Annotated in this window: 41 protein-coding genes, 1 tRNA gene and 1 pseudogene (2 of these 43 running past the window's edge); 25 read left to right on the plus strand and 18 right to left on the minus strand. The window is 56.3% G+C overall.

Going from position 1 to position 57,671, the window contains the following annotated elements; genetic code table 11:
• Window positions 1-1,754, plus strand: partial view of a vWA domain-containing protein gene (locus tag ACR0B0_RS08765; RefSeq protein WP_170349995.1) — the 3' portion only. It extends 196 nt beyond the left edge of the window; 1,754 of the gene's 1,950 nt are visible here — the last part of the coding sequence; its start codon lies beyond the left edge, outside the window; the stop codon is at window positions 1,752-1,754.
• 46 nt (window positions 1,755-1,800) lie between these two features.
• Here ACR0B0_RS08765 and ACR0B0_RS08770 read toward each other — a convergent pair whose 3' ends face one another.
• The 4 genes from ACR0B0_RS08770 to ACR0B0_RS08785 all read right to left on the minus strand — a co-directional run bounded on the left by ACR0B0_RS08770 (window position 1,801) and on the right by ACR0B0_RS08785 (window position 5,699).
• Window positions 1,801-2,352, minus strand: coding sequence for an ABC-type transport auxiliary lipoprotein family protein (locus tag ACR0B0_RS08770; RefSeq protein ID WP_254428493.1), 552 nt, complete (start codon window positions 2,350-2,352; stop codon window positions 1,801-1,803).
• A 95-nt stretch (window positions 2,353-2,447) separates the two neighbouring features.
• The gene (locus tag ACR0B0_RS08775; protein ID WP_170349997.1) at window positions 2,448-3,764 is read right to left on the minus strand and encodes an MlaD family protein; all 1,317 of its coding nucleotides are present in this window, start codon (window positions 3,762-3,764) and stop codon (window positions 2,448-2,450) included.
• Window positions 3,765-3,769: 5 nt separating this feature from the next.
• Entirely contained in the window at window positions 3,770-4,585 is an 816-nt protein-coding gene (locus ACR0B0_RS08780; protein ID WP_170349998.1) for an ABC transporter ATP-binding protein, read from the minus strand.
• A 1-nt stretch (window position 4,586) separates the two neighbouring features.
• Complete coding sequence (locus tag ACR0B0_RS08785; protein WP_480647372.1) at window positions 4,587-5,699, minus strand: ABC transporter permease; 1,113 nt, start codon at window positions 5,697-5,699, stop codon at window positions 4,587-4,589.
• A 275-nt stretch (window positions 5,700-5,974) separates the two neighbouring features.
• Between ACR0B0_RS08785 and ACR0B0_RS08790 the strand changes: the two genes are divergently transcribed.
• The 4 genes from ACR0B0_RS08790 to ACR0B0_RS08805 all read left to right on the plus strand — a co-directional run bounded on the left by ACR0B0_RS08790 (window position 5,975) and on the right by ACR0B0_RS08805 (window position 12,205).
• Window positions 5,975-7,507 (plus strand): sulfatase-like hydrolase/transferase, encoded by a 1,533-nt coding sequence (locus ACR0B0_RS08790; RefSeq protein WP_480647374.1) that lies wholly within the window; start codon window positions 5,975-5,977, stop codon window positions 7,505-7,507.
• 94 nt (window positions 7,508-7,601) lie between these two features.
• The gene (locus tag ACR0B0_RS08795; RefSeq protein WP_480647493.1) at window positions 7,602-9,467 is read left to right on the plus strand and encodes a hybrid sensor histidine kinase/response regulator; all 1,866 of its coding nucleotides are present in this window, start codon (window positions 7,602-7,604) and stop codon (window positions 9,465-9,467) included.
• Window positions 9,467-10,168: a response regulator transcription factor gene (locus tag ACR0B0_RS08800; RefSeq protein WP_170516264.1), complete on the plus strand. Its 702-nt coding sequence runs from the start codon at window positions 9,467-9,469 to the stop codon at window positions 10,166-10,168. Before ACR0B0_RS08795 ends, ACR0B0_RS08800 begins: the two co-directional genes overlap by 1 nt.
• Window positions 10,169-10,438: 270 nt before the next feature.
• On the plus strand, window positions 10,439-12,205 hold the full coding sequence (locus ACR0B0_RS08805; protein ID WP_170552109.1) for an ABC transporter ATP-binding protein: 1,767 nt from the start codon (window positions 10,439-10,441) through the stop codon (window positions 12,203-12,205).
• A 66-nt stretch (window positions 12,206-12,271) separates the two neighbouring features.
• Here ACR0B0_RS08805 and ACR0B0_RS08810 read toward each other — a convergent pair whose 3' ends face one another.
• From ACR0B0_RS08810 to ACR0B0_RS08830, 5 genes are all read right to left on the minus strand, one after another.
• Entirely contained in the window at window positions 12,272-13,582 is a 1,311-nt protein-coding gene (locus tag ACR0B0_RS08810) for an HlyD family type I secretion periplasmic adaptor subunit (RefSeq protein WP_480647377.1), read from the minus strand.
• Complete coding sequence (locus tag ACR0B0_RS08815) at window positions 13,566-15,713, minus strand: type I secretion system permease/ATPase (RefSeq protein ID WP_170350005.1); 2,148 nt, start codon at window positions 15,711-15,713, stop codon at window positions 13,566-13,568. The genes ACR0B0_RS08810 and ACR0B0_RS08815 overlap by 17 nt, the downstream gene beginning before the upstream one ends.
• Window positions 15,710-16,954, minus strand: coding sequence for a TolC family protein (locus tag ACR0B0_RS08820; protein WP_170350006.1), 1,245 nt, complete (start codon window positions 16,952-16,954; stop codon window positions 15,710-15,712). Before ACR0B0_RS08820 ends, ACR0B0_RS08815 begins: the two co-directional genes overlap by 4 nt.
• 106 nt (window positions 16,955-17,060) lie before the next feature.
• On the minus strand, window positions 17,061-17,879 hold the full coding sequence (locus tag ACR0B0_RS08825; protein WP_480647379.1) for a SapC family protein: 819 nt from the start codon (window positions 17,877-17,879) through the stop codon (window positions 17,061-17,063).
• A gap of 56 nt (window positions 17,880-17,935) precedes the next feature.
• Entirely contained in the window at window positions 17,936-21,832 is a 3,897-nt protein-coding gene (locus tag ACR0B0_RS08830; RefSeq protein ID WP_480647381.1) for a beta strand repeat-containing protein, read from the minus strand.
• Window positions 21,833-21,988: 156 nt separating this feature from the next.
• On the opposite strand from ACR0B0_RS08830, the gene ACR0B0_RS08835 reads away from it, so the two are divergent.
• Window positions 21,989-24,028, plus strand: coding sequence for a beta-propeller fold lactonase family protein (locus ACR0B0_RS08835; protein ID WP_480647383.1), 2,040 nt, complete (start codon window positions 21,989-21,991; stop codon window positions 24,026-24,028).
• A 12-nt stretch (window positions 24,029-24,040) separates the two neighbouring features.
• Here the strand turns inward: ACR0B0_RS08835 and ACR0B0_RS08840 are convergent, their stop codons facing one another.
• From ACR0B0_RS08840 to ACR0B0_RS08850, 3 genes are all read right to left on the minus strand, one after another.
• A complete protein-coding gene (locus tag ACR0B0_RS08840) occupies window positions 24,041-25,357 on the minus strand; it encodes an HlyD family type I secretion periplasmic adaptor subunit (RefSeq protein ID WP_170350010.1) in 1,317 nt (438 codons plus the stop codon).
• Window positions 25,347-27,077 carry a type I secretion system permease/ATPase gene (locus ACR0B0_RS08845; RefSeq protein WP_170350011.1) on the minus strand — a complete coding sequence of 577 codons (1,731 nt, stop codon included), beginning with the start codon at window positions 27,075-27,077 and terminating at the stop codon, window positions 25,347-25,349. Before ACR0B0_RS08845 ends, ACR0B0_RS08840 begins: the two co-directional genes overlap by 11 nt.
• Window positions 27,078-27,401: 324 nt before the next feature.
• A complete protein-coding gene (locus ACR0B0_RS08850; protein ID WP_170350012.1) occupies window positions 27,402-28,319 on the minus strand; it encodes a LysR family transcriptional regulator in 918 nt (305 codons plus the stop codon).
• Between the two features lie 103 nt (window positions 28,320-28,422).
• Here ACR0B0_RS08850 and ACR0B0_RS08855 point away from each other — a divergent pair, with 103 nt between their 5' ends.
• The 4 genes from ACR0B0_RS08855 to ACR0B0_RS08870 all read left to right on the plus strand — a co-directional run bounded on the left by ACR0B0_RS08855 (window position 28,423) and on the right by ACR0B0_RS08870 (window position 32,535).
• On the plus strand, window positions 28,423-29,382 hold the full coding sequence (locus ACR0B0_RS08855; protein ID WP_480647386.1) for a tripartite tricarboxylate transporter substrate binding protein: 960 nt from the start codon (window positions 28,423-28,425) through the stop codon (window positions 29,380-29,382).
• A gap of 65 nt (window positions 29,383-29,447) precedes the next feature.
• On the plus strand, window positions 29,448-29,915 hold the full coding sequence (locus ACR0B0_RS08860) for a tripartite tricarboxylate transporter TctB family protein (RefSeq protein ID WP_480647388.1): 468 nt from the start codon (window positions 29,448-29,450) through the stop codon (window positions 29,913-29,915).
• A gap of 6 nt (window positions 29,916-29,921) precedes the next feature.
• On the plus strand, window positions 29,922-31,436 hold the full coding sequence (locus tag ACR0B0_RS08865) for a tripartite tricarboxylate transporter permease (protein ID WP_170361827.1): 1,515 nt from the start codon (window positions 29,922-29,924) through the stop codon (window positions 31,434-31,436).
• Entirely contained in the window at window positions 31,429-32,535 is a 1,107-nt protein-coding gene (locus ACR0B0_RS08870; protein ID WP_480647390.1) for a lyase family protein, read from the plus strand. Before ACR0B0_RS08865 ends, ACR0B0_RS08870 begins: the two co-directional genes overlap by 8 nt.
• Before the next feature lie 291 nt (window positions 32,536-32,826).
• Here ACR0B0_RS08870 and ACR0B0_RS08875 read toward each other — a convergent pair whose 3' ends face one another.
• Both ACR0B0_RS08875 and ACR0B0_RS08880 read right to left on the minus strand, forming a co-directional pair.
• The gene (locus ACR0B0_RS08875) at window positions 32,827-35,199 is read right to left on the minus strand and encodes a 1-deoxy-D-xylulose-5-phosphate synthase N-terminal domain-containing protein (protein WP_480647392.1); all 2,373 of its coding nucleotides are present in this window, start codon (window positions 35,197-35,199) and stop codon (window positions 32,827-32,829) included.
• A 14-nt stretch (window positions 35,200-35,213) separates the two neighbouring features.
• Window positions 35,214-36,413, minus strand: coding sequence for a methionine gamma-lyase (locus ACR0B0_RS08880; protein ID WP_480647394.1), 1,200 nt, complete (start codon window positions 36,411-36,413; stop codon window positions 35,214-35,216).
• 115 nt (window positions 36,414-36,528) lie between these two features.
• Between ACR0B0_RS08880 and ACR0B0_RS08885 the strand changes: the two genes are divergently transcribed.
• Both ACR0B0_RS08885 and ACR0B0_RS08890 read left to right on the plus strand, forming a co-directional pair.
• The gene (locus ACR0B0_RS08885) at window positions 36,529-36,984 is read left to right on the plus strand and encodes an Lrp/AsnC family transcriptional regulator (protein ID WP_170350138.1); all 456 of its coding nucleotides are present in this window, start codon (window positions 36,529-36,531) and stop codon (window positions 36,982-36,984) included.
• Window positions 36,985-37,154: 170 nt separating this feature from the next.
• Window positions 37,155-37,526 (plus strand): helix-turn-helix domain-containing protein, encoded by a 372-nt coding sequence (locus ACR0B0_RS08890; protein WP_480647396.1) that lies wholly within the window; start codon window positions 37,155-37,157, stop codon window positions 37,524-37,526.
• Between the two features lie 242 nt (window positions 37,527-37,768).
• Here the strand turns inward: ACR0B0_RS08890 and ACR0B0_RS08895 are convergent.
• Window positions 37,769-42,887, minus strand: a pseudogene (locus tag ACR0B0_RS08895) (RecQ family ATP-dependent DNA helicase).
• An 817-nt stretch (window positions 42,888-43,704) separates the two neighbouring features.
• Between ACR0B0_RS08895 and ACR0B0_RS08900 the strand changes: the two are divergent.
• From ACR0B0_RS08900 to ACR0B0_RS08910, 3 genes are all read left to right on the plus strand, one after another.
• On the plus strand, window positions 43,705-44,595 hold the full coding sequence (locus ACR0B0_RS08900; RefSeq protein WP_170350021.1) for a LysR family transcriptional regulator: 891 nt from the start codon (window positions 43,705-43,707) through the stop codon (window positions 44,593-44,595).
• Window positions 44,596-44,701: 106 nt separating this feature from the next.
• Window positions 44,702-45,325: an NAD(P)H:quinone oxidoreductase gene (gene wrbA / locus ACR0B0_RS08905; protein WP_170350022.1), complete on the plus strand. Its 624-nt coding sequence runs from the start codon at window positions 44,702-44,704 to the stop codon at window positions 45,323-45,325.
• A gap of 58 nt (window positions 45,326-45,383) precedes the next feature.
• Window positions 45,384-46,280, plus strand: a complete 897-nt coding sequence (locus tag ACR0B0_RS08910) for an EamA family transporter (RefSeq protein WP_170350023.1) — start codon at window positions 45,384-45,386, stop codon at window positions 46,278-46,280.
• A gap of 820 nt (window positions 46,281-47,100) precedes the next feature.
• Here the strand turns inward: ACR0B0_RS08910 and ACR0B0_RS08915 are convergent.
• Together ACR0B0_RS08915 and ACR0B0_RS08920 are read right to left on the minus strand one after the other, a co-directional pair.
• Window positions 47,101-47,177 (minus strand) — tRNA-Pro (locus tag ACR0B0_RS08915).
• Between the two features lie 114 nt (window positions 47,178-47,291).
• Complete coding sequence (locus tag ACR0B0_RS08920) at window positions 47,292-48,407, minus strand: THUMP domain-containing class I SAM-dependent RNA methyltransferase (protein ID WP_480647398.1); 1,116 nt, start codon at window positions 48,405-48,407, stop codon at window positions 47,292-47,294.
• Window positions 48,408-48,695: 288 nt separating this feature from the next.
• Here ACR0B0_RS08920 and ACR0B0_RS08925 point away from each other — a divergent pair, with 288 nt between their 5' ends.
• Genes ACR0B0_RS08925 through nqrF form a run of 6 tightly spaced genes read left to right on the plus strand, consistent with a single transcriptional unit; the run spans window position 48,696 to window position 54,568 of the window.
• Window positions 48,696-50,039 (plus strand): Na(+)-translocating NADH-quinone reductase subunit A, encoded by a 1,344-nt coding sequence (locus ACR0B0_RS08925; RefSeq protein ID WP_170412112.1) that lies wholly within the window; start codon window positions 48,696-48,698, stop codon window positions 50,037-50,039.
• Between the two features lie 5 nt (window positions 50,040-50,044).
• Complete coding sequence (locus ACR0B0_RS08930; protein WP_170394680.1) at window positions 50,045-51,253, plus strand: NADH:ubiquinone reductase (Na(+)-transporting) subunit B; 1,209 nt, start codon at window positions 50,045-50,047, stop codon at window positions 51,251-51,253.
• On the plus strand, window positions 51,246-52,073 hold the full coding sequence (locus ACR0B0_RS08935) for a Na(+)-translocating NADH-quinone reductase subunit C (RefSeq protein WP_170394677.1): 828 nt from the start codon (window positions 51,246-51,248) through the stop codon (window positions 52,071-52,073). Before ACR0B0_RS08930 ends, ACR0B0_RS08935 begins: the two co-directional genes overlap by 8 nt.
• A complete protein-coding gene (locus ACR0B0_RS08940) occupies window positions 52,073-52,726 on the plus strand; it encodes an NADH:ubiquinone reductase (Na(+)-transporting) subunit D (protein WP_170350028.1) in 654 nt (217 codons plus the stop codon). The genes ACR0B0_RS08935 and ACR0B0_RS08940 overlap by 1 nt, the downstream gene beginning before the upstream one ends.
• Window positions 52,726-53,334 carry an NADH:ubiquinone reductase (Na(+)-transporting) subunit E gene (nqrE, locus tag ACR0B0_RS08945; RefSeq protein ID WP_170350029.1) on the plus strand — a complete coding sequence of 203 codons (609 nt, stop codon included), beginning with the start codon at window positions 52,726-52,728 and terminating at the stop codon, window positions 53,332-53,334. Before ACR0B0_RS08940 ends, nqrE begins: the two co-directional genes overlap by 1 nt.
• A gap of 10 nt (window positions 53,335-53,344) precedes the next feature.
• A complete protein-coding gene (gene nqrF / locus ACR0B0_RS08950) occupies window positions 53,345-54,568 on the plus strand; it encodes an NADH:ubiquinone reductase (Na(+)-transporting) subunit F (RefSeq protein WP_170394674.1) in 1,224 nt (407 codons plus the stop codon).
• A gap of 74 nt (window positions 54,569-54,642) precedes the next feature.
• Here nqrF and ACR0B0_RS08955 read toward each other — a convergent pair whose 3' ends face one another.
• Entirely contained in the window at window positions 54,643-55,167 is a 525-nt protein-coding gene (locus tag ACR0B0_RS08955) for a CBS domain-containing protein (protein ID WP_170350031.1), read from the minus strand.
• Between the two features lie 125 nt (window positions 55,168-55,292).
• Between ACR0B0_RS08955 and ACR0B0_RS08960 the strand changes: the two genes are divergently transcribed.
• The 4 genes from ACR0B0_RS08960 to ACR0B0_RS08975 all read left to right on the plus strand — a co-directional run.
• Window positions 55,293-55,478 carry a hypothetical protein gene (locus ACR0B0_RS08960; RefSeq protein ID WP_170361640.1) on the plus strand — a complete coding sequence of 62 codons (186 nt, stop codon included), beginning with the start codon at window positions 55,293-55,295 and terminating at the stop codon, window positions 55,476-55,478.
• 66 nt (window positions 55,479-55,544) lie between these two features.
• Window positions 55,545-56,570, plus strand: a complete 1,026-nt coding sequence (locus ACR0B0_RS08965) for an FAD:protein FMN transferase (RefSeq protein ID WP_480647400.1) — start codon at window positions 55,545-55,547, stop codon at window positions 56,568-56,570.
• Window positions 56,571-56,585: 15 nt separating this feature from the next.
• Entirely contained in the window at window positions 56,586-56,828 is a 243-nt protein-coding gene (gene nqrM / locus ACR0B0_RS08970; RefSeq protein ID WP_170350034.1) for a (Na+)-NQR maturation NqrM, read from the plus strand.
• Between the two features lie 64 nt (window positions 56,829-56,892).
• Window positions 56,893-57,671: the 5' end (the start) of a sulfatase-like hydrolase/transferase gene (locus tag ACR0B0_RS08975; RefSeq protein WP_480647402.1), read on the plus strand. Its footprint extends 910 nt past the window's final position; 779 of the gene's 1,689 nt are visible here — the first part of the coding sequence; the start codon lies at window positions 56,893-56,895; the stop codon falls past the right edge of the window.

A 57,671-nucleotide genomic window follows, 5' to 3' on the forward strand; every position in this document is an offset into this window, starting at 1 on the left:
ATGTCTTGACGCATCGCGGCGCATTGACCGCGACAACCGCAATTGCTGCTGTGGCCTTGGTGGCGATTCTACCGCAGACGCGGGATTATGTTCTGGAGCCGAATTCGAGAATCGAGAGTCGATCCACGACGTCGCAGGCTCCCCATTCGGTTACTGAGCTCGAAGCGGATTCTTTAGAGGAAACAGCTGCAGCTCCGCTGGAAAAGCCGGTTGTAGATGTCCCTGTGGTGGTCTCACGGACAGCGAAACGGCAGGAAGGGTTTACTGCCGAAAGCGATGGTTCAGTTTTGTTTGAGATTGCACCTAATACCGCTGAGCCATTTCTTGGAGGTAGAGTACTAGGTGCCATCGGTGATAATCAAAACACCGAGACCTTCTCCAACACTGCCACCAACCCTCTAAAGGTGACAGCCGAAGATCCCGTTTCGACTTTCTCGATTGATGTCGACACGGCCTCGTATTCGATTGTCCGGTCGTCGCTGATGCGTGGTCAGTTGCCGCCGAAAGATGCGGTGCGGGTTGAAGAGATGGTGAATTATTTCCCCTACAGCTATCTCGCGCCCGAAAGTGATGTGCCGTTCCGGCCTTCGATTTCGGTGACCCCAACACCCTGGAACGAAGGCACGCAGCTGGTCCATATCGGCATTCAGGGTGCGCTTCCGCAAATCGAAGATCGCCCACCGCTGAACCTAGTGTTTCTGATCGACACGTCGGGTTCGATGCAAAATACCGACAAACTGCCGCTGCTGAAACAATCTTTCCGCCTGATGCTATCGGAATTGCGGCCCGAAGATCAGGTGTCAATCGTCACTTACGCGGGCGGCGCCGGGCAAGTGCTGGAGCCGACGGCGGCGTCGGAACGGTCCAAAATCCTAAACGCGCTGGACCAATTGGAGGCCGGGGGTTCGACCGCCGGGCAGGCCGGGTTGCAGCAGGCCTATCAGGTGGCGGAAAGCATGGTTGAGGATGGCGAGGTCACCCGCGTTATCCTGGCCACGGATGGTGATTTCAATGTTGGCCTGTCGGACCCGGACGCTTTGAAAGATTTCATAGCCCAAAAACGCGACAGCGGCACGTTTCTAAGCGTTCTGGGCTTTGGTCGGGGAAATCTGGACGATGCGACCATGCAGGCGCTGGCGCAGAATGGGAACGGGCAGGCGGCCTATATCGATACATTAAGCGAGGCACGCAAGGTTCTGGTCGATCAGCTGACCGGCGTGCTGTTTCCGATTGCCAATGACGTCAAAATACAGGTCGAATTCAACCCGGCGCAGATCGCCGAATACCGTCTGATCGGGTATGAAACCCGTGCTTTGCAGCGCGAAGATTTCGCGAACGATAAGGTGGACGCGGGCGATATCGGGGCCGGTCATACGGTGACTGCGATTTACGAAGTGACACCTGTGGGGTCGGACGCCATCCGAAATGGTCCCTTGCGCTATGCGGAACAAGCGGTGTCCGAGGGATCGGACGAAATAGGGTTTTTCAAACTGCGTTACAAATCCCCTGGTGTTGCAGAAAGCCAATTGATCCAGCATCCAATCCTGCCGGGGCAGGGGGCCGTAACTGAAGATGTGGAATTCTCATACGCCATTGCGGGCTTTGGGCAGTTGCTGCGCGGCGGGGAATATTTAGGCTCGTGGTCCTATGCGGATGCGATTGCGCTTGCAAATGAGGCAAAGGGTGAGGACCCGTTCGGGTATCGTGCCGAAGCCATCACATTGATGCGTTTGGCCCAGACATTGTCTCAATGAAACCGGTATGCGGGCGCTGAAACCTAATAGCGCCCGTTTACCTACCCTAAAATCGATCAGAATTATTCGCGGCGTGGGTGTTGATCTTGCGCACACTCCATTCCACCGCATCCCGCATGGTCTTGCCCAACGCATCATCGAACGCTCGGACCAGATCAGGAGTTTTATCGCTGGCGGCGACCACATATTCCCGGAAGGAATCTGACGCGATGATCTTGTCTTCGAACTCGTCGATGATCTTGATGTTCATTCGAACTTCGACCCGTACAGTTGACGATCCGTCGTCCTCAGCGATCACAAGGCCCTGAAATTCCCGCAAGTCCGGAACGATGACGTAGTCCGCGCGCAATCCAACGGTCGAACGACCAACGGCAGCCACCTTGCCGCTGTTTTCATAGCTTTCCACCAGCAGCGCCTGAACGATCAGCGGCGCGCGGTCCACCCAACGCGCCCGTGGCAGATACTGGACCTGCAACGGGGTGGGTTGAATAGCAATCTGATCGGTGTTGACGGCTGCGGTGGCCGTTGGTTCCTGCACCACGACCTGTTTTTGAATGCGCGGCAACGAAGACGAAAACGTGCTTTTTGGTGTCAACAAGTACAAATCATTAGGCTTTGATGCCTGCCTGAGCGTTCCCAGCCCCGCGCATCCCCCCAGAGACACCAGGGCGAGAACCACAAGTAAATGCCTAATCATTGGCGAAACTCCGATGCTTGGGTTCCAAGAAGGAAACGCGCGGGATCACGTTCGACCTTATCCACCAGACGATCCAGGCTGATGACCAGTCGTTGCGATTCTTCGATGAAGCGGGTGAACTGCGGCAGACCGACCCGCAGGAAATCGGACAGCTGACGGCGGTTGTCCTGGACGATACCGTCGATGGTGCCCAGCAGTTCCGAGGCTGATTTCGATGCGCTCAGGATATCGGCGGATATGTCGTCTAGACGTTGGGTGACGTTCTTCACAGTCGCGGATACCTCATTTGCGGCTGTACGGATGTCGTTCATTACAGTGCCGACGTCTTCGGTTATGACTTTGTTGGCCGAGTCAAAGGCACGTTCTGCCGAGGTCAGCGTGCCTTTTGCCGTGTCCATCGCACCCGTGATTGACCCCAGCGTTTTATTTGCATTCAAGAATGTCTCGGTGATAGTCGCCAGCGAGACTTCGGCCTCGCTCGTCAGACCGTTCAGGTTCTCGGCCAGGTTTGTGGCGCGTTCGATGAAGGGACGGATATCTTCCTGAATTATGCGATCCGCTGTTTCGATTGTGACCTTGGCGCTGTCGAGAGTTGCGGTTGCCGAGTCCGATGCGGTTTTCACGCTTTTCAGCGTATCCGTGCCGGTTGTCAGGGTCGTTTCGGCGGTGTCGGCCAACTGATCCAGTCGATCTGTGAAATCGCCAAGCTTTTTGGCGGCGCCCCCAAGGTCCGTCGACAGGTTTTCGAAATCCGAAAGCGTCTTTTCCAACTTGCCTGAAGCGGAAGCCAAATTGTCGAGAATGTCGCTGACGTATTTGCGGTTCTTGTCATCGACTACGGCATTGAGGTTTTCCAGCAGGGTAACGGCCTCGTCCAGCACCTTCGGGGCGCCCTCAAACAACGATTGAATGGCGCTGCGCTTGCTTTTAATCACACTGTCTTGTGGCAGTTTTGTGCCGCTGGCGGACCCGCCGGTCAGTTCCACGTAACTAACGCCCGTGACACCCAGTGATTGCAACTGCGCAATTGTGTCTTCGGTTACGGGGATGTCTGCGTCGACCTCAAGCCTGACCCGTACCTTGGACGGGTCGTCCTCGTCCAGATTCAGCGAAATAACCTGACCGACCGGCAGACCATTGTAGCTGACGCCGCCTGCCGCAGACAGGCCAGATACGTTGTCGAACAGTACATCATAATAGGCGTATTGCCGCGACACCTCGAATTTCGCCAACCATAGGAAAAAGCCGAATGCGCCAAGGATACCCGCAAGGGTGAAGGCGCCGATCAGGATATAATTCGCTCGGGTTTCCATGGCCTCTACCTGTCCTGCCCCTTCTTTTGCGCCGCGCGCGCCCGGGGGCCGGTGAAGTATTCCTGCACCCAAGGATGGTCGACTTTGGTCATTTCTTCAATCCGTCCTTCAACCAGAACGCGTTTTTCGGCCAGCACTGCGACACGATCGCAAATGGCATAGAGGCTATCGAGATCATGCGTAACCATAAACACGGTCAGCCCCAGCGCGTGTTGCAACTCGCCGATCAACTCGTCATAAGCCGCCGCCCCGATCGGGTCCAACCCCGCAGTGGGTTCGTCCAGAAACACGATCTCGGGGTCCAGTGCCAGTGCGCGGGCCAAGGCTGCGCGTTTGCGCATACCCCCGGACAGTTCTGACGGAAACTTGCCGCAGCTCAGTTGTGGCAGACCTACAAGGCTGATCTTCAGGCTGCCAAGGGCACACATCAGCTTTTCACTTAACCCGGTGTGTTCGCGCAGCGGGGCCATGACGTTCTGCAAAACTGTCAGAGACGAAAACAGCGCGCCATCCTGAAAGGCCACGCCCCAATGCCGTTCGATGCGGCGACGTTCCTGTTCGGGCCCGTTCAGGACGTCGACACCCAATACTTCGATGCTGCCTGCGGCGGGTCTGTTCAACCCAACAATCGTGCGCAACAGCACCGACTTGCCGGTGCCCGATCCGCCAACGATGCCCAATACTTCACCGCGCCAGACGTCCAGGTTAAGGTTCTGATGCACCACCTGCGTTCCAAACTGGTTGGTCAGATTGCGCACGCGGATCACTGCCTCGCGCTGAGCGCCGGTTTCCGAGGTCTTTTCAAGCACGCTCCCGTCCATGTCAGACCTCCAACACCGAGAAGAAGATCGAAAACAGCGCGTCCAGTGCAATTACCATAAAGATCGACTGCACAACGGAGGCTGTTGTTCTTTGGCCGACGCTCTGGGCCGATCCCTTCACCTGCATTGCCTGCCAACAGGCGATAACGCCGATGACCACGGCAAAAAACGGGGCTTTGATCATGCCGATGGCAAAATGCCAGATGCCGGTGCTTTCCTTCAGCCGCGTCACGAACATGCCGGGGCTGATGCCAAGATCAATCCAGCTCATCAAACCCCCACCGATCAGGGCGGCCATATCCGCAATGAAACCCAGGATCGGCAACATGATCAACAAAGCGACGACGCGCGGGATCACCAGCACTTCGATCGGGTCAAGGCCCAGCGTGCGCATGGCGTCGATCTCTTCCTGCACTTTCATCGATCCGATTGACGCGGTGAAAGCCGACCCGGACCGGCCCGCAACAATAATGGCTGTCAGCAGGATGCCCAGCTCGCGCAGTACCGAGATCGAGATCAGTTCGACCACGAAAATCTCGGCTCCGAATTGTTTCAGCTGAGTGGCCCCCTGAAAGGCCAGCACAACGCCGATCAAAAACCCCATCAGGGCAACAATCGGGATGGCCCTAAAACCCGTTTCCTCCATCTGGGATACCAGCGCTGCCTGTCGCAGCCGCCATGGCATAATTATGGTGCGGGCTAACCGATGCAGAGTCAGGCCCAGAAAGCCCAGCATCGAAAGGGTGTCTTCCCAGGCCCCCGCCGTGCGTTGACCAACGCTGGCGACCCAATCAACAAAACTGCGGTGTTCCGCTTCGATGCCGGAATCGTCAGGTATGTTCTTGGCTACAGTGTCCAACAGGGCGGACTGAGCCGGGCTTAACCCTTCGAACCGAACCTCGGCGCCTACGGCCCTGTTTCGCCGGGCCAAATCGGCAACCAGCCATGCGCCACCGGTATCCAGCGCCTCAACCTGAGACAGATCAAACGTGACGTTGCCACCCTGGGGTTGAGTTGAGGCGAAAGCCTGTTCTACTGACGCCAGAGATTTGGTGAGCATTTCACCCGAAATACGCAGGCAGACGCCGTCGGCGTCATGTTCCGAATGTATCATGGGCTGCGTCATGGTCGTATGTGATGTGAAACCACGTTGTGCTGCAACGGATTTTTACGCTGTGACCAGATTTGCCGCCATACCATAGTAGGGGTGTGACAATTTGGGTCCGCCTGACGCTAGCCATGTGCGCCATCCCCTTAAATGACTGTTTTTTTGTACGTGATACGAAAAAAAGCGTGCTCAAATATCAGAGCGATGAACGGCTTGCCGCGACCACGGAACCAAGTCACAGTCTGCAGCGGAAACGCCTCGTTGGAATCAAGGTAAGTGTCATGAAGCACGCGGGAAATGTCCTGTTCATCATTATTGATCAGTTGCGGGCAGATTGCCTGAACGGTGCCCTTGCGGATCACGTCGATCTGCCGAACATGCGGGCGTTTATGGATGAGGCCGTGACATTTGACCGCCACTTTTCGGTCACCAATCCTTGCGGGCCTTCGCGGGCCTCGATCCTGACTGGGCAGTATGCGATGAATCACCGCTCGGTCCGCAATGGCACACCGCTGCGGCACGACACACCCAATATCGCGACCGAGATGCGTAAGGCCGGTTACCTGCCCATGCTGTTCGGCTATACCGATACCTCGGCCGATCCGCGTGTGCATGACGCAGGTGACCCAGTTCTGAAATCCTATGAGAACCCGATGGCCGGGTTTGATGAAATCGTCGAGATGCGGTTGGAGGAATCCTACCCGTGGCGATCCCACCTGATGCAGAAAGGATACCGCTTTGAAGATTACTGGGACGTTCACAAACCGGTGTCACCGACCGGAGATGCACCGCGCCTGAATGATCCGGCCCTGTACCGGGCCGAAGACAGCGATACGGCCTTTTTGACCGACACATTCCTGAACAGTCTTGCCCCGCTCAAGGGCCAGAACTGGTTTGCCCATTTGACCTATATCCGACCACACCCACCGCTGGTTGCCCCCGCGCCGTACAATGACATGTACGATCCGGCGTCATTGCCGCTGCCTGCGGGTTGCTCTGAAGCAGCTGAGGAACGGGCGATGCATCCCTTCTTTGGCCCGACGATGGACAAGCAGACGGCGGCGGATTTCGTATTGGGTTTCGATCACGTTGACCCCACGGTTGAGAATATCCAGACGCTGCGCTCGGTCTATCTGGGGCTGGCAACCGAAGTGGATCATCATGTTGGTCGCGTTATCCAGTACCTGAAGGACAGCGGGCAATACGACGATACGCTGCTGGTGATCACCGCCGATCACGGCGAGATGCTGGGTGATAGGCACAGCTGGGGCAAGATGACAGTCTATGACGCGGCCTATCATACGCCGCTGATGATACGGGTGCCGGGTAATGAATCTCAGGCGGGCAAAGTAATGTCTGCGCCAACCGAGTCGGTAGATATAGCCCCGACGATCCTTGAATGGGTTGGTCAGACGGTTCCGAATGCGATGGATGGCCGGTCCTTGTTGCCGCTTTTGCGTGGCGAAGTACCTGAGGATTGGCGCAGCTATTCATTTAGCGAGCTTGATTTCTCGGAACCCGAAAACCCTACGTTGTGGCAACAGCAATTGGGCACGGGCAACAGCGACTCGTGTTTGGGCATTCTGCGCGACGACCGATTCACTTTGGTCGAATTTGCTGCTGATTTGCCGCCGTTGCTTTTCGATCACGACGGCAAGGGCGAGCTGGAGGATGTTGCAAGCAACCCCGATCATGCGGTGGACCTGGCGCGTTTGGGGCGGCAAATGTTGCGGCATCGGATGCGAAACATGGACCATACGCTGTCGCTGCATTCTATCACGCCGGATGGGGCAAAGTCCAAACCGCGGTACTGATCCAATCTGTCCTATACACCTGTGACGAAACCGATGCTACGCATGGTTCGCGGAGAGGGCGAAATTGGACATAACTGAACAACAGATAAAGTCGATGACCAGTGCGGGTCTGAACCTGATCGGTCAGGCCCTGTCGATCTACGACAGCAAATTGCGGCTTGTGGTCAGCAACCACCGTTTTCAGGATATGTTCGACCTGCCGGATGAACTTGTGCAGCCCGGAGCGCTGTTCGCCGACACGATCCGCTATCTGGTTGCGCACGGTGAATATGGTGAAGTTACTGATGTCGAGGATGCCGTCGCTCAGCGGGTTCAACAGGCGCTGGCGTTCGAGCCTCATTACATGGAACGTGTGCGCGCCAACGGCTGCGTGATTTCGGTCGAAGGTGCGCCTTTGCCCACAGGCGGTTGGGTATCCGTCTACACCGATATCACCAACACCAAACAGGCCGAGGCCTTGCTGCGTGCCCGGTCCGAGGAACTGTCGGATCAATTGCTGGACCGCGCCGAGGAGCTTTTGGCAGCCAACCGAAAACTCGCGGCGACCAACTCTGCGCTGGAAGAAGCCAAGCGTCAGCTGACCGAGATCGAAGCCCGCACACGTATGACAACCGAGATGATGCCGGCCCATATTGCCCATCTGAATCCGGACGGGCGGTATGATTACTCCAACCGCCGGCTCAGCTCGGTCATGCCGGGCCGGCCATCTGAAATTCTGGATATGCATATTTCCGACGCGTTGGGTGCAGCGGCCTTTACCCGTGTGGAACCTTACCTGCTCAATGCTTATGGCGGTGAAACGTCGGTGTTCGAGTTCACCGAGGATCAGGATTCCCGCCGCATCCGCGTGTCGTTCTCACCAGATGGTGAGGGGGGCGTCTATGTGATGTCTGTCGATATTACCGAGGAAACGCAGGCGCGTGTGGCCCTGCAACAGACACGTCGCCGGGCTATGGCGGCGCAGATGACCAGTGGGTTGGCGCATGATTTCTCGAACCTGTTGACCATCATTCTGGGTATGCAGTCCCGGTTGGAAAAGATGGATTTGTCCGAAGCCGCGCGAGAGCTTGTAGCCGCTACCCAGCAAACCGCGCTAAGGGGCGGGCAATTGCTGAACCGGATCGCGGATATGACCGGCAACCGAACTTTCCAACCAAAAGCAACCGACATGCGTGGCCTGTTGGAAGATTTACGCATCCTCGCCTCGCCATCTTTGCCGCGCGGCGTGGGTCTGTCGGTGGTCAACACCTTGCCGGACGAGGCGTTGATGCTGGACCCGGGCATGGTGCAGGATGCGCTATTGAACCTTGTTCTGAACGCGCGCGATGCCTGTGGCGGATTTGGTCAGGTGACGATCAGCGCGCATAAGATCGGTGAGATCTGGATTGAGATTGCGGTCACGGACACCGGACCGGGTTTTTCCAAGGAAGGCATGGAAAAAGCACTGAATCCCTTCTTTACGACCAAGGGTAGCAAAGGGTCGGGGCTGGGTCTGCCGATGGTCTATGATACTGTAAAACTGGCAGGCGGGGACCTGAACTTGCGCAACACACCATCGGGCGCTGCGGTGGCCATGCGTTTGCCTTATCGTCCAGCCCCGCCGGTGCAGGATGGGCTGGTCCTGCTTGTCGAAGACAATGAAGATTTGCGCGGGCAGTTCCGCGAAATGCTGGTCGATCTTGGGTGTTCCGTGATCGAGGCGACCTCAGTCGACGAAGCCCTGGCCTTGACCGCAGATATTGACGATATCGAGTTGGTGTTGTCAGACATTCGCCTAGAAGGTCAGGGGACGGGGCTTGACCTACTGGCGCAGTTGAGACCTGGTTTGTCGTGTATTTTGATGACCTCATTACCCTATTCTGACCCGTTGCACCGGCAAGCGCTGACACTGGCGCCGGTCCTGAGTAAACCATTTACGCGGGCACAGCTGTCCGCCCTGATCCGAACCGAGGCCGCCTGATGACACAACCGCTGGTCACCATTGTCGATGATGAGCCCGAAATTCGGCGTGTTTTGACCGACGCGCTGGAAGAGGCCGGATTCCGCACCCAAAGCTTTGCCCGGGCGCGGGAATTTGAGGCTGCGCTGAAACGTGTGACGCCGGATGTGTGCTTAGTTGATCTGTCCCTACCCGATACGGACGGGTTGGCGTTGGTGCATCGGCTGGCACTGGAACAGGGGGCAGCGGTGATCATCATCTCAGGTCGGGCGCAGGTGCAAGATCGTGTGACTGGGCTAGAGCTTGGGGCGGACGATTACATTACCAAGCCGTTCGACCCCGCCGAGGTTGTGGCCCGCATCCGCGCCAGATTGCGGTCTCCTCGTCAGCAAACCTCACAGTCAGATGTGGCGATGTTCAATGGTTGGACTGCGCATTTTGACCGCTATGTCCTGATCGATGCCAGTGGCGCAGAGACACCGTTCAGCCATGCTGAAGGAGAAGTTCTGCGATTGTTTTTGGACAGCCCGAAACGCCTGATCAGCCGATCTCAGATGCAAGAGGCACTGGGCGGTGCGGCTGGCGACAGCTTTGACCGCGCAATGGATGTGCGTATCTCTCGGTTGCGCACAAAGCTGGGCGAAGATCCGAAAAACCCGCGCCTGATCAAGACCATCTATGGGGCAGGGTATATCTTTCTGGGGGATGTCGAGTGGCGGTAAAGCGCCTATCAATAGCTGGAAGACGACCTTATACTAGAGCTCCTGTTGTGAATAATTTAGCAAAACCACTTCGTTACACGAAAAATAGGACAAAATCCTAATCCTGATGTCAGCTGGAACACATCGCTTTTATTATCTGCGCACGGGCTATGGATTCTTGGCGCAGTCGCGCATAACTAACACCATCCTGTCCGGGGGTTGCCGGTGCAATGCAGGTTAAGACCATGACGCTGCCGGGTATCGGAACAGCTAAGGGTTTTGGAGAGTAGAATGATCAAAAAAACCTTGGCCAAATGGCAATCCGGTCATATCGGCCGTTTGCTGGGCGAAAGCCTGCGCAGTCAGGGCTGGTTGTATGGGATCGCGATGATGGCCATGGTTGTGGTTGCCGCAACCACTGCCGGTACTGCGTGGATGATGGAAAACATCGTCAACACCATGACCGAGCCTGAGATGCGCTCGCAGGTCTTTCTGGTTGCCGGGGCTGTAATTGCGCTGTTTTTTGGCAAAGCGGCTGCCTCTTACGTACAGGCGGTGTTTTTGGCGCGGGCCGGAAACCGCATTATTGCCGTTCAACAAGAGCGCCTATACGCCAAACTGATAAAGCGCGGTGTGGGTTTTTTTTCCAGAAACGAATCCTCGGGCCTTTTGATGCGCGTGACGCAAGGGGCCCAAGCGGCCAGACGGCTGGTCAACGTCGTTGTCACCAGCTTTGTGCGCGATCTTCTCACATTGATCGGCCTGGTGTTCGTAATGGTCTATCAGCAACCTTTATTGTCTGTGCTGTTCTTTGTCGTCGGCCCAGTTGCATTGGTGAGTGTGCGTTTCCTGCTCAAGCGCGTTCGCTCGATCATGCAGTCCGAGATGGCGGCGCTGTCCGAGATCATCAAGGTTCTTCAGGAAACATCTGGTGGCATTACGATCATCAAAGTCTTTGCTCTCGAAGATCATATGGTCGGCCGGATGAATGGGGCGATCAGATCAGTTGAGAAGCGGGCAAATTCGATATCGAAACTGCAATCGGTGGCCAGCCCTCTGATGGAATTCCTGGCGGGCCTTGCCATAGCCGGGGTTCTGGTGATCAGCACCATAGGTATTGCAGGAAGCGGCCCAACCACCGCAGGTCAGCTGATGTCGTTCATCACGGCGTTGTTGATGGCCTACGAGCCCGCGAAACGTTTGTCGAAAATGCGCGTTGTCATTGAAACGGCACTGGTTCCGATCGGTCTGATGTTTGATTTGCTGGACGAAGAAGAGCCCATGCGGGAAAGCCCCGATGCCAAACCTCTGGAATCTGGACCGGGTGAAATTCGGCTAAGGGATCTCAGTTTTGGGTACAAGGGAAACCCCAATGTCATTTCGGATATGAACGTGACATTTGAGGCTGGAAAGACAACGGCTCTTGTTGGTCAGTCCGGTGGCGGAAAATCTACTATCTTTGGCCTGATCATGCGTTTTTATGATCCTGATAGCGGAACGGTTGAAATAGACGGGCAGGATCTACAGGGGGCAAGCTTTGCCTCATTGCGCCAAAAGATCTCGTATGTTGGTCAGGAAACGTTCCTGTTTTCCGCTTCGATTATGGAGAACCTCAGATTTGCGCGTCCCGAGGCAACCGACGAAGAGGTGACCGAAGCCGCGCGGGCCGCCCATGCACATGAATTTATCAGCAAGATGCAATTCGGCTATGACACGCAAGTGGGTGAGAATGGCGCGTTTTTGTCTGGCGGGCAAAAACAGAGGTTGGCCATTGCACGAGCAATTCTGCGAAAGTCTGAAATCTTGTTGCTGGACGAAGCCACCAGTGCCCTTGATGCAGAATCTGAAACCCTTGTGAAAACCGCGCTGGACAAGCTGACCGAGAATGTCACAACGATTGTCATCGCCCACAGGCTGTCTACCGTGTTGGAAGCGGACAAGATCATTGTCATTCAGGACGGTGAGGTTATTGAGGAAGGCAACTTGGAAACTCTGGTCGGGAACGATGGGGTGTTCCGGAAATTGTTTGATAAGCAGTTCAAACAACCGGTGTCCTGACAGCCGCCCCTTCTGTAGGATCTGGTCAGTAACGTGGACCTACAACCGGGCTTAACCCGTTTTGACCTATTCGCGCAGTGCCCTGTCTTTGACTTTGACCACAGGTTGCAGAAGGTATTCCAGCACCGTCTTTTTGCCCGACAGAATGTCAACTTCGGCAATCATGCCGGGGATGATTTCAACGGCCAGACCATTGGCATCCAGCATCGAGTTGCTGGTCTCAATTTCTACGACAAAAACTTCTTCGTCATTGCGTTCGGACCGCGTGATCGTGTCTGCACCGATGCGCGTGATTTGACCGTTCAAAGCCCCATAACGGGCAAAGTCATAGGCTGTGATCTTGACCTTGACCGGCTGCCCTGAGTGAAGAAAGGCAATGTCTTCTGGCCGCACATAGGCTTCGACAAGCAAGGTGTCGTTCAAGGGCACAATTTCAATCAATTCCTCTCCACTGCGGGCCAATCCCCCAATTGTGCTGCGATGCACCCGGTTCACGATACCCCGAACTGGCGATCGCACCTGTGCTCTATCGGCCCGGTTGCGCAGTGCTGGCAGAATGGGCTGCAACGCCGCAAGCTCTGTGGTCGCCAACGCCAGATCAGTCAGCGCGGCGCTGCGAAACCGGCTGCGCGTTGCACGGATGCGGTCTTCTATTTCGTCTAGACCAGTTTTCAGCCTGTTGGTCGCGGCCACGGCCCGCGTTCTGCGGCCTTCCCATTCGGCCTCACCACGGCGGAGCGTTAAAAGCGTTGTGGCTGGCTCCATTTTCTTTTCCACCAATGGCTGCATCATCGAGCGTTCTTCGGCCAGCAACTTAAGCGTCTGATCTGCTGTCACACGATCCACCAGCCCTTCCTCGTATTCCTGTTGGCGTTGCTGGCGCTGCCTTTCAAGAATTGCGATTTCAGCACGCAATTCGGATTGGCGCCCCTGATACAGCGCGGTTTCCGAATGCACGACCTCGGGGGACCCTTTGATCAGGTTCGGCGAAAACCTCAGTTCGGTCCCGTCAATTTCTGCCTGCAAACGTTGGGTGCGCGCCATCAGCCCGAATGCACGCTGTTGTTCCTGGTTTAGCTGACTGTCGATCTGGGTGGTTTCGAACTCCATCAGCAGCGTTCCTTTTTCAACCACTTGCCCTTCCCGAATTTTCAGGGATTGCAATACGCCGGGTTCAGTGGCTTCGATCACCTGAATGTCAGCCGAAGGCACGATCCGACCGTCAACGCGCGTCACGTCGTCCAATACGGTGAGATGCGCCCACAGTCCAAGCACGATGAGACAGGACGTAATCACCAACAAAAGCAGAGATCCACGTAGAGGTGAGCGTCCACGTATTTCACGCGCGAGTGTGGCCAGATCAGGATGCCGCGACATTCAGGTGCCTCCGTGTTTTGCGGACGTGTTGGGCCAGCAAGCTTTTCGGGCCGTCTGCGCCCACGCGCCCGCCTTCGATCACAATGACCCGATCCACCAGCTCCAGAAGGCTGGTGCGATGCGTGACGATGACCATCGTTGTGTCCTGCGTTGCCTGTTTCAGGCGACGGATCACTTCGGCCTCGGTTTTTACATCCATCGCGCTGGTCGGTTCATCCAGCAACAGGACCGGAGGTCGTCCGACCAGTGCCCTGGCCAAAGCAATGGCTTGCCGCTGACCGCCGGACAAACCTTCGCCCCGTTCCGCCAGTTTCAGGTCGTATCCATTGGGGGTATGAGCAATAAAATCTTCGACCCCGGCCACCTTCCCAGCATGGATCAAGTCCTGATCGCGTGGCCTGACGGTGCCGCTGTTTATGTTCTCGCGTACCGTGCCAGAAAACAGCCAGATATCCTGTAGGATCGAGCCAACGTTTCGACGCAGATCACCAGGGTCGATCTGCCGGATATCTGCCCCGTCCAGCAGAACCGACCCCGAGCGCGGCTGGTAAAGTCCAAGCAACAGCCGGGCCACTGTACTTTTACCCGAGCCGATTGGCCCCAAAATCGCGACCTTCTCACCCGGTTCAATTGAAAATGACACGCCGGCCAAAGTGTCCTCGGTCTGATCGGGATAGGCGAAGTGAACATCCTTGAAGCAGATCCGGCCTTCGAAGCCGTTTCGGCTTACCCAATTGCGTCCTTGTGGCCTTTCGCTTTCGGCCTGCATCAAGGCATCCAAACTGCGGTAAGCGCTTCGGGCCTGGTTGACGCGGGTCAAGGTTTGGGCAAGCTGTCCCAACGGGGCCAAAGCGCGCCCCGTTAGCATGACCGAGGCAACCAACGCCCCCATGCTGGCCTGACCGTCGGTGATCAGAAACACGCCATAGAAGACGATCAATACCTGTGCAGCCTGTTGGGTGAAACCGGTCAGATTCAGGGCAAACTGCGTCACCGTTCGGCTTCGCGCGCCGTGTGACGATTGTCGTTCTATCGCATTTTCCCAACGGGTTCGCATTTGCCTGGCCGCTGCGGTGGTTTTGATGGTCTCAAGCCCTGAAACCGTTTCCACCAGAACGGATTGCTTGGATTGCCCGTCTGAAAAGCTTTTCTCTGCCAGGCGTGCCAACACTGGTTGAACGGCAATTCCCGCAAGCAACACAATTGGAACCGCGAGGGCCGGGATAAGCGCCAGCGGTCCACCCACCAGATGGATGACAAAGATGAACAGCGCGATAAACGGCAGATCAACCAGCGCAACCAGCGTGGCCGAAGTAAAGAACTCGCGTAGAGTTTCGAACTCACGAACTGTGCTGGCCATGGCGCCAGTCGAGCCTGTACGCGATTTCATTCGGATGTTCAGAACCTGATCAAACACACGACGCCCCATCAGCATGTCGGCCTTTTGCCCGGCGCGATCAATGAACCCGGCGCGCAACAGCTTTAGGATGAAATCGAAGCCTAGTGCGAGGCCGACGCCGGCGGTCAGCGCAATCAGGGATTCAGTCGCTTCGTTGGGTAGAACGCGGTCATAAACCACCATGATGAAGATCGACGTTGAAAGGCCAAGCAGATTGGCGAGCGCTGCCGCCAGAATAACCTGTGTGTAAGACCATCGGTTTGCGGCCATTGCCGACCAGAACCAGTGCCCGGAATATGAGGAATCGCTGTTTGATACTTCGTCGCGATAATTGCGGCGAAACAGAAGGGCATATCCGGTGTAAATGTGCCTCAACTTATCTTCTGACACTTCACCGATATCAGCCCCAAGCTCAGGGTCGAAAATCAAAAGATGCCCATCGGGCGAACGACCGTGGTAAACAACGGCTTTATTGTCTTGCAACAGCAAAAGCGCTGGTGCCAGTTGGGTGTCGAAATCCCGCAGCTTTCGTTTGCCGTATCCGGCCTGCAAACCAGCCCTTTGTGCCACTTCGATAGCGTCACGGAGGGTAAGTTCCCCGGTCGTTCCTGATTGCGCGGCATACAAAGTGGCGCTTGTCATCGGCCGATCCAATTGAGCCGCGACGTGCAACAGGCATTTTTCCAAAGGCGTAAGCTCGGGGTCTCGTGAAATTGGCAGCAGTTGTGTCATAGACCCTCACCCCACTTGGCCGATGAAATCCCCAGAAGGTCCAGAATGTCACCAGTGAGGCTGAGCGCGGCATAGTTGGTCAGGAAAAAATTCTGCTCAGCCAGGATCAATCTTTCCTGAGCGTTCACATAATCTCGTTGCGCGTCCAGGATTTCGATCAGACTGCGCCGTCCTATTGTGAATTGCTCGCGTGCTGCTGAGACACTGTCGGCGTTGGCCTGCACTGCGATGCGGGCGGCCTGCAGCCGCACTGCGCCAGCTTGCTGATCCGAGCGAACAAATTCCAACTCTCGCCGTATGTCCCGGATTACAGATTCTCGTGTGAATTCAGCCTCTTTGACCTGTGCCTCTGCCGCCGCAATTGCAGCGCGGCGCTGTCCTGTGCTGTCGATCTCGTAATTGAATGACAGGTCGACGCCGAAATTCGCGTCATTCCTATCATCCCGATCAGCAAAGGCTGCAACCTGAACGCCAGGCTGGCGCCGGGATTGAGCAGCAGCCTGCTCGGCCTTTGCGGATAGCAGCGCTGCATCCGCCCGCCGAACCTGTGGGCTGTCCATCACGATCTGAGCATCAGTTCTCGACAGTTTTGGGGCCGCAACCGGAGGGGGCAATACCCCGGGGGCAGAGCCGAAAAATTCGCGAAACTGAGCATCCGCACGATCTAGTCTGGCCTCAGCATCCGCCAATCTTGTCTGCGCGTCAGCCATGCGAGAGCGGGCCGCCAGAACATCCGCATTTGAACCTACACCCTGCGCGGTTCGCTCGGCTATTTGGCGAAGCATTTCTTCGTGAGCCGACACGTTCTGTTCCGATATGCCCAGGATTTTCCGCCTGTCAAGAACCACAACATAGGCCTCGATTGCCGAAAGCGCGATTGCCGCTGCGGTTTGCAACTGGTCGCCCCGGCTTTGAAGCACGCGGGCTTTTGCGGCAGCCAGGTCATTCGAGGCCGCGCCGCCGTCATAGACTAGCTGCGAAATTCGCAAATAGGGGGTAACGTCAGCAATATCCGATTCAATGCGCTCGGATCGTGCGTTTACGCCGATGGACACTTGCGGTAAGAACGCCCCTTTGGCGGCGTCCTCATTGGCAGCAGCGACTTCAAGTCGAGTTGCGCTCTGCGCCAAGTCGGGGTTGGATTCGACAGCGACCCGGACCTTTTGACCAAATGCACTTTGCGCAAGCCGCGGTGAAGGAGCGTTCGCGCCCGCGCCCACTGAGCCACGGGAAAGCGACATTTCAACCCCCGTCAGTTCGGGTGCGGGCGTGCAAGCCGAAGACAACGCGGCGAGACAGATTAAAGCTGCAAATTTTACTTTGCGATCATGTATTGGCATAGGTGTTTCACACCCCACTGGTTCCAAGAAAGTCGTCATTCTGAGCGTTGGCCATGGCATAGAGGAAACCGGAAATATCTGAATTTTCCGTGTATTTTTCTTGCGGGTTTTGCTGTGCAAGCTGTTGATGAGCCCGGGATAACCACCCGCAATGTGACAGTGAAATCTGATGCGCGTGGATCAAGAAAAGAGCACCCGAATCGACCAGTTTCAGCTTTTCAACCTGCGACAAAGTCTTGAGCCGCTGGACTGACACCCCAAACTTGTCCGGCGGCAGGGGTATCCCATCATGTGACGCAATTAATTCGAACAACCCAAGACTATCGATGATCTGACACAGGGCCAGGGTTGCCTCACAGGCCGCAGCGCGGGCTTGAAGAAAGATTTTCACCTCACGCAAAGCAGGTGAAACGGCTCCGGTATTGTCAAAAAATGCTTCGTCCTTTGGGTCGTCGCTTAGCAACCCAGAGGATTCATCCACATTTAATTGAAACAGAGGTGCCTGATCTGCCTTTTTGCGACCGGTGGGTGCGACCTGAAAAGGATAGCAACGTAAAGCAGAGGGCACATAGGCGGCAAGCCACCGGCCCGCCTGCGATACAAATGGAGTAGGCCTATCTTTGAGAACGGACAATATACCGGTTGGCTCATAACCTCTGGCTGTTTTCTTGAACAAAATGGGAAAAGTGGCGGCCGCTTGTTGAGCTTCTTGAAAGACAATTGCGCATTCAGCGCGATTGGCCGCGAATTGGTAAGACATGAAACGTGTCCAGTAACGCCGCCCATGCCGGGAAAAGGTGACTGGAACCAGGCCATTCTGCGCCATTTTTACCCCGTGATTTGAGTGACCGCCGCCAGAAACGGCGGCAGCCGAATTTCTGTTCAGGCTGTGGCCCCGGTGGGGTCGGTGTGCAGGATGTTGTCCGCACTCAGACCGCTTAGGTCATCCAATCCGGAGAATTGCGCCACGGTTTCAACCGTTGCAGAGTTCGGGGCGGTATAGTCGACTTTGACTAGCACACTGTCGGTCCCATCCGTCGCCATCACGTAAATCTCGTCGCCAGTTTGAATCCCGGTCAGGCTTTCAACTGCAGTTTCGATCGTGTTCTCAGACAGGTCGCCCAATACCGTAGTCAGACCGACGACCCCGGTATCTGCGCCGATGGCGTCACCGACGGCCAGTGTCTCGACATCGGTGCCATCTCCGCGAAGTGTTCCGAAGCTTAGGCCGCTGAACATCACAGCATCAGACACTTCGGTCGCGGTTCCAATTGAAAAGCCTGTCACTGTATCGACGCCGTTTGCGGCTGGATCAGCTTCGAATAGGATGACGTCGCGCCCAGCGTCCGAAACGTCAATCGCATCATCACCGTCTTGACCGCGGATAAAATTATCCAAATCAGAGGCTACCAAGGTGTCGTCGCCGCTGGTGCCAATCTGGTAAACGCTTGGACCACCATCCGGGGTCGTGATCGTCAACTCGATGGGCTGATTTGGGTCAACAACGGTCATCTCGAATGTAACCAGAGGCTGGTTCAGATCCGTGAAGGTGGTTGCTGCACCGGCAAAGCGGATCACGTTCCCTCCGATCGGGTTGGACACGAAGAAATCGAATGCCCCGTTGCCAACATCCGACCCAGTGTCGAAGGTTACGACGGATGGGTCAAAGCCCAGTTCTGCCGTCATTGCAAGACCGCTTGAGATATCCCGATCAGCATCTGCATAGATCTCGAATGTCACGGTGTTCCCGCTGATTCCGGCCTGTGTAATGACGTAAGCGGCTGGTTCATGGGCCGTATTGTCATCGTTTGCGGTTAGGGGATAAGGACCACCGGAAACAGTTGCGTCCGCTGCAAAATCAAGGTCGTCACCTGCGTTAATCCCCGAGAAATTCGAGGCAGGAACAGCTAGAGACCAGCTTCCATCTGCGGCGACCGTCGCAGAACCGACGGGGCTGCCGTTCAGGGTGACGTCCACCGCCTGACCTGCACTTAGTCCGGCAGATGTGCCCGATACGGTTACACCTGACGCCTGCGCGTCGGCCAACGACACAGCGCCGTTTGAACCGACAGGGTTTATGGTCAATACGGGCCGAAGGTCAGTGGTCAATGTGATGGTCGCCGAGGTGGCCGGGTTTCCGGCCTGATCGGCTACACTGGCTGAAATCGGATAGCCCGTACTGTCTGCAAGGGCCGCCAGATCAGCGGAAGGAACGGTTGCAAACCAGAAACCACCCGACGCGGTACCGGTATACGTTTGGCCATTCAGGCTGACGGAAACGGTTTGCCCATCCTCGGCACTGGTCGTGCCCGAGATCGTGAGGTCGCTGCCTTGCTCGGTCACGTCCAATTCGGTTCCAACCGGCAAGGGGTCGAGAGTCACTGTCGGAACAGTGAAATCAGTGGCAAAGCTTGTGGTGTCCTGCGCGCTGTTGCCTGCCGCGTCGGTTACCGAAGCATCGACATCATATGATACGCCATCCTGCAATGCGCTAAGATCTGCAGCCGAGGCTGTATAGCTCCAACTGCCGCTATTGACCGTAGCGGTGCCCGTGACATCCACGGTTCCGTCGGGTCGGGCGATTTCGACCGTGACAACCGTGCCGTCTGCGGCGTCAGAGGTACCGCTGACAGTCAGGTCTGTGCCTTGTTCCACGGCATTCATGACGGCGCCATCCGACAGGCCTGTGACGCTGATCGAAGGGGCGGTAAAGTCTGTATCAAAGCTGTTGCTGGCCTGGATCGCCGGATTTCCCGCCGTGTCGGACACGTCTGCCGTGACCGGAATGGTGACACCGTCAGACAAGGCGGCAAGATCCGCCGCAGGAACAGTGACAGACCATGCGCCACCCGAGGCCGCCCCGGTATAGGTCTGACCGTTCATCGAAACCGTCACGAGCTGACCATCTTCGGCCGTGGTCGAACCGTTGATGGTCAAGTCTGTTCCCTGCTCGGTTGCGTTCAGAACAGCGCCATCCGAAAAACTGTCAATGGACAGGGTCGGGGCGGTTGCATCTTTGGCAAGAGGTACACTGGCTTGAGGTGCTGCCAGCCCATCGGTATCGGAAACGTCAGCAGTCACCGCAAAGCTTCCTCCGTCAGCCAGGGATGCCAGGTCAGCGGCCGGAACTGTCACGCTCCAACTCCCGCCCGAGACCGTGTCTGTATAGGTTTGGCCGTTCAAGGTAACGGTGACCTGCTGGCCGTCTTCAACATTGGCCGTCGATCCCGAGATTGTCAGATCGGACCCAACCTCGACCGCGTTGAGAACCCCGCCAACGGATAGCGGAGAAACGGAGATAGACGGGCCCGTCAAATCAACAGGAACAGAAGCCGAAGCCGGGACCGAAATGTTGCCGGCGGCATCGCTGACCGTGACATTGACGGTTGCCGGAACACCCGTCGATAGCCCGGTCAGATCGGCGCTTGGGACTGTTACGCTCCATGCGCCACCCGTGGCCGTGGTTGAATATGTTTGACCGTCAAATGTGACGGAAACCGTCTGACCGTCGACAGCTGTGGTTGACCCTGTCAGGGTCAGGTCGGCGCTGACATCGATCAATTCGATAGACCCGCCGGCAACAGGGTCCAGAGTAATCGTCGGAGCGGTAAAGTCTGTATCAAAGCTGGCATCGGCTTGTGTTGCCGAGTTACCTGCCTGATCGTTGACATCTGCGGTGACCGCAAATGTGGCACCGTCCGGCAGGGTCGCCAGATTGGCGGCAGGGACCGATACGCTCCATTGTCCGCCAGCAACAGTACCGGTGAAGGGTTGTCCGTTGATCGTGACGACTACGGTTTGCCCATCCTGGGCGTTCGTTGTCCCGACTACGTTGAGATCAGTGGTCTGTTCCGAGGCATTCATCACCGCCCCGTCCGAAAACCCTGTAATGGTCAGGGTCGGTGGGATGGTATCCACGGCAAATGTCACTGTTTCTGCTGACAATTCCGCGCCCTCGGCGTCGAGATTGCGGACCGTTACGGTTTGCACGCCCTGTGGCAAGGTTGCGGCCTCGGCAGGAGTCAGCGAAAGGCTCCAGCTTCCGTCATCTTCGGGGGTTACGGTTTTGGTGAGCGATCCGATTGTCACTTCGACAGTTTCAGTACCCTCTGGTGCAGTCAGTCCAGTGCGTGCCGTGCTTAGCATATCGCCCTGCGAACCTGCCAAGTTGAGAACCGGATAGCTGGGTGTCGGTGCAGGCGCAGGTGCGGGTGACGGCGCGGTATCGTCGTCTCCGCCACCGCCGCCGCCACCCCCGGCAGCGGCTGCAGCACCCGCCAAACCAAGACCACCCAGCGCCGCGGTTGCGCCGCTAAGACCTCCTGCCGCTGCAGCGCCTCCGGCCTCTGCCAGGCTGAACTGGGCAATCTCGGACACGGCGTCTTCGGCGATCATGATTGCGCCACTATCAAGCACCTGTACGTTTTCGGCGGCGACAACCATCTTGCGACCATCGGCCAATTTCAAAAGAACGTCGCCATTGTCCAACAGCTTGACGGATCTTACGCCAGGAATCGTTTCCGCGAATTGGAATGCATAAAGCTCTTCGATTGTGGCCTGCGCCAGGGCGGGCAGCGCGAGGATCGTTGACCCGAGCCCGCCAACAATGCCACGTCCGGCCCAACGGCGCATCTTGCCGTCAATCCACTGGCGGATGTGTCGCTTGCGTTCGGTATCAGGCTGAGCATCGGCCGGGTTGATCTTGGATTCAGGTTCTTTGGTCATCTTGCCCTCACATGTGGTTTCCGCATCCGCTCGAAGAATCCAGGTTTTGTTCATCTGTCTTTCTCTTCGGTGACTCATGCGGTCGGACCAGAAAAAATTGAGTTAAACTGAAGCCGAACTCCTCGTTTTCTCCACATTCCAGCTTTGGTTTCGGACTGGGCATCGGATCATCCTGTAATCGGTGCCGGGTGTGGCGTGGGGTGATTGGATATGATGCTTCAGTTCGAAGGAGTGGTTGCAACGGGGAGCGCAGCGCTCGATTCAGGTATCGGCCATACGGCTTTAAAAACGCTTAATGACGTCACGTACCTGTACAGCGTGACCGGTCCGGGCGGCGGTATCGCGGTTTGGAAGCTGGTCGAAGGTGCGCTGCCGCAATTGCAAGACACCGAATATTTTAGTGGAACGATAACGTTTCAGGTTGGCGATACCGGTATGCCTGTAACGCTGGCCGGAGACGATCAGCTTGTTCTGGATGTACGTACGGCGACTGGATTGATCGGGTATGACCTGAACCCAGATGGAACCGTAGGCCCGCTTCAGGAAACGGGGACACTGACCGGCGGCGGAGATATCTCGGCCCTAGTGCAGTTCGGCGATATCCTGACCATCGCGCACGAATCGACACGGCAGATTGCAACCTATACCGTGAACGGGGACGGCACATTGAGCCTGTCGGCGTCGATCGCGGGGCAGGCTGATTCGATGCAAGTTCTGCAAGCCGGGGCGGATCATTTCGTGATTGCAGCCGACGCGACCACCGGCACGATCAGCACCTACAATGTCGATCAAAACACCGGTGCTTTGACAGTGGTCGACAACAGCGACGCGCTAGCGACTTTAGGGATTACTTCACCGACGGCGGTCGAAGTGGTGCAAGCCTATGGCCAATCCTGGGTCATTGTGGCAGGGGCAGGCAGCAACTCGCTGAGCGTTATGGAGTTAGCGGGTGACGGGCGATTGATCCCCACGGATCATGTTTTGGATTCCTTGCATACACGGTTCGAAACGGTTCAGGATTTGGCCGTGATCGAGGCTGACGGGCATGTGTTTATTGTTGCTGGTGGCGGCGATGATGGCGTTTCCCTTTTCACGCTGACACCTGGCGGGCAATTGGTGCATCAGGACAGCTTTGCCGACACTATTCATAGCGGGTTGCAGAATGTCGAAACATTGAGTGTTGCCCATGTCGGGGACGAGCTTCAGATTCTTGTCGGCGCGCAACAGGATGAAGGCTTGACGCAACTCAGCGTTTCGATTGCGGATTTGGGCATCGTGCGCGATGGCTTTGGTACGGTGACGGGAACTGCGCAGAATGACATGCTCAGCGGCAGTATCCTCGAAACAACCCTGATGGGTGGCGCAGGTGACGACATTCTGATCGCAGGTATCGGCGCAACAACCATGCATGGGGGTGCCGGCGCGGATATCTTTGTTATGCAATACGGCAGTGACCCCACAACAATTAACGGTTTTCAGGCCGGAACCGACCGGTTGGATTTATTCGACTATCCGCTGCTGCGCACTCCAGGGCAACTGATGTTCACAGCCACGGCGCAGGGGGCGCAGATTGAATTTCTCGATGAGGTCATCGTGATCAACTCTTCAACCGGAGGGCCCCTGACCAGCGCCGAAGTCTTTGGTGCGGGCTTTGGCGGGCCGGATCATATCCCTGTCGATTTTGGCGATTTTGGTGGGTTGGATCCTGGCAGCTCGGATGGGGTGCAGGGCACTGTGACTGTCAACTCCGAAACCGCGAATCCTGGCCTGTCGGACGCTGAGATTCGATTTACACCGGATGGCGGCGGAACCATCAGCTTCAGAGCGGATGGCGAGGGGCGGTTCGATCTGGATTTGCCGTCAGGCACATTCGAGGGGGAGTTGGATATCATCAAGACCTATTCGACGGCCAGCTATGAGATCACGGCGCTGGATGCGTTGCAGGTCTTGCGCATGTCGGTCGGGTTAGACCCGACCTGGGGTCCGGCCACGCCCGAGAACCTGATCGCGGCCGATATTACACAGGACGGAATGGTCAATGCGTTGGATGCGCTGGCCATCTTGCAAATAGCCGTAGGTCTGCCCACCGCGCATGAAGCGGAATGGGTTTTCCTTGATGATGACGCAGACCTGTCCGGGATTACCGAGAACAATGTCAGTTATGAAACCGGTGTCGATGTCACTGTGGTCGACAATGTGATTAGCACCGATATGACCTCGATCCTTCTGGGCAACCTCGAACCGGTCTGAAACCGCAGCCCATTATTCACGGAAAGCCCGGTTGAAATAGTCGGCCATGGGTTTGACCATATAGGACAAAGGGGTTCTTTCGTCGGTCTTGATCATGGTTTCCACCGGCATGCCCGGTAACAGGGCTTGCCCATTCAACCGCTCGATCTGATTGTCTTCGGGGGCGACCTCGGCGCGGTAGAATGTCTGACCAGTTACGTCATCAGTGAATGTATCCGCCGAGACGGTGACTACCCGCCCGTCAATCTCAGGCGTCTCTCGTTGATTGAAAGCCGTAAACCGTAACGCCACTGGTTGCCCAATATGCAATTGATCTACGTGGATCGCATCAACGCGCGCTGCCACCAGCAACGGCGTGTCTTGGGGTACAATATACATCATAGGCTCGGCTGGTTGAATCACCGATTGCAGGGCGAAAACCTGACTGCCATAGACCGTACCTGCAACGGGTGCGCGAATGTCCAACCTTGATAGCCGTTCTTCCAGAGAAAGACGTCGCTCAGCCAACTCAGCGATCTGCGTCTGAACGTCCCGCAGTTCGGTAATAGCCTCTTCCCGCCGCGTGGCCGTCAATTCGACAATCTCAATCTCGGTTGCTGAAATCTGACCTTTCAGGCGAGCCACAGCAGCTTCGAGCCTACCAATCTCACCCGTCAGGCTGGCCTCTTCCCGCTGCAAGGCGGACACGCGGCTGGCCTGAGTCAAACCGCGTTGTAACAGGTCTTGTTGGTCCTTCAGCTCGTTTTGAATCAGTTCCACCTGGCGACGCAAGGACACTAGCTGTGCCTCGGTTCCTTCGATTTCACTGTCGATTTGAACCCGCTGTTTGCCCAATTGTTGGGTCTGTTGGTCCAGTGTTTCCAGACGGGCCTCGAACAGGCGTTGCTGACCGGCAATCAGTTCAGCGTCGATATCGTCCTGCTTTTGAATCTCTTCAAGCAGAGCTGCCAAGGCTGGGGCATCGCCACCGTCGCGTTCTGCCACCAATCGGGCTCTACGCGCCAACAGTTCGAAAAGCTGAGATTCAACTATAGTTCTCTCCGAAGACAAAAACGTATCATCTAATCGGACCAGCATATCTCCGTCAGCGACTTCGTCACCGTCGCGTACGAAAATCTCGCCCACAACGCCACCATCAGGATGTTCCACTACCTGTCGGCTACTTTGAACCTCGATGGTTCCTTGCGATATGATCGCCCCGGCCAGTCGGGTCTGCACGGACCAGATGCCAAGCCCGCCAACCAAAATCAGCAAGGCCACAAAACCGACCAAGGCTGGTATCGTGATGTGCCACACCGGGCGCGTGTCTTTACCCGTCTTATCCTGCATCTTTTTTCACCTGACTGAGGCCGCGTTTGATGGCGCCAGCGTTTTGTACCATTGCACCCAGCACCTCATCCCGAGTGCCGGATTTCACAACTTGCCCGTTTTCGACAACGGCCAGATCGTCACATTCCGAAATTGCCTGAGGGCGGTGGGTCATGATGATGGTTGATTTTCCGGCCTCTTTCAGACCTCGAACAGCGGCGTTCAGCGCCTCGGTCCCATCGGCATCCAGGGCCGAGTTCGGCTCATCCAGAATCAACAGAACCGGGTTGCCGTAAAGGGCGCGGGCCAGTGCGATACGTTGCTTTTGCCCGCCCGACAATTGGCTGTCATTGCCTTCCAGAAATGTGTCATATCCTTTGCTCAATGACAGGATCAGATCATGCGCGTTGGCCATTTTTGCTGCGGCTACAACCGCGTCAGGGTCGGGATTTTCCGACATGCGGGCAATGTTTTCAGCCACGGATCCGTTGAACAGAGTAACTTCCTGCGGCAGGTAACCAATATGCTGGCCCAGATCGTCGGGATCATATTGATCCAGTGTTGCACCACCCAACCGTATTTCCCCGGCGGCAGGTTGCCACAGGCCCAAAAGGGCTTTGGCCAGCGTCGATTTCCCCGAGCCGCTTTTACCGATGACGCCAAGCGCTTTACCTGGTTCTAGCCGCAAAGCGACATTGCGCAGCGTCGGCTTGTCTGCACCCGGAGGAATGACAGTTAGGCTTTTTGCGGTCAGCCGGGCCTCGGGCACAGGCAGTTTGGTGCGAGGTTTTTCAGGTGGGGTCGCATCCAGAAACCGGTTAAGCGAACTCCAGGCCGTGCGGGCCCGTTCAACCATACCCCATTGGCCAACCGCCTGCTCAACGGGTGCCAGCGCCCGCCCCAACAAGATAGAGCCGGCAATCATCGCCCCTGGCGTCAGTTCGTTGCGTAGCACCAGCCAAGCGCCAAGCGCCAGCATGGCCGATTGCAAAAACAACCGCAGTGATTTGGTCAGCGAGGTAAAGCTGCCTGTCCAGTCACTGGCGGCAATGGTCTGACGCAGGGCATTGGTGCGCTGCCGCTGCCAGCGTTGGGTTATGTCCTCTTGCATGCCTTGCGATCGCACCACTTCGGCCGCTTGTCTTGCGTGTTCGGAAAACGCGTTGGCCTGGGCCGACGCCCTTTGTGCTGAAGCCACCTTGCTGTGGGTTAGCCACTGGTTCAACAAGGCGATCAGGATAAGCAAACTCCCGCCCGCCACGGCCAACCAGCCTAGCAACGGGTGAAACAAGAAGATTGCTGCCAGAAATACTGGTGTCCACGGAATATCCATCACCGCCAATAGAACGGGCGAGGCACACAGGTTCTGAATCGACTCAAGATCGCGCAATGCCGTGGCCGGAGCGGACCGTGCTTGTGGAAAAAGTGATCGGCGCAGGGTGGCGTCGAACACACGTTCATCCAGTTCAGACTGGAACCGGGCACCGAATCTAGCCACGATTCTGCCGCGGGCAAAATCCAGCATCGCCATAAGGCCATATAGCAGGGCTACCAGCAAAAACAGTGCTGTCAGCGTTTCCACAGCGCGCGAGCCCAGGACCCGATCGTAAACCTGCAGCATGAACAAAGGCCCGGTCAGCATCAGAAGGTTAACGAAGATGCTGAACAGAAACGCCAGGGCCAGGAAAGTAATGCCCCGATTGCGCACATTTCGCAACTCATGGCGAGGCGGCAGTGTCATGCGGTTTTCAATATTCACGTACAGGGCCTTTAGTAACTGATTCTCTGCCGGACCAGAGTGGTGGCGATGGGCCGCATCTTAAACTATGGCACAACGGAGAAAATGCGAGAATTGGTGGATCGGCGAAAAGCTACTTGCAGTCAAGGCAAAGGAACGCTGGTGGGCGCGCATACGCTCATGCCGATACCATACTGGGTTCAGTTGCCGCGCCGCTAAAGGACCGAGCTACTTGAGACCCCGCGGCAATCGGACCGTCAAGATACCGCCGCGCATTTCGCATATCGGACGACCCTTTGTCGCCAATGTCCGGTTCCTGAGGTTGCTCTAATTGGTGGGTTCAAGCGTCTCACTCTGCTGTGCCAATTCGTTGACGACGTCGAACAAGGCCTTTTCGAACAGCGGCAGAGTTTTAGACCCTGTTTCGGAAACCGGATAGAGCAGCCCAAAGGTCATCCACCGCTCTGGGGCCACGGGAACAAGCGTAAGGTTTGCGGACGCGACCTGAGCGGCCACCAATTCATCCGCGATCGTGATACCCGCGCCCTCTGCCACCAGCGCGCAAGCCAGCTGCGAGGCGGCGACTTCGCAGGTTTGTCTGGGCGTCACACCGGCGGAACGAAAGAAGTCGTCCAGTTGATCCCGCAACAGCAGACCATGCATCAGACGTATAACGGGTTCCCCGGCAAGATCGTCCGCCGTCAAATGACTTCGGGATGAAAGCGGATGGCCTGCGGGCAAAACCGCCTGCGCTTTTACTCGGAAGAGGGGTTTGGAGACGATGCCGGGATGATCGACGGGCAACGCCCCAATTCCAATATCGTATTCCCGCCCGGCCAGCCATTTTCCCGCCTCGCGTCTTGCCCGGACATCCAGGTTTACATTGGTGCTGGGGTTCTCTTGCATGAACCGTGCCACCGCAGGCGCGGACAGGGATTGTGCAATCCGGGGCATCGTCACAATGCGGAGCGTTTCGGTGCGCCCCGCTTTTATCTCGGCTGCGATGCGCGGAACTTCGTCAAGATTGTCCAGAATCCTGCCGGCCTCTTTGTAAAAGGCCAACCCTTCCGGCGTCGGCGTCAGGTTGCGGCCACCGCGATCAAAAAGCGTCAATTTCAGCTCGGCCTCAAGCCCGGTGATCAAACGGCTGACAGCAGGTTGGCTGAGATGGAGGATCTCAGAGGCGGCGACAAGGGATCCTTCGGACAAAGTAGCGCGAAACGCGCGTAGGGCTTTGATATTCATCCTTCTACTCTTTCAAAATTTGCAAGAGTAGATAACACCTTTGCATTTTTTACAATTGAAGAAATCGCGTAATTTGATCCCAAGTGAAATTGGGAGGTTACTCATGAAACGCAGAACTCTTCTTGGTGTTGCCATCGCGGCAGTTGCCGTCACCGCCACAGCTACAGCAAGCTTTGCCGCGGATTGGCCGAAACGCCCGATCAACCTTGTTGTCCCCTACAAGGCGGGTGGCGGCACAGATGCTTATGCGCGCGCTATCTCGGCCGCTGCCGAAGGTATTCTGGACGTGCCTGTGGTAGTTGTGAATAAACCCGGTTCGGGTGGTTTGAACGGTGCCAATGCAGTCGTTGGCGCGCGTCCTGACGGGTACACTATGATGATGACGTCGGGGGGGTCGTTCCTGCTGTCGACCATGACCCGCGATACCGATATCGACGCATTGGAAAGCTTTGACTTCGTTGCACAGGTAGGCCAGTTGCAGACTTCGCTAATGGTTCCGGTCAACAGCCCCTTTCAATCCGTTCAGGATGTGATCGATGCCGCTAAGGCCAACCCCGGCCAATTGCGGTGGGCTCATTCGGGCCGCGGTGGTTTCCATCACGTTGGCGGCATGGGTTTTTTGGCCAATAACGGTATCGAAGCTCAGGATGTGCCGTTCAAAGGGGGCGGGCCGACCCGTGCCGCGTTGATCGGTGAACAGGCTGATTTCGGCTTCCTTGGAGTTCAGCAACTGGCAGGTTTTGAAGAACAACTGCGCGCGCTGGCGGTCAACAGTCAGGAGCGTGACGGCATTATGAATGAGGTGCCCGCTTTTGGGGAGCTGGGTATTCCATTTGCTGCAGTATCCTCGCCAGTAATCGTGTTTGCTCCGAAAGGGACGCCTGCAGAGGTGGTCGCCGCGATGGAGGCCGCGCTCGAACAGATCGCTGCCAAGCCGGAATTCGCCGAACTTCTCGCCTCACGCGGGACCGGCCCGGTCTATCAGAGCGGTGCGGAGGCCAAGGCGGCGCTTTCGGCGATGAAAGAAGACGCCACCCCCTTGGTTGAAAACCTGACCAACTAAAGCTCCCGGGGCCGGCGGATCATCCCCCGGCCCAATTCTAACGACGGAAAATAGAGAGGATCGTCATGCGTGCCTATGCAGAAGGTCTGGTGCTTGCCCTCATTTCGATTTTTGCCATCTGGGGCGCCTGGCAGGTGCCTGCGGCATCTCCAGGGGATACATGGGCCGGGATTGTGCCGTTCTCTGCCGCAGTTGCCCTGCTGTTTCTCTCGGGCTTTATGCTGGTGGGTGCAGCACGTCAGACGACGGGTGGAGCGAGCCACGCACAAGATAATGGCGCGGCCTTGCAGATCATTGGCTTGTTCATCATTGCTCTGATCTATCAACAATCCTTCCGCTGGTTCGGTTACTTACTGCCAACGGCCATTGTCGCACCACTTGTCCTTTACTTTTTCGGTGTGCGCAGCCGGATCGGGCTGGCCGTGTCTGTCATCCTTTGCCCGCTGATCTTCCATCTCATCTTTTTTGTCCTGCTCGGCGTCTACCCTCCCTATGGCGAGGTTTTCGATCTGCTGAGCTGGATTCAGGGGTAATCCACTATGGAAATCTTTCCCGCACTTCTTTCGGTTATCACAGACCCCACGCTGCTGTTTGCAATTGTCCTTGCTGCGGTTGTTGGCATGATCGTGGGTGCCACGCCCGGCCTCACGGCATCGGCTGCGATTGCCATGCTGTTGCCCATTACCTTTTACATGTCGCCGATTTTTGCACTCGCCTTTCTGTATGTGATCGGAAAATCCGGCCGCTATGGCGGGTCGATTGCGGCGATCCTGTTCAATACGCCCGGTACTGCGGCCAGCGCGGCGACCCAGATTGACGGCTATCCGCTGGCACGCGCCGGCAAGGCGGGCAAAGCAATGAAGGTGGCGACAATCTCATCGATCATCGGGGATTTGATGGGAGACATTCTATTGGTCATTGGCGTCGGTTTCATTGCGGCCATTGCCCTGAAACTGGGCCCGCCGGAAACCTTCGCCATCTATTTTGCAGCCTTTGTGGTGATTGGATCGGTCATCGGAAACTCCATCGTCAAAGGGTTGGCGTCGGCGCTGATGGGTATCCTGATTGCAATGGTCGGACTGGACCCGATCTCAAGCGAAGAACGCTATACGTTCGGCTCATTCGAGCTGTCCAACGGCATTGGTCTTGTGCCGCTGATGATCGGCGTATTCGTTCTGGGTGAGGTCTTTGCACAGCTTGAAACCCGGCGCAAAGCCACGGGTGACACCAAAGAGAACGAAAGCACGGCGGACGGAAACACTCTGACATGGGAAGAGTACAAACCCTGCCTGCCGCACGCTTTCCGAGGCGGGTTCATCGGTGCGGGCATCGGTGTTCTGCCTGGACTGGGTTCAGCCATTGCCGCGTTCATCTCATACGGTGAAGGCAAGCGCCGCGCCAATAACCCGGAAATGTGGGGCAAGGGCGCGCTGGAAGGCGTGGCCGCGCCCGAGGCCGCCAATAACGCGGTTTCCGGCCCATCAATGGCACCTCTGTTGACGCTTGGTATTCCGGGTTCAACCATCGGTGCAATCCTGCTGGGTGTTTTCCTGATCCACGGCATTCAGGTTGGCCCGACCCTGTTCCTTACGGATAAGGAACTGGTCTATAAACTGTTCGCCTGTGGAATGCTTGGCATTCTTGCCTACGGTCTGATCGGCTATTTCGGGGCTACGCAGGTTGCGCGGTTGATCCTGAAGATACCGACCAATGTTCTTTATCCGCTGATCTTTCTGACCTCGTTTGTGGCGGCCTATTCCGCACGTGGGTCGATGTTTGATGTGACCGTCATGACAGTTGCAGGTTTCGCCGGTTGGCTGATGCGCAAATTTGATTTCAATGTTGCCGCATTCGTCATCTCTTTTGTGTTGGCCAAAGGCGCGGAAGAAACCTTTCGCCAGTCGTTGCTGATGTCCGAAGGTGGGGCGTTGGTCTTTGTGGAACGCCCCATCGCGCTTGCGTTCCTGCTGGTCGGGCTAGCGGCGATGGCATTCCGAATTCGCGGTATCGTCAAAGAGCGCCGGATCGCACAAGGAGGGCTTGGAGATGCTTGATTATGGTATCTACCGGGATTGTTTTTCCAGCGCCGACATGCGGTCCATCTGGTCGGAACATACAGTCATCTCGGCCTGGTTGCGCGTGGAGCAGGTGCTAGCCGAGCATCAGGCAATGGCCAACGTGATCCCAGCTGAGGCGGCGAAGGCAATAAATTCCCTGTCAATCTGCGATCTTAACAAGCCCGATCTGCAAGAGGAAATGATGTTTGTCGGTCGCCCGATTGTCGGATTGGTCAAACAGATGCGCACCCTCCTTCCGGAATACGCCGCCTATGTGCATTTCCGTGCTACCACGCAGGACATTATGGATACTGCGATGGCTTTGCAGATGAAGCTGGGGCTAGAGTTTGTTCAAGACGCTCTGGATGGCGTTATCGCGGCCATTGATCATCATATTTCTTCTCATCCCGACACAATGATGATGGGTCGCACAAACGGGCAATTCGCAGTGCCGATTCAGCTGGCCACAAAGCTATTGGTTTGGCGATCGGAACTTGAACGCCGTTCACAGGCGCTGAAAGATGCGTCAGGACGTGGGTTGAATGTCCAGATTGGTGGACCTGTTGGCGATTTGCGTGGCTATGAAAACGGGACCGGTCAGCGCATCAAACAAGGTATCGCCGCATCTCTTGGACTGAATACGGTCGAGCCTCATTGGCAGAATGCGCGGGACGGGGTGGCTGACATCATCACTGCCTTAGGTGCGCTGTGCGGGACGCTTTGTAAAATTGCACATAACGTCAATCAGTTGTCGTCGTCTGACATCGGAGAATTCCTTGAGGTTCAGGAACCTGGTCAAGGCGCGTCTTCCGCGATGGCCCACAAACGAAACCAACGTGCATCGGAATTCGGCGAAGCCGTAGCCCGCCTTGGGCGCCAACGCGCCGAGCAAATAGGCGAACTGACCCTGCATGAACACGAACGATCAGGTGGCGTTTGGGTTGCTGAATGGGTGACGGTGCCCGAGACGTTTCTTCTGACCTCGGGCGCATTGCAGTGGTTGGAACGGATGTTGAAAAACTTGGTTTTTGATACGGACGCGATGAGCAGATCGCTCTCGGCCAAACTTACTGCCGAACAGCAAACGCATCATTAGTAGAGACGCGGTTGCACCGTTTAGATCTGTTAGTCTGTTAGGTGATATTGGTCGGAGTGAGAGTATTCGAACCTCCGACCCCTGCCTCCCGAAGGCCGGTGCAGAGAGCCAAGTTATTGATTTTTTGCCAAAGGAGCCCTGTTTCCTTGGCGTCTTCTCCAATCAAACCAGCCAAGTTCGGGTTCGGCAGGTTCATTGAACCTAAGAGCACTCTCTACATGGCCCAATAGTTATCTTGGTCTATGTTCAGTGCTGGTTTGCTCTCTACATTATTGCCCAAATCCAACCCAATTATGCACGGTGAAGGGTCCTGCCATGTGTCAGGCCATTCACTTTCTCCAGGATAGCGTCTGCGTCAATACAGTGATGGCGATATAGATCGCCGATCGTTCCGGTCTGACCAAAATGCTCGACGCCCATGGGGATAGTCTGATGTCCAAGCACCGCCCCAAGCCAGGAGAGAGTTGCAGGATGACCATCGATAACGGTGACGAGCTTGCAGTGTGGCGGAAGGTCGGACATCAGGGTTTCGATGTGGGAGCGCGCCGCTTGGTTACCGCGAGAACGCGCTCGTTGCGCGGCGGTCCATCCGGCATTCAGGCGATCTGCGGATGTCACGGCCAATACACCAATGTCGCGACGACCTTCACCAATCATACCGGCGGCTTTGATTGCCTCTGGCGCGACTGCTCCTTGATAGGCGACTACAACTTCGCAATTGGGCCCGGGTTTTCGTAACCAATAGGCCCCATCAATGGCACCTTGGCGGAACTCGTCGTCAACACGTTTTCCGGGCTGTTCAATCGAGTTGGTGGTCAGGCGCAGGTAGACGGACCCTCCGGTTTCATCGCGCAGCCAGGTGCGCTTATCCGGTTGCCCTTCGCCGTCGCGTTGCATGTAGTCAAAGGCCCACTCCATGATTACTGCCAGCTCGTCGGCGAAGGCGGGTTCAAAAGCCGCCAGCCCGTCTTGGCTCATCCCGATGAGCGGTGTTCCAACGGATTGGTGTGCTCCACCTTCGGGGGCGAGAGTGATTCCCGATGGTGTGCCAACCAGAATGAAACGCGCGTCCTGATAACAGGCGTAATTCAGCGCATCGAGGCCGCGGCTGACAAAGGGGTCATAGACGGTGCCAATTGGGATCAGTCGCTTGCCGAACAGGGAATGCGACAGACCCGCCGCCCCAAGAATCAACATGAGATTCATTTCGGCGATACCAAGCTCGATATGCTGCCCTTCCGGCGTGAATTCCCATTTTGCGGTTGATGGGATCCGGTGTTCTATGAAGGCGTCGGCTTGCTCGGCTCGGGCAAATAGCTTGCGCCTGTTCACCCAAGGACCAAGGCTTGTCGTGCCTGTCACATCTGGCGAGGTTGTCACTATGCGCTCGGCCAATGGGCTGTTGCCTTTGGACAGATCGTCAAGGATCTTGCCAAACGCCATCTGGGTCGAGATTTCGCGACTGGTGTCGATCCCGATTGGCGGCACATCCAACTTATCATCAAAATAGCGGCGCGGACCTTTGGCGAAGAAAGGCGTATTTGCAAGGAAATCCTTGAGCTTTTCTGGGTTCTGCACTGTTGCAAGCGGCTCCCATTCTTCGCCCTTCGGCACACCCATATGCGACTGCCACGCGGCGAACTGGCTATTGTTCATCAGCCCGCCGTGATTGTCCTTGTGGCCTGCAATGGGGGTGCCCCATCCTTTGACTGTGTAGGCCAGGAAACATGTTGGGCGATCATGATCGATGTCGGCAAATGTTTGGGCCATGGTCTCGACGCAGTTGCCGCCGAGGTTCTCCATAAGGGCTGCGAGCTCTGCATCCGTGCGCCGTTCGATCAAAGCAGTCACATCGCCCTGATCCCCCAGATCGTCCATGAGGCGCTGTCGCCAATTCGCACCACCCATGAAAGTCAAAGCGGAGTAATCCTGGTTGGGGCAAGCGTCGATCCAATCACGCAGGCGGTCGCCGCCGGGCTCTTCAAAGGCCGCGCGTTGAAGAACCCCATATTTAACACGCACGACATCCCAACTGAATGCATCGAAGATTTTCTCGATCCGTTCAAACAGTCCTTCCCGGACGATACCGTCCAGCGACTGTCGGTTGTAATCGATGATCCACCACGTGTTTCGTAGGTCGTTTTTCCAGCCTTCTTGTAATGCCTCATAGACGTTGCCTTCATCCAGTTCGGCGTCGCCTACCAGGGCTACAATACGACCCATTGGCGCGTCTGAACCCCAGCTTTTGGCCTTGATGTAGTCTTGAATGATCGAGGCAAACGAGGTGATCGCGACACCTAAACCCACAGACCCGGTCGAGAAATCAACATCATCAATATCCTTTGTCCGGCTTGGATAACTTTGCACACCGCCAAATCCGCGGAAATTCTCCATCTTCTCACGGGTCTGATTACCCATGAGATTCTGCATCGCGTGAAATACTGGCGACGCATGGGGTTTGACTGCGACCCGGTCCTCAGGGCGTAGGGCCGAGAAGTAGAGCGCGGTCATGATCGATACCATCGAAGCAGACGAAGCCTGATGGCCACCGATTTTGATCCCATCCACCTTTGGTCGGACATGGTTGGCATGGTGGATCATCCAATGAGACAACCACAACAGGCGCTGTTCGACGATCTTCAGTTGGGTGGGATCGATGTGCATGTTGGTCTCCGGGTTTAGGCGGCGCTGCGAGCAGGGTAAGGCAAAGCTTGCTCTAGGTCTGCAAGGATGTCCTCGACATCCTCCAGCCCGACGGACAGGCGGATCAGGCCATCGCTGATCCCATGCTCGGCCCGCTCTTCCGGGGTATACGTCGAATGCGTCATGGATGCGGGGTGCTGGATCAGGGTTTCCGCGTCGCCCAAGGACACCGCACGCTGGATCATGTTCAGGCGGTTCATGAACCCAATCCCGCCGGACAGGCCGGACTTGATTTCAAACGCTATCATAGCGCCCGGTTGGGACATCTGTCGCTGCGCTACATCGTGCTGTGCGAAGCTCTCAAGACCGGGGAAATAAACCTCGTCGACGGCAGGATGCGCTTCGAGGAAGTCCGCGACGACCTTGGCAGACGCACAGTGACGATCCAGACGCAGGTTCAGTGTTTTCAGCCCTCGCAGGATCAACATCGCGTTGAAAGGGGCCATCACTGCACCTGTCATGTCCTTCATCCCAACAAGGCGGATCTCGGCAATCTGTTCGGCGGTTCCGACAACCAGCCCGGCGACAACATCGCCATGTCCGCCCAGGTATTTGGTGGCGGAGTGCAGAACGATATCTGCGCCGTGCTCAATCGGGCGGGTCAGATAAGGGCTGGCATAAGTGTTATCGACGACGACTGTTGCACCGACCGAATGCGCAATTGCGGCGCTTGCGGAGATGTCCACCAAGCGCATGTTCGGATTGGCCGGAGTTTCGAAATAGACAACGCGGGTTTTGCCGGAAACGGCAGCTTTAAGGTTTTCAGGGTCTGTCATGTCGACATGTGTGATCGTGACCCCCCATTTCGCCAAACCGTGACGCATGAAGGCAAAGGTGCAGCCGTAGAGCGTTTTGTCCACGATGACTTCGTCCCCCGGCGACAGAAGGGTCCAAAGCACTGCCGTGATCGCCCCCATGCCGCTTGAGAGAGCTAACCCGGCCTCGGCCCCCTCAAGCACGGCAATGCGTTGTTCAAGAAGGTCGCATGTGGGGTTTGAAATACGGCTGTAGATATGACCTTCACGCTCGCCGGCGAACATCTCTCCACCAGCCTCTGCGGTTTCAAAGGTAAACGTGGACGTCAAATGCAGCGGTGGTGTCAGCGCGCCGTCATTTTCCAGAGGGTTATAAGCGTGGTGAATGGCGCGGGTGGCAAATCCGGTTGAACGAGTCATTACAAGCTCCTGAATCATGTTGAAGCTAGTTTGCGCCTTAAGTTTGGGCTAATGATTTCAAAATATGCCAACATATGGGTAAATGTTGGCAGATTCTGCTAAGGATGAGGGCGAAGTGGACGCTAAGGACAGGCAAATCATTCGAGCGCTGCAACGTGACGGGCGCATGACGAACCAGGATCTTGCCGATGAGGTGAACTTGTCTCCCTCACCGTGTTTGCGCCGGGTCAAAAACCTAGAAGCCAATGGAGTGATAAAGGGATACAGCGCTGACGTTGACGCTGCCGCGTATGGGATGGCCATTACCGTCTTCGTGCGTATCAGATTGGAGCGACACAACGAAACGGACGTTCAGAACTTCGAGAAACGCGTTCGGATGATCGATGAAGTTCTTGAATGCCACGTGCTGACCGGGGCAATGGACTACCAGTTGCGGGTTTTGGTATCGGATCTCGAGGCCTACGAGGAATTTATTCGCCACCGAATTCATCCGATCGGTGGGATAGCCTCGATCGATACCAGCTTTGTCTATGGAACAGTAAAAAAGACTTCTGTTTTTCCGCCCGGATAGATGGGCCGCCTTAGAATGGGTTATTACCAAATGGCTAAACATTTACTCTGATTGATTTTTTCCTGTCGCAACTTCCCATTGTCATCATCGCTATAGAGAAAACATGCAGCACGTGCTGCGTCACTTTTGAGAAGATTGCGATCACCAAAAAACCGTATGAAGAAACCCGGATGGCCAAGTATGTCGAATGCAGGGTGCTGGAACTGAAACCAACCAAGAGCCAGGCCGAGATCGCAGCGCAGGTGGGATATGTAAGCCCGAACATGATCACAATGATCAAACAGGGTAGTTCCAAGGTGGCACTGGATCGCGTCCCGGCCTTGGCGAAAGCTTTGGAATGCGACGCTGCCTACCTTATGCGCCTCGCAATTGAGCAGTCGATCGGCCTGACTGCAGCTGAGGCAGTTGTCGAGGTGTTCGGAGAACCTGTCACGTCGAATGAACTTGGCTGGCTGAAAGCAATACGCAAGGCCTCCAACAACACCGATCCTCGGCCGACCAGCCGGTCAGAGACGACGATCAAGACTATCTTCGGGAGGTAAGAGCCATGTATGACCAGAGAGATGTCCTGACATTGAATGAGCGCGCCTGGTTGCGGTTCCTCCGTGACGTGAGCAACGGAAGTGATCCTGAGCCGACCCTACGGCGAGTGCAGCTATTGCGGCGCATACGCGAGCTCTCGGAGAGCTTGATGAAAATGCATGGCGTGACGGCGGTGAGGAATGGTTGAAGTTCTGAGCTTCGCCGGATCCCTCTGAAGACGTAAAATTTTTTGGGTGAAGTCCTAGTTGACGGACACAAACACGAGCTCCGGCAAAACCACCTCCCATGCATCGCGGCGGAGCGTGTGGTGGAATGCTTCCCCAGAGTCTTCTTTTCGCCATGAAAGGATAGCTGCGATTTCTCCGCGCTCAAATTTGGTGTTTGGAGGTGCAGAAAAGGATTTGGACATACGGCCAAGCACACGCCCATTTTCGTCGCGTAGCAACCAAAAGTCGCCATCCTTTACCAACGTTACAGTATCGCCAACGCGGGCCTCTTGGATAGCGATGAGAGAGGCGTGACCCGGGCACTGGCGTCCAGCATAGGACAGATCAACCATCCTCGCCTCAGCTGCCCGAAAAAAGCGGCGGGGACCGGGCAATGCTACCATGTCAGGCGTAACGCGACGGGTCAGAACCGAAGGTGCTCCTGTTGGCAAGTATTCATGATTGTCGTTGCTCATTACTACAAGGCTGCGGCGGGCACGGGTCATGGCAACATAGAACAGGCGGCGGGGGGCGTCCTGATCCTCGGATCGCGATGGGCGTTCCCATCCGCCATCCAGAATGACCACATCGTCAAATTCCAATCCTTTTGCGCGGTGTGCGGTCAGCAGTTTCAACCCCCGCTGTTCGCCCCAACTGTCGCGTGCCCATTCCGCGAACCATTCGATGATGTCGGGAACGGGCAGGCTACGCGCGCCCACTTCGCGTGCCAGAAGACCCAGCCCCTCGCCAATCCGATCTGTCCAGCGTGAAGTGGAAATGGTGTTGAGAAGGTTGGTCAGCCGTTCCAGAGTATATAGTTCAGTAGGTGTCTCGCGCAGGGCTTTGACAAACGACTGCATCTCGCGCATGCGCCAGAGACTGGGCATGTTTTCGTTTGCCATTTCAACCGGTATACTGAAGCTTTCGGCAAAATCGCGCACGGGTATCAGCTTACGCCAATCGCGCGAGATAATAGCGGCGCGTGACCACGTCCAATCAGGGTCAAGTCGAGACAGCCGGATTAGTTCCTCCAATGCGGCCATGGCCTGCGAGTCATTCCCTGGGGGACATTCCAGGATTTGCACACGACCTTGCGCGACTGGGTCCAATTTGGCCAGCGGCCCACCTGGGTCAGCCTTTGTCCGAGCATGATCTACGCTGATATCATGGCCCAGTTTCATTCGCGCGACGGCCCCCGCGATCACTGCGTTGGCGGTGCTTATAATGTGGCCGGTTGAACGATAGTTTTCAGTCAGGAAAACCGGTTTTGCGTTGTAGTCCTGCTCAAATTGACGAATGTAGCGGATCGAGGCGCCGGAAAAGGCATAAATATTCTGGTCGTCATCGCCCACCGCGAAGAGACTGAGCCGCAGATCCGGATCGTCCAGAGTGCGCCCTGCCACGGCAGCAATCAGCGCGTATTCATCGGGGCCGATATCCTGATATTCATCGACCAGAATCCAGCGATAGCCCTGAATCAGCGTGTCACGCAGCGCCTCGGCTTCATGCCTGCTCAAACCATCGCCGCGCAGCAGGGCCGCAGCCTGTGTCAAAAGGCCCTTGAAATCAGGCGTGTCGGTTGTTTGCGCGCCCACAAAACTGGCGCCGACCAGCCGCATAGCTAACGAGTGAACTGTCGAGATGGTAACAACTGCCGCATCATCGCCAACCAATCGACGCAAGCGTTCACGTATTTCTGCTGCCGCGTGGCGGTTGTAAGCCAGCACAAGAATGCCGCGCGGGTCCTCACGTTTGATACGAAGAAGATAGGCTATGCGGTGGACCAAAACACGCGTTTTGCCCGAGCCCGGCCCTGCCAGCACCAGCACGTTGGTTTGTTCGCGGTCGTCGCGCACAATCTGTTGCTGCACCGGGTTTCCCAGATCTTCGACGATGGCTTTGTAGGTGGCCCCAGTTGCCTGACGTCGAAATTCTGTCCCGCGCTCAGGCATCCATCGGCGCATGAATGCGTCCTGTTCCAGCACGAAATAGTCGTCGGCCAGCCGATGCGCTGTTTCGATGTTCTCCAGCCCCTTTTCCGCGTAAGCAGCCATTACATGGGTCTGGATCGTTTGTTCGGTATAGTGCTCCTCAAGCGGAGCGAAGTGCTTGACAGTAAAACCACCACCCTTGGGTCTGAGATGCATTGTCATGGCGGGGCGGAAAACGGACAGCCCTCGGCCTAGCGTCAGAATCTGTTGTTCATGTTGCCACAGCAAGGCGCGATCCATTAGGCGATTTGGGTCCTTCACGGCGTTCCGTAAAAGGCTATCGCCGGTGATAGAGGACAGCATTGCACCCAGCGTGGTTTCGACCTGAAGGTCCTTGCCACGTATGCCTTTGGGCACAAGGGTCAGAAGATGTGTCAGCAAGCGCTGTGCACCCTGACGGCGCAACTCGGCGGTTTGAGCTGTCACGTCCCAAGACCGCTGCAACCGCACAAGGATGCTACCATGTGCTGATTTGCGTAAAGAGATGTTGCCGCGCCCCCCCCTCCATGTCGCGTCCATCCTGTGCCATGCCGCGCAGCAGGGTCTCGACCAGATTCGGACGCACCTCGCCATGGCCCAGCTGTCGCAGTTCATTACAGGCATCAGAAGGGTTGAATGGGATTGGCTCTGCATGCTCGGCATCGGGGGCCATTTCGCGCATCAGAGCGACAAGATTCTCCTCGAGCCGCGCGGCCTGTTCTAGTCGCGCCTGCGAGGCATCAGCGACACCGCAATGAACGAAGATGGTGATATTGGTATCATCGCTGGCAATGCCAAATGCTTCAAGATCAGACAGCGCTTTGCGCAACGCGGTGGTCGAAAGCCCGCTTACCCCGGCCAATTCGTCGGTGGAAACGCCCTTGTCCGCCGGAGAGTTGACGATGTGGCGCACGATATCCAGAAGCTGCTTACGCCGCGTGCCGGTGATATCAGGACCATCCAATATCGCGGCTGCCGCTTCCAGACTGCGCACACGCAGCGAGGCGGGGAAAACCTGCACGTTGTTTTCTTCGCGCCGTAGAAGGCTCGCCTCTTGAAGCCAGGCGATGGCGGTTTTGACGCGTGTATCATCGGTCGCGCTGTCGCGCACAAATTCGTGGTCCTTTTCCTCGCGGACGATCTCGCCGGGCGTCGCGACTATCTTTCCTTCGTCCCGGGTGCGCCCATCCAACCGCCGGAGAGCATTTAGGATTGCTCCGATCTCATGCCGGGCAAGGCGGGAACGGGCCGAAAGGCTGAATTGACGCTCGACATCTTCGGTGTTGAACAACAGCACACAGTTGGCCGGGTCTCGGTCGCGTCCGGCACGGCCTGCCTCTTGCAGGTAGTTTTCCAACGAACCTGGCACATCACCGTGCACCACAAGGCGGATGTCGGGCTTGTCGATCCCCATGCCAAAGGCGTTGGTGGCTGCAATCACCCGCAATTCGCCCACGCGGAACTCTTCCTGAATCTCGCGCTTTTCTTCAGGCGATAGGCCGGCGTGGAACCGCTCTGCGCTCACGCCTTGTTGCTTGAGAAATTCAGCCACGCGTTCCGTCGCGCCGCGGGTCGCGCAATAGACTACGGCACCCGAGGCACCTGAGGCCGGCAATCCCTGTTCGATTGCGTTCAAAATATCGGACAGTTTAGTGGCGCGTTGCGTTTCGCGCACCTCGAAGGAAAGGTTCGAGCGCGACGCACCCCCATCAAGCAGGGCCAAGTCCAGGCCCAATCGAGTTTTGAAATGCTCCCTTATGTCGCGCACGACTTCTGGCTTGGCGGTGGCTGTCAAGCAAAGGATCGGAGCTGGGGCATCGCCTGAGTTTTCCTTTATGAACCGGCTCACATAACGGTAGTCTGGTCGAAAATCGTGGCCCCATTTTGAAATGCAATGTGCCTCGTCCAGCACCCAGAGGCCGATCTCTCGTTGAGTCAGCACACTTCGAACCGCTGTACTGCGGAGTTGTTCGGGTGAAATCAGCAGGATCGCAGCATCGCCCATGCGCACTTTGTCCAGTGCCTCATGCCTTTCCGGCAGCGACAGCAGACCGTTGATAGTGACGGCCGAGGATATCCCGGCTCTCGCCAGACCCTGCAGCTGATCGGCCATGAGTGCGACAAGCGGCGAGATGACGACGGTCAGCGCACCGGTCTTGTCGAACCGCGAAAGGGCTGGAATCTGATAGCAGACTGACTTGCCAGTTCCGGTCGGAAGAATGCCCAGAACGCTTTTTCCTGCCATCGCCTCAGCCACAATGCGTTCCTGCAAGGGTTGACCGAATTCGTCCACGGGTTCGGGTCTGAAAGAAGGAAAGCCAAACCAGCGATCAAGCGCGCGTTTAGGATCGTTGTTTTCGACACACCACTGGCAGGCGGCATCGTTACAGGCGGCCTCTCGCAAGTGGCGCACAATCAGTGAAGCCTCGCGGAACTGCATTCGGACCCAGGGTGGCATGACACTGTCGCCGCCAGCCACCGAAATCCACGACAAGGCATAGGCCATGGGCCAGGCGAGGTTAGGATTTTCCATCCGACTAAGAGTCTGTTCAAGCCGATGCAAACAGACCTGTCCAGCCAAAAGGCGGCGAACGGCGTCAAAAGCCTCTTGTTCATTGGGTCTGCTAATGCCACGCACAGCAGTAAAAAGTGCGTCAAACCCTCCGCTGCGTGGGGGGCGTGTGGCAAGGAAATGATAGGCTGCCAGCGCATCTGGGGTCGCGGTGTTTAGCTTGGCGAACGCCTCGATCTGGTTTTGCAGAACGTCGAAGACTAGACGTGCATCCTTTTCGGGATCGTTGACATGACCCGATTGCAACCGTCCGTCGTGATAGTGTTTGACTAAATGGTGATAGGGGTTGCGCGGGAAGGCCAAAGGATTGAGCCAGAGTGTGTCGATTGGTGCCTCTGCCAAGGCGGCAAAGCGAGGCGCAGCAGCGGCCAGGTGAGGCAGGTCGTGGTGCAAGATGTTGTGGCCGATGACACTGTCGAAACCTTTACAATATGTGTCGAGGTGCGACAGTGCTGAGGCGGAGCTGCTTTTTTCGACTAGAGCGGGTCGGGAATCATCGTTCGTTGTGGCAGCGAATGCGAATATCCGAGCGGACTTAGGATCCACTTCCAGGTCAATCGAAACACAGCGCTCAAGAAAGCGCGAAATGTCCACGTGACCGTTCGTTATCATTGCTCGCCAAATTTTCTCTTTCAGTGTCTTCTTGATAGCTACCGGATTACAGACAAAAGAAAAGGTGCGTTTCAAATTGCTCTTCGCAATGTGGATTCCTCGCAACCTCAATGGTTGCAAAAGGTTGAAAAAAGTTTACATCCGAACTCTCGGGATCGACGGAATGTAAACTTTTCGACCTCAAAAACACCCCAAAATCAGGCCAAAGGTTTACACTAAGTTGACAGATTTCGGCTCAAAACCAGTTTTTCAGACCAAAATGTAAACCTTCGATCCAGACAAACCCAAAAAACAACGGATCTTGGAAAACACATATCTGAAGACAGGCCAGAAAAGCGCGTTCAGCGACGAAACACAGACCAGACGACCCAGACACACATAAGAGAACGGACGTAACTCAGGCCTTCTCACAACGCTCCTGAGAGATGAACACATTGAGAGCGTAAGCACAGGTCTATGCCAGGCAGTGTCCTGAGCTACTCCAGAGAGAAGAAACCGACGATTGCTAATAGTGGGGGAATAGTCGTGAATAGTGAGCTGCACCGCGTAGAGGCTGACTGGGTCTAGATATACAAAGTAGTGCTAGTTTCGTCCTAAAAGCTGGTTGTCTAAACAAGAGGCTGGTGATGGGGAGATCGTAGCGAGGAGCTCTCAGAACCGAAAAATGTTCCCGAGCTCTAGTTCACAGGTGTGATGGATGCTCCGCAAACAGAATTGAACTGGCTCAGCTCAACCTGAAAGAATGTGATTTTGGGCATGTCATAGACCCGATCTATCGCGTAACACGTCAAAAGCAGCTTTTTCGAAGGGTGATATCTTGGACAAACTGTCAGTCATGCAAGCTTTTCGCCGCATCGTTGAACGCGGTAGCTTTGCCCGTGCGGCGGAAGACCTTGGTGTCTCTCCTGCGCTTCTCAGCAGAGAAATCAAGCTTCTGGAAGAAAGTCTGGGAACCGTCCTCCTCACCAGAACGACCCGATCCATGTCACTGACTGACACCGGCAGTCTCTATTACCAAGATGCAATTGGGATTCTCGACGCGGTCGAAAAAACGGAACAGACCATCAGGGAAGGTTCAAAAGCGGTGCGTGGGCACCTTCGGGTGAATGCGTCAAGTTCATTCGGCCAAACCGTTATCGCACCGATGCTTCCAGAATTCTTAGAAGCCTATCCAGATCTGCGATTTACTCTTTCGATGGACGACAAGGTGATCGATATGGTCGAGGGCGGGTTCGATCTGTCGATACGAATCCGAGCCGCGATGCCGGACTCGGCCCTTGTTGCGCGACGGATCGGCGTGATGCGACAGCGGATTTTTGCGTCTCCTGACTATTTGGAGCGATGCGGGACACCGACCCAGCCGGCGGATCTAAAAAAAAACCACGCGATCATTGGCTTTTTGCTTGCTGATCATTTGACGAGCTGGAAGCTCTCGGCCGCCGAAGGTGTCACAACATTAGAGCTTGATCCGCGCGTGCGCGTCGGCAACAGCCTCGTTTTGCGGGATATGCTGATAGCGGGGCAAGGCATCGGAACATTGCCCGAGTTCGTCTCTGATGCTCCCGAAGCCAGCGGGGCCTTGGTGCGAGTTCTTCCTGACCACGAACTGCCTGCGCCAGAAGTATTCGCCGTTACAGCATCTCGCTTGGGAATGGACGCAAAGGTTACAGCCTTTCTTGATCATCTGCGCCTGGCTCTCAGGTCCTGACATTATTCAATACAGGTAAAGAGTGATGTCAAAGAGCGCGCCTTAATTGGCGGCGCAACAAATTCCATTCTCTCAGGGAACAAGTCACAGCCCTGAGAGGTATCCTATGTCACGTATTCTCGTTCTCTACTATTCAAGCTATGGCCACGTCCGCACATTGGCCGATGCCGAAGCTGAAGGCGCCAGAAGTGTTCCCGGCACTGAAGTTGACATTCGGCGTGTGCCTGAAACCGTGCCTGAAGAGGTCCGGCAGCAGGCTGGCTATGTCGTAGATGATACACCTGCCGCCTTGCCGACAGATCTGGAAAACTATGATGCAATCATCATTGGAACACCGACCCGATTTGGCATGATGGCTGGCCAAATGAAGTCCTTCCTTGACCAAGCCGGAGGGCTTTGGGCCAGGAATGCACTGGTTGGTAAGGTCGGAGCGGTCTTTGCATCAACAGGTTCGCAACATGGCGGGCACGAGGCCACCCTTCTGACAACGCAAGTCCCTCTTCAACACTTTGGGATGCTGATTGCCGGAATGCCCTACACATTTGCTGGCCAGACTACATCAGAAGATATCATTGGCGGCGCACCATATGGTGCCGGAACGATCGCCGGTGCTGATGGTTCCCGCACACCTACCGAAACCGACCTAGCCGGAGCGCGGTTCCAGGGTGCTCATGTTGCAAGGATTACAGCATGCCTCGCTGGATCAAACCTGCAAGCGGAAGCAGCGTAACTCGCGCGCCTCTGACGTCTCACTCTAATTCTCAAACGCTTCAGACGGGAGACACTCCATGTCACGCTCAACCGATATTCTTCTCACTTCACTCGCTCCAGCGATATGGGGAAGCACTTATCTGGTAACTACGGAAGCGCTCCCGGCTGGCTACCCGATTACCCTAGCGGCGTTACGAGCTCTGCCAGCCGGCTTGTTGTTGCTTGCAGTGACGCGCTGCGTCCCACCACGCGAATGGCTCGGTCGAACTTTCGTCTTAGGCAGCCTCAATTTCGCTCTGTTCTGGGTGCTCCTCTTCGTTGCTGCCTATCGGTTACCTGGTGGTGTGGCCGCCACCCTAGGATCGTTGCAAGCAATGATCGTGATTTTGATGGCGTGGGGATGGCTTGGAACTCCAATCCGACTTGGCGCACTTGGAGCCGCTGCAACTGGCGTAATGGGTGTGTCTCTGCTGCTGATCGGACCAGAAGCACATCTTGATTGGATCGGTATAGCAGCGGGTTTGGGAGGAGCCGCGTCAATGGCTGCTGGCACTGTTCTCAGTCGGAAATGGCAACCTCCGGTCTCGGCGCTGAGTTTCACAGCGTGGCAATTAACAGCCGGTGGTTTGATACTGCTGCCAGTCGCACTGTTCCTTGAGCCGCCTCTACCTGTGCTCAGCGCAACAAATGTCGCAGGCCTTATTTGGCTTGGGTTGATCGGTGCTGCAGCAACCTATGCTCTTTGGTTTCGCGGCATAGCGCGCCTGGAGCCCAGTGCAGTTTCGATGCTCGGCATGATGAGTCCTGTTACAGCTGTCGTGCTCGGCTGGGTATACTTGGGACAAACGCTTAGCCTCACTCAGTCGATAGGAGCAGTCATAGTTATTGGCTCTGTTGTGGTCGGCCAGAGCGTGAGTCGAAGGGACAATTCGGATTTGAGAAAATGGAGATCAGCAGCAGCTGAATCTGTCTGATGGGTTTGAGGCGCAAACAATGGGTCCGATCACGCAAGTGGGCGAGGAATGGCTCAGCGCCTCGCTCAAGCCCGTTCGTCAGATCCCTGGAATATCGAAGTCCTAGGTTTCCCCACGGATGATTAAGGGGATGGGTTCTGGGTCCGCAGCATCCGGACGGTCCAAACCTCCTGTCGCAATGGTCACATTGTGGCCGTACTCGCTAAGTGCTGAGGGCGTTCAGGGCGTGCGTTATAACATCAGTGCTGTCTTGCGTCGAAAACTGCGTTGGACGCTGCCAGTGAACGTCCCAGCCGGCCTGTTGATGTGCATAGGAGGCTACGGCATTGCGCGCGTGTTCTATACATATCTACTGGCCCCGTGTGCCAAACGCAAAACTCTCGCGCTCAAGATAAAAGTGCATTTCGCCCTGGAAATCACCTTATGGGCGAGGCTGAATTTTGGTATTTTTAAGAAGTCGTTACGGCAGCAGCAAGCAGTCAGCCAAGAACAACGCGATTCGATGCCTATGTTCTTTGACATCTCATACAAGACCAACAAGAAACGCCGGCGCCGGGAAAATGACCGGGCAGCGAGTCACCTATCTGGAAGGTGCAGGAAAGATCACTTTGGATCGCTCCCCGGTGGAAAGCATCGGACGCCCCAAGTGGTTGCCGCCAGCCGTATGACGAAATGGCACAGAAAGACGGTTGCAATGTGCATCGGGCTTAGATCTACGAAAGGCTGCCAGTGCGTTGGAGTTCGACTAATGCTCAGGTTCAACGAACCTCGGATTACTGACTTACAAACAACAAAGGCGCCCTTGGGCGCCTAGTTTTACTGGTCGGAGTGAGAGGATTCGAACCTCCGACCCCTGCCTCCCGAAGACAGTGCTCTACCAGGCTGAGCTACACTCCGACCGTGGCGGGTGATCTATACCCGAGGAATCGGATGTGCAAGGGGATTATGGGACCAAATGCAGGATTTCGTGCCCAGCAGAAACTGTCCTTTGCGCCACCGCTGCTTTAGCAATTAGGGTAGGGGATCTGTGCGGTACAGCCGGATTTTCGTGCCACCGTGATCGACGACTGGCCCGGCAGGGAGCAAAGGCAAGCGCGTGGCCCGGGCTAGTGATTGATTGCTGGTCACGATACCCACCCGCCAGCCGCTGAACCGCGACATCAGAACCTTGCCCAGGCTGCCGTACAGAGAGCGTAGGCGTTTCTCGTCCCCGATTCTTGCACCATAGGGCGGGTTGACGATGACCAGACCCGTGGAGCCCGGTGGCGGCTTGATGTCACTGACCGACCGGCACTGAAACCGGGTGTGTGCGGCAACCCCAGCTTGATCGGCATTGGTGGCGGCGGCCTCGGCGGCCCCGGCATTCCGGTCCGAGCCGTAAAAGACAGTGTCCAAGTTTACCGGCGGTCCGTCTTTGCGCAGTTCGGCCCAAGCGCGCGAATCGAATCCGTGCAGGTCTTCGAAGGCAAAACGGCGGGATCGGCCTGGGTTCAGCCCGGCTGCGATCTCGGCTGCTTCTATGACGAACGTGCCTGAGCCACACATTGGGTCCAAAACAGGCTCAGATCCATCAAAACCACATTCTCGCAGAAACATTGCAGCCATGGTTTCGCGCATCGGGGCTTTTGCCACCGCCGGTTTGTGGCCACGTTTGTGCAAGGGTTCTCCTGAGGTGTCGACCGAGAAGGTGCAAATGTCTTTTTCGATGCGCAGCAACACGCGCAGCCCGGCGTCGGATGAAATGGGCGCACCCAGCGTTTCGGAGATCGCCCGCTCGACCCTTTGGCGGGCGGCCCCGGCATGATAGATGCGGGATTTCCGGCTTGTCGCCTCAACCTTGACCGGGATGTCGGTGCGCAGAAAATCGGACCAGGGGAACTTGCGCGCCCGCTTGTCGAGCTGCGCCAAATGTACTGCCGGAAATGTGCCCATCCGGACCAGTACTTTGTTGGCGCCGCGCAGACACAGGTTTGCTCGCCAAACCTCGGGCCAACCGCCATGGCAGCTTATCCCGCCGGGTACAATTTTGGCATCTGCGAATCCCTTTTCGACGGCTTCGGCCTGCAAAGGCGCCTCAAGCCCCGGGGTGGCCACCAGAAAAATCTCAAATTCGCGCGTCTGTTCCATTGGGCGTGCTTACACTGGAAGGGCACTGGGCGCGACCAGCAATTTTTGGGCGCTAAAATGGAAACATTTCAAAGGAAAGTGAAAATCATTGTGTGATTTTGGCGGCAACGGGTTTGCTTTTAGCATCATCCCCGCGTAAAGGAGCCCAAATCGGAAGTACGCCCGCGGAATTTGGACGCATTTCGACGCTTTTGCGACGACTGTTAAAAAATCCTGCGTTATTGTCCGACACTGTTAAAGTGTTGGTCTAACCGGCGCAGATAAAGAGGCTTGGAAGACAGTAGCAACATGCAAACTTTCAAACTGAAAAAAGGGTTGGAGCTGCCGGTGCAAGGCGCGCCGGATCAAACCATCCAGCCGGGACCTGAATTTAAAACCGTTGGGGTATTGGGCGGGGATTACCTGGGCCTGAAACCGCGCATGCTGGTGCAGGAAGGTGACGCGGTTCAGCGCGGTACGCCGTTGTTCTGCCACAAGGATGCGCCCGAGGCGATGATGGTCGCCCCGCTGAGTGGTAAGATCGTGGCAATCAATCGCGGTGCGCGCCGTGTATTGCAGAGCGTCGTGATCGAGGTTTCGGACCCGAACGATACAGGGATTGATTTCTCGGGTGTGGGCAATGCGGACAGTGCCGAAGGCGTGACGGAAAAGCTGTGCGCGGCCGGTCTTTGGACCGCCTTCCGTACCCGGCCCTATTCGAAATTACCGATGCCGGGTACCACTCCGGCCGCGATTTTCGTCACCGCCATGGACAGTGAACCGTTGGCGGCAGACGCGGCCGTAATCATTGCCGATGCCGGTGAGGCCTTTGCAGCCGGTTTGGCCGCAATCACCAAGCTGACCGAAGGCAAGACCTATCTGTGCCACAAGGAAGGCGACGCCATTCCGGGCGCGGAAGTGCCGGGGGTCGAAGCTGCGGCTTTCTCGGGCCCGCATCCCGCCGGATTGGCCGGGACGCATATTCATTTCCTTGAACCCCTGGCGGGGGACAAGCAGGTCTGGACCATCGGTTATCAGGACGTGATCGCCATTGGTCGCTTGATGCAGTCCGGTCATCTGGATCCGAACATCGTGATCGCACTCAGCGGCCCGGGCGCGCGTCAACCGCGTCTGATCCGCACCGTCATGGGTGCTTCGACCGACGATTTGACCAACGACGAGATCGACGTGGATGGCACTCCGCGCATCATTTCGGGGTCGATCCTGTCGGGTACTCAGGCTGAAGGACCAACCGCATATCTGGGACGTTTCGCGCGTCAGATCAGCATCATCCGCGAAGATCACGACCAGATTCCGATGGGCTGGATTCGTCCGATGCCGTCGAAATACTCAGTTCAACCGGTGCTGGGCTCGGCATTTTCGCACAAACTTTATAAGTTCACCAGCAACCTGAACGGCGGTCGCCGCGCGATGGTGCCGACGGGTGTGTTTGAGCGGCTGATGCCGCAGGATTATCTGCCAACACAACTGCTGCGCGCGCTGCTGGTGATGGATACTGACAGCGCCCAAGCGTTGGGTGCGATGGAGTTGGACGAAGAGGATCTGGGCCTTGTCGGCTTTGCCTGTCCGGCAAAATATGAATACGGGCTGGCGCTGCGCGACTGCCTGACCAAGATTGAAAAGGAGGGCTGATCCAAATGGGTTTGCGCAGCTTCTTCGATCGGATCGAGCCGAACTTTACCAAGGGCGGCAAGTACGAGAAGTATTTCCCCATCTACGAGATGGTAGAAAGCTTTATCTACACTCCGAAATCCGTCACCACCGTCGCCCCGCACGCGCGGTCCTACATAGATATGAAGCGGATCATGACTTATGTCGTGATCGCGACGATCCCCTGTATCCTGTGGGGGATGTGGAATACCGGTTATCAGGCTAACAGCGCAATTGCAGCCCTTGGCCCGGATGCGGCAACTGGCTGGCGTATCGCCATCCTGCAGGCATTTGGCATCTCGCTGGACCCGTCCAGCATCTTCGCCAACGTGATGCACGGATTGATGTACTTCTTGCCGATTTACATCGTCACACTGGTTGCAGGCGGTATTTTCGAGGTGATCTTCGCCACCGTGCGTGGGCACGAAGTCAATGAAGGTTTCCTCGTAACCTCAATGCTTTACACGCTGATCATGCCCGCATCCGCCCCGCTGTGGCAGGTGGCTCTAGGCATCATCTTCGGTGTGGTCATCGGCAAAGAGGTGTTTGGCGGCACCGGTAAGAACTTTCTTAATCCTGCGCTGGTCGGGCGTGCCTTCCTGTATTTCGCCTATCCGGCGAATATGTCGGGTGACACAGTCTGGACCCCAGTTGACGGTTTTTCAGGTGCAACTGCGCTGTCGGTTTCAGCATCCGAAGGCTATCAGGCGCTGGCAGCCGAAGGTCTGACCTGGTGGAATGCCTTCATGGGCTTCATGCAGGGCAGCTTTGGCGAAACTTCCACACTGGCCTGTCTGATTGGCCTGGGCTTCCTGTTGGTGACACGTATTGCGAACTTCCGCCTGATCGTTGGCTGTCTGGGGGGCATGATCGTCTTTTCCCTGCTGCTGAACCTGATCGGTTCGGACACTAACCCGATGTTTGCAATGCCGTGGTACTGGCACCTGGTCGTTGGTGGCTATGCCTTTGGTCTGGCCTTCATGGTCACCGAACCGGTTTCGGCCAGCCACACCAATCTGGGCCGCTACATCTATGGCGCGCTGATCGGTGTCATGGTTGTGATGATCCGTGTGATTAACCCGGCTTTCCCCGAAGGCATGATGCTGGCCATTCTGTTCGGCAACGTCTTTGCACCGCTGATCGATTATTTCGTCGTTCAGGCCAACATCAAACGGAGGGCGCGTCGCCATGTCTGATACGCAATCCCCAGACAATAACGAGGCACCCAAGGGGGCGATTGCCAAGTTCCTGGCAGCCTCGCCGGATTCGGTCGGCAAGACGATCTTTATCGCCGTCGCTGTCTGCCTTGTCGCCTCGATGGTCGTGTCCTCGGCTGCTGTAAGTCTGCGCCCCGTGCAAGAAGCGAACAAGCTGAAGGACAAACAGGTCAACGTCCTGCAGGTCGCGGGTGTTTATGAACCCGGCGTCGACGTGACCGAAGCCTTCGCCGCGTTTGAGCCGCATGTTGTGGAACTGTCCACCGGCGAATTCGTCGATGACCAGTTTGATCCGGCCACCTTTGACGACATCGCAGCCGCAAGTGATCCTGAGTTGAGCGTTGCGCTGGACGACGACCCGGCCGGGATCGGCCGCAAAGCTAAGTATCGTGTGATTTACCTGCTGCGTGATGATGCGGGTGATCTGGATAAGGTGATCCTGCCGCTGCACGGCTATGGTCTGTGGTCCACGCTCTATGGTTTTATCGCGCTAGAAAACAACGGCAACGATATCTACGGCCTGCAATTCTATCAGCATGGTGAAACGCCGGGCCTTGGGGCCGAGGTGGACAACCCCCGCTGGAAAGCGTTGTGGAGCGGCAAGAAACTGCGTGATGACGCGGGTGATCTGCAGATTACCGTTGCGAAATCGCAACCGGCAGCTGGCCCCGACTTTTACGTCGACGCGCTGGCCGGTGCCACACTGACCTCGGTTGGTGTCGATAACCTGGTGAAATTCTGGATGGGTGATGCGGGCTTCGCTCCGTTCCTGGCCAAACTGCAAGCAGGAGAGATTTGATGTCCCAGACCAAGAAAGAAATGCTGGTCGACCCGCTTGTCGACAACAACCCGATTACCCTGCAGGTGCTTGGCATCTGTTCGGCTTTGGCGGTGACCTCGTCACTGCAGGTGTCGTTCGTGATGGCACTGGCGGTGACCTTCGTGACATCGTTCTCGTCCTTCTTTATCTCGTGCCTGCGCAACCAGATCCCCAGCTCGATCCGGATCATCGTGCAGATGGTGATCATCGCCTCGCTGGTGATCTTGGTGGATCAAGTTCTCAAGGCCTATGCCTTTGAGATTTCGAAAACCCTGTCGGTGTTTGTCGGTCTGATCATCACCAACTGTATCGTGATGGGCCGCGCCGAGGCGTTTGCGATGAAGAACCCTCCGGTCGCATCGTTCATCGATGGATTGGGCAACGGGATGGGCTATGGCCTGATCCTGCTGCTGGTCGGTTTCTTCCGCGAATTGTTCGGGGCGGGGTCGCTGTTTGGCGTGACCATTCTGCAAACCGTCAACAATGGTGGCTGGTATGTGCCCAACGGCATGCTGCTGCTGCCGCCATCGGCGTTCTTCATCATAGGTCTGATCATCTGGGCCTTCCGCACGTGGAAGCCAAGCCAGGTTGAAGAACGTGAATACAAAATTCAGCAGGTAGAGGCCCACTAATGGAAGGTCTGATTTCATTGGCCGTAAAGGCCATATTTGTCGAAAACCTTGCGCTAAGCTTCTTCCTGGGGATGTGTACCTTCATCGCCGTTTCCAAGAAGATTTCGACCGCGCTGGGTCTGGGCATTTCGGTGATGCTGGTTCAGGCGATCACCGTGCCCACCAACAACCTGTTGCTGACTTATCTGCTGAAACCGGGCGCGCTGGCCTGGGCCGGGTTCCCGGATGTGGACCTGACCTTTCTTGGCCTTATCTCGTATATCGGTGTGATCGCGGCGATGGTGCAGATTCTCGAGATGATCTTGGATAAGTATTTTCCGCCGCTCTACAACGCGCTGGGGATCTTCCTGCCGCTGATCACGGTGAACTGCGCAATTCTGGGTGGTTCGCTGTTCATGGTGGAACGCGACTATAACTTTGCCGAAGCCGCGACCTATGGTCTGTCTTCGGGCTTTGGCTGGGCGCTGGCGATCACCGCGATGGCAGGGGTTCGGGAAAAGCTGAAATATTCGGATATTCCTGACGGCCTGCAGGGTCTGGGGATCACCTTCATCACCGCAGGACTGATGGCGCTGGCCTTTATGTCCTTCTCGGGCGTGAAACTTTAAGGAGGGACGAATGGAAACTTTTAGCCTTGGCGTCGTCCTCTTTACCCTGATCGTTATCGCGCTGGTAACGATCATTCTGGCGGCACGCTCCAGACTTGTATCCACCGGTGATGTGAACATCACTATCAATGGCGAAAAAACCATCTCGGTGCCCGCAGGCGGCAAGTTGCTGCAAACGCTGGCGGCTGAGAAGCTCTTTGTCCCGTCGGCCTGCGGCGGTGGCGGCACCTGCGCGCAATGCCGGGTCAAGGTGCATTCGGGCGGCGGGTCGATCCTGCCGACCGAAGAAAGTCACATCACCAAGCGTGAGGCTGCATGCGGCGATCGTTTGTCCTGTCAGGTTGCGGTCAAACAGGACATGGATATCGAAGTCCCCGAAGAGGTCTTTGGCGTCAAGAAATGGGAATGCACCGTTCGGTCGAACGAGAACGTGGCGACCTTCATCAAGGCGCTAACGCTGGACCTGCCCGAGGGGGAAGATGTGAACTTCCGCGCCGGTGGTTATATCCAGATCGAAGCCCCCGCACACCAGTTGAAATACACTGATTTCGACATTGAAGAGGAATACCGCGAGGATTGGGATCGCTTCAATCTGTGGCAGTACGAATCCGTGGTAAGCGAACCGATCGAGCGCGCCTATTCGATGGCCAACTATCCGGATGAGAAAGGCATGATTATGCTGAACGTCCGGGTCGCTTCGCCGCCTCCGGGTTCCGAAGGTATTCCGGCGGGTCAGATGTCGTCGTACATCTTCAATCTGAAACCAGGCGACAAAGTCACCATTTCGGGTCCGTTCGGCGAATTCTTCGCCCGCGACACGCAAAAAGAGATGGTTTTCATCGGTGGTGGTGCCGGTATGGCGCCGATGCGCAGCCACATCTTTGATCAACTCAAACGTCTTGAAAACCGTGATCGCAAGATCAGCTTCTGGTATGGCGCGCGGTCCAAGAAAGAGATGTTCTTTGTCGAGGATTTCGACACGCTGGCCGAAGAGTTCGACAATTTCGAATGGCACGTGGCCCTGTCCGATGCGCAGCCCGAGGATGACTGGAAAGGCTATACCGGCTTCATCCACAATGTGCTGTTCGAGGAATACCTCAAAAACCACCCCGCGCCCGAAGATTGTGAGTTCTACATGTGTGGCCCGCCAATCATGAACCAGTCGGTCATCAACATGCTGCTGGATCTGGGTGTGGACCGCGAAGACATTATGCTCGACGATTTCGGCGGGTAGGAAACGAAAAACCGGCGCATTCAGCGCCGGTTTTTTTTAAGCCGCAAGGTTGCTGGTTTTCTAGATCAAAGCCATTAGCCGACGATCATCTGCTTCATGCGAAGCGCCTCGTATTCCAGCTCTTTGAGACGGAAATGCACAACGTCTCCAATTGTGATCACGCCGCACAGGTTGCCATCGCGAAGCACTGGCATGTGGCGGAACCGACCGTCGGTCATAGTTTTAAGAACATCATCCAGCAGATCGTCCGGCGAACAAGTCTTGACCTCGCGGGTCATCAGATCCTCGACCGCTTGAGGCAACGTCTGGCCGGGCGTATCCGCCATGCGCCGTACGATGTCGCGCTCGGACAGGATGCCTTGCAATGTGCCGTTCTGGTCGGTCACCAGCACCGCCCCAATCCGCTTTTCCTTCAGCGTATTGACCACCGAATGGATCGTATCGTTCGGGCGGACCGAAAACACCGCATCCCCTTTACCATCCATCAGCTTGGCCACAGTTGTCTGCGCATGCGACAAGTTCGACTCCGTCGATTGGCTGTACGTGGTCTTGTCAGCCTTGTCGCCGCGCTTGGGGGCTTGGTAAGAGGTCGGGGCCATGGGCAATCTCCTTCATGGTTCTTGCAAAGTCTTTCCCTTTTACCTTAGCGCAGCTAAACGACCTGTATAGGGTGCAATTGCGCTGATCGGCAGAAACCCCCATCAAAAAAAGGACGCTTAAGCCTTTGAACGACCTGTATCTTACCCCGCCGGTGGCTGCCTTGATTTTCTTTGTAGTGGTCGTGTGCGGCCATAATTTCCGCAAGACGTGGAAACAGCAGCCGCCGGGATGGCAGAAACGGGCCTGGCTGTTTGGTGTGCCGGCGGGAATTGGCCTTTTGGTATTGGGCTTTTTGCCGCTGAAACTGTGAAGTCGGTTTGACTCTGACGGGGGTGGCTGGCATATGCCGGACACTGATTTTCCAGGAGATCGCCCCATGCGTCTTGTGCCAGTTTTGGCCTTCGTCACTTTGCTGACCGGCTGTCTGTTCGACAAAGAGCCAGAGGTGGTTCGCCTATCGGGCGAAACGATGGGAACAACCTTCAACATCACCGCAATTGGCCAGGACCTGGACGAAAACGCGCTGGCTGTGGCGGTCGAAGAAACTCTGGCAGACGTTAATGCCAAGATGTCCAACTGGGACCCGAACTCCGAGGTCTCGACCTTTTCCGCCGCGACAAGCACCGAACCGGTGCAGGTTTCCGCAGAATTTGCACAGGTGATGGCCGCCGCGAATGATGTGCATGAAAAAACCGGCGGCACCTTTGATGTCACCCTTGGACCTTTGATCGAACTGTGGGGCTTTGGGCCCCGCAAGCCGGAAGACCCGGTGCCTTCGGATGTCGAAATTCTGAAAGCACTCAACGGCGTCGGGCAGGGGCGTTTGCTAACTCTGGATGCCGAGGCGGGAACGCTGACCAAATCTGAACCCGGTGTTGGGATCAACCTGTCCGCTATTGCCAAGGGTTATGGTATCGACGCGGTGGCCAAGACCCTGCGCGACGCCGGGATTGAAGATTATCTGGTCGAGATCGGTGGCGATCTGGTCACCATGGGGCAGAACGACAAGGGCGAGGCCTGGCGCATCGGTATCGAAAAACCACAAGCGGGAGCGCAGACATATCAGCTGATTGTGTCGGTCAGCGATCTGGGCATGGCCAGCTCGGGCGATTACAAGAATTTCTTTGAACAAGACGGTGTGCGGTATTCGCATATCATCGATCCAACAACCGGGCGCCCGATCACGCATCGGACAACATCGGTGACTGTTCTGGCTGAAAACGCTATGATGGCGGATGCATGGGCAACCGCGATGCTGGCGCTGGGGCAGGAAAAGGGCCTTGAGCTGGCCGAAGAACATAAACTTGCTGTGTATTTCATCTCGCGGGATGTGACGGGTGGCGAAGAAGCCTATATCACGGTACACAGCACCGCGTTCAAAGACGCGCTTGAGACCAACTGACTGGTAGGTACCACAATGAGCACCTTTATTCTGGCCTTTATTCTGCTTGCCCTTGTGATGGTAGGTATGTCGTTGGGTGTTATGCTGATGGGCAAAACCATCAAAGGCAGTTGTGGTGGCCTGAACGCGATCTCGGGCGCGGACAAATGTGTGGTCTGCCACAAAGACATTGATCCTGACAGCCCGCTGCGTGATCAGTTGCAGTGCAAACGCGCCAAGAAGATGCTGGAACAGATGGAGCGGCAGGCCGAAGCGTAAATTACGCTTCGCTGCGGGCCGGGAATTGGCTAACTAAGTCCCTGACTATCGGGGAGGTGCCGCGTTGGCCAAAGCCAAAAACATTCTGTTCATCATGTTCGATCAGCTGCGCTGGGATTATCTGAGTTGCTACGGCCATCCGCATCTGCACACCCCGAACATTGATCGTTTGGCCGCGCGGGGTGTGCGGTTTGACCGGGCTTTTATCCAGTCCCCCATTTGCGGTAGTTCACGCATGTCGACCTATACCGGGCGCTATGTGCATTCGCATGGTGCGTCTTGGAATGGCATCCCCTTGAAAGTGGGCGAGATGACGATGGGCGATCATCTTCGCAAGGCCGGGATGGGGTGCTGGCTGGTCGGCAAAACCCATATGCGTGCGGATGCCGAAGGCATGGCACGGCTGGGGCTGGAACCCGACAGCCTGATCGGTGCCCGCGTGGCAGAATGCGGCTTTGACGTGTTTGAACGCGATGATGGGATGCGTCCCGAGGGGCCGGACGGGTTTTACGATCCGGACGGGGCAAGGGAATACAACAAATACCTCAGCGCCAAGGGATATGAGAGCGACAACCCCTGGCACGACTTTGCCAACTCGGGGCTGGATGCGGATGGCAACGTCCTGTCTGGCTGGTTCCTGAAGAACTCCCCCGAACCCGCCAATATAGCCGAAGAAGACAGCGAAACCCCATATCTGACTGGCCGCGGTATCGAGTTCATGGAAACGCAGGACGGCCCGTGGTGTTGTCACCTGAGTTTCATCAAGCCGCATTGGCCTTATATCGTCCCTGAACCCTATGCCTCAATGTACGGTCCCGAACACGTGCTGCCTGTGGTGCGATC

Source organism: Ruegeria sp. BA12, from assembly GCF_056539625.1.

Coding starts and splice junctions, on each gene's coding strand:
- ACR0B0_RS08925 (WP_170412112.1), top strand. CDS start 48,696: ATGCAAACTTTCAAACTGAAAAAAGGGTTGGAGCTGCCGGTGCAAGGC.
- ACR0B0_RS08800 (WP_170516264.1), top strand. CDS start 9,467: ATGACACAACCGCTGGTCACCATTGTCGATGATGAGCCCGAAATTCGG.
- ACR0B0_RS08890 (WP_480647396.1), top strand. CDS start 37,155: ATGGCCAAGTATGTCGAATGCAGGGTGCTGGAACTGAAACCAACCAAG.
- ACR0B0_RS08935 (WP_170394677.1), top strand. CDS start 51,246: ATGTCTGATACGCAATCCCCAGACAATAACGAGGCACCCAAGGGGGCG.
- ACR0B0_RS08875 (WP_480647392.1), bottom strand. CDS start 35,199: ATGCACATCGATCCCACCCAACTGAAGATCGTCGAACAGCGCCTGTTG.
- ACR0B0_RS08965 (WP_480647400.1), top strand. CDS start 55,545: ATGCGTCTTGTGCCAGTTTTGGCCTTCGTCACTTTGCTGACCGGCTGT.
- ACR0B0_RS08810 (WP_480647377.1), bottom strand. CDS start 13,582: ATGTCGCGGCATCCTGATCTGGCCACACTCGCGCGTGAAATACGTGGA.
- ACR0B0_RS08790 (WP_480647374.1), top strand. CDS start 5,975: ATGAAGCACGCGGGAAATGTCCTGTTCATCATTATTGATCAGTTGCGG.
- ACR0B0_RS08845 (WP_170350011.1), bottom strand. CDS start 27,077: ATGACACTGCCGCCTCGCCATGAGTTGCGAAATGTGCGCAATCGGGGC.
- ACR0B0_RS08855 (WP_480647386.1), top strand. CDS start 28,423: ATGAAACGCAGAACTCTTCTTGGTGTTGCCATCGCGGCAGTTGCCGTC.
- nqrE (WP_170350029.1), top strand. CDS start 52,726: ATGGAAGGTCTGATTTCATTGGCCGTAAAGGCCATATTTGTCGAAAAC.
- ACR0B0_RS08870 (WP_480647390.1), top strand. CDS start 31,429: ATGCTTGATTATGGTATCTACCGGGATTGTTTTTCCAGCGCCGACATG.
- ACR0B0_RS08835 (WP_480647383.1), top strand. CDS start 21,989: ATGATGCTTCAGTTCGAAGGAGTGGTTGCAACGGGGAGCGCAGCGCTC.
- ACR0B0_RS08795 (WP_480647493.1), top strand. CDS start 7,602: ATGACCAGTGCGGGTCTGAACCTGATCGGTCAGGCCCTGTCGATCTAC.
- ACR0B0_RS08825 (WP_480647379.1), bottom strand. CDS start 17,879: ATGGCGCAGAATGGCCTGGTTCCAGTCACCTTTTCCCGGCATGGGCGG.
- ACR0B0_RS08920 (WP_480647398.1), bottom strand. CDS start 48,407: ATGGAACAGACGCGCGAATTTGAGATTTTTCTGGTGGCCACCCCGGGG.
- ACR0B0_RS08850 (WP_170350012.1), bottom strand. CDS start 28,319: ATGAATATCAAAGCCCTACGCGCGTTTCGCGCTACTTTGTCCGAAGGA.
- ACR0B0_RS08860 (WP_480647388.1), top strand. CDS start 29,448: ATGCGTGCCTATGCAGAAGGTCTGGTGCTTGCCCTCATTTCGATTTTT.
- ACR0B0_RS08805 (WP_170552109.1), top strand. CDS start 10,439: ATGATCAAAAAAACCTTGGCCAAATGGCAATCCGGTCATATCGGCCGT.
- ACR0B0_RS08840 (WP_170350010.1), bottom strand. CDS start 25,357: ATGCAGGATAAGACGGGTAAAGACACGCGCCCGGTGTGGCACATCACG.
- ACR0B0_RS08865 (WP_170361827.1), top strand. CDS start 29,922: ATGGAAATCTTTCCCGCACTTCTTTCGGTTATCACAGACCCCACGCTG.
- ACR0B0_RS08930 (WP_170394680.1), top strand. CDS start 50,045: ATGGGTTTGCGCAGCTTCTTCGATCGGATCGAGCCGAACTTTACCAAG.
- ACR0B0_RS08775 (WP_170349997.1), bottom strand. CDS start 3,764: ATGGAAACCCGAGCGAATTATATCCTGATCGGCGCCTTCACCCTTGCG.
- nqrM (WP_170350034.1), top strand. CDS start 56,586: ATGAGCACCTTTATTCTGGCCTTTATTCTGCTTGCCCTTGTGATGGTA.
- ACR0B0_RS08785 (WP_480647372.1), bottom strand. CDS start 5,699: ATGATACATTCGGAACATGACGCCGACGGCGTCTGCCTGCGTATTTCG.
- ACR0B0_RS08880 (WP_480647394.1), bottom strand. CDS start 36,413: ATGACTCGTTCAACCGGATTTGCCACCCGCGCCATTCACCACGCTTAT.
- wrbA (WP_170350022.1), top strand. CDS start 44,702: ATGTCACGTATTCTCGTTCTCTACTATTCAAGCTATGGCCACGTCCGC.
- ACR0B0_RS08955 (WP_170350031.1), bottom strand. CDS start 55,167: ATGGCCCCGACCTCTTACCAAGCCCCCAAGCGCGGCGACAAGGCTGAC.
- ACR0B0_RS08910 (WP_170350023.1), top strand. CDS start 45,384: ATGTCACGCTCAACCGATATTCTTCTCACTTCACTCGCTCCAGCGATA.
- nqrF (WP_170394674.1), top strand. CDS start 53,345: ATGGAAACTTTTAGCCTTGGCGTCGTCCTCTTTACCCTGATCGTTATC.
- ACR0B0_RS08830 (WP_480647381.1), bottom strand. CDS start 21,832: ATGAACAAAACCTGGATTCTTCGAGCGGATGCGGAAACCACATGTGAG.
- ACR0B0_RS08815 (WP_170350005.1), bottom strand. CDS start 15,713: ATGACACAACTGCTGCCAATTTCACGAGACCCCGAGCTTACGCCTTTG.
- ACR0B0_RS08780 (WP_170349998.1), bottom strand. CDS start 4,585: ATGGACGGGAGCGTGCTTGAAAAGACCTCGGAAACCGGCGCTCAGCGC.
- ACR0B0_RS08820 (WP_170350006.1), bottom strand. CDS start 16,954: ATGTCGCTTTCCCGTGGCTCAGTGGGCGCGGGCGCGAACGCTCCTTCA.
- ACR0B0_RS08940 (WP_170350028.1), top strand. CDS start 52,073: ATGTCCCAGACCAAGAAAGAAATGCTGGTCGACCCGCTTGTCGACAAC.